At 56.2% G+C, this 57,471-nt stretch carries 52 protein-coding genes, 1 tRNA gene and 1 riboswitch (2 of these 54 cut by a window edge); of the genes, 35 read left to right on the forward strand and 18 right to left on the reverse strand.

The annotated features are described in order from the left end of the window. The 3 genes in view from ftsY to AC2D8V_RS05620 are tightly spaced (at most 28 nt apart) and all read left to right on the forward strand, a layout consistent with a single transcriptional unit that may run on beyond the window. Positions 1-576: the end of a signal recognition particle-docking protein FtsY gene (gene ftsY, locus AC2D8V_RS05610; protein ID WP_484732527.1), read on the forward strand. Its footprint begins 948 nt before the window's first position; the window shows 576 of its 1,524 coding nt (coding positions 949-1,524); the start codon falls outside the window, past its left edge; it ends in the stop codon at positions 574-576. A 28-nt stretch (positions 577-604) separates the two neighbouring features. Then, positions 605-1,513: an EamA family transporter gene (locus AC2D8V_RS05615; protein WP_484732528.1), complete on the forward strand. Its 909-nt coding sequence runs from the start codon at positions 605-607 to the stop codon at positions 1,511-1,513. A gap of 12 nt (positions 1,514-1,525) precedes the next feature. After that, positions 1,526-2,143, forward strand: a complete 618-nt coding sequence (locus tag AC2D8V_RS05620; RefSeq protein WP_484732529.1) for an inner membrane-spanning protein YciB — start codon at positions 1,526-1,528, stop codon at positions 2,141-2,143. A 3-nt stretch (positions 2,144-2,146) separates the two neighbouring features. Here AC2D8V_RS05620 and AC2D8V_RS05625 read toward each other — a convergent pair whose 3' ends face one another. The 3 genes from AC2D8V_RS05625 to AC2D8V_RS05635 all read right to left on the reverse strand — a co-directional run bounded on the left by AC2D8V_RS05625 (position 2,147) and on the right by AC2D8V_RS05635 (position 4,662). Continuing rightward, complete coding sequence (locus AC2D8V_RS05625) at positions 2,147-2,914, reverse strand: cyclic nucleotide-binding domain-containing protein (RefSeq protein WP_484732530.1); 768 nt, start codon at positions 2,912-2,914, stop codon at positions 2,147-2,149. 70 nt (positions 2,915-2,984) lie between these two features. Continuing rightward, positions 2,985-3,689, reverse strand: coding sequence for a glutathione S-transferase N-terminal domain-containing protein (locus AC2D8V_RS05630; RefSeq protein WP_484732531.1), 705 nt, complete (start codon positions 3,687-3,689; stop codon positions 2,985-2,987). Then, on the reverse strand, positions 3,673-4,662 hold the full coding sequence (locus tag AC2D8V_RS05635; RefSeq protein ID WP_484732532.1) for an alpha/beta hydrolase: 990 nt from the start codon (positions 4,660-4,662) through the stop codon (positions 3,673-3,675). Before AC2D8V_RS05635 ends, AC2D8V_RS05630 begins: the two co-directional genes overlap by 17 nt. A 115-nt stretch (positions 4,663-4,777) precedes the next feature. Beyond that, a riboswitch (SAM riboswitch) is annotated at positions 4,778-4,854 on the forward strand. 63 nt (positions 4,855-4,917) lie between these two features. Here AC2D8V_RS05635 and metZ point away from each other — a divergent pair. The 5 genes from metZ (at position 4,918) to AC2D8V_RS05660 (ending at position 10,872) form a co-directional block, all read left to right on the forward strand. Further along, positions 4,918-6,099 carry an O-succinylhomoserine sulfhydrylase gene (gene metZ / locus AC2D8V_RS05640; protein ID WP_484732533.1) on the forward strand — a complete coding sequence of 394 codons (1,182 nt, stop codon included), beginning with the start codon at positions 4,918-4,920 and terminating at the stop codon, positions 6,097-6,099. Between the two features lie 162 nt (positions 6,100-6,261). Then, positions 6,262-7,365 carry a GTP cyclohydrolase FolE2 gene (folE2, locus tag AC2D8V_RS05645; protein ID WP_484732534.1) on the forward strand — a complete coding sequence of 368 codons (1,104 nt, stop codon included), beginning with the start codon at positions 6,262-6,264 and terminating at the stop codon, positions 7,363-7,365. A gap of 159 nt (positions 7,366-7,524) precedes the next feature. Further along, entirely contained in the window at positions 7,525-7,761 is a 237-nt protein-coding gene (locus AC2D8V_RS05650; protein ID WP_484732535.1) for a DUF1127 domain-containing protein, read from the forward strand. A gap of 68 nt (positions 7,762-7,829) precedes the next feature. Then, positions 7,830-9,278: a TrkH family potassium uptake protein gene (locus tag AC2D8V_RS05655; RefSeq protein WP_484732536.1), complete on the forward strand. Its 1,449-nt coding sequence runs from the start codon at positions 7,830-7,832 to the stop codon at positions 9,276-9,278. Position 9,279: 1 nt separating this feature from the next. Continuing rightward, positions 9,280-10,872 carry a thiamine pyrophosphate-binding protein gene (locus tag AC2D8V_RS05660; protein WP_484732537.1) on the forward strand — a complete coding sequence of 531 codons (1,593 nt, stop codon included), beginning with the start codon at positions 9,280-9,282 and terminating at the stop codon, positions 10,870-10,872. Positions 10,873-10,875: 3 nt separating this feature from the next. Here the strand turns inward: AC2D8V_RS05660 and AC2D8V_RS05665 are convergent, their stop codons facing one another. Further along, the gene (locus tag AC2D8V_RS05665; protein ID WP_484732538.1) at positions 10,876-11,157 is read right to left on the reverse strand and encodes a hypothetical protein; all 282 of its coding nucleotides are present in this window, start codon (positions 11,155-11,157) and stop codon (positions 10,876-10,878) included. 137 nt (positions 11,158-11,294) lie between these two features. Then, positions 11,295-13,040, reverse strand: a complete 1,746-nt coding sequence (locus tag AC2D8V_RS05670) for a serine protease (protein WP_484732666.1) — start codon at positions 13,038-13,040, stop codon at positions 11,295-11,297. 158 nt (positions 13,041-13,198) lie between these two features. On the opposite strand from AC2D8V_RS05670, the gene AC2D8V_RS05675 reads away from it, so the two are divergent. The 8 genes from AC2D8V_RS05675 (at position 13,199) to glmM (ending at position 23,708) form a co-directional block, all read left to right on the forward strand. Continuing rightward, positions 13,199-14,140: a glycine--tRNA ligase subunit alpha gene (locus AC2D8V_RS05675; protein ID WP_484732539.1), complete on the forward strand. Its 942-nt coding sequence runs from the start codon at positions 13,199-13,201 to the stop codon at positions 14,138-14,140. Then, entirely contained in the window at positions 14,137-14,658 is a 522-nt protein-coding gene (locus AC2D8V_RS05680; protein ID WP_484732540.1) for a DUF6446 family protein, read from the forward strand. The genes AC2D8V_RS05675 and AC2D8V_RS05680 overlap by 4 nt, the downstream gene beginning before the upstream one ends. Continuing rightward, complete coding sequence (gene glyS / locus AC2D8V_RS05685; protein ID WP_484732541.1) at positions 14,658-16,919, forward strand: glycine--tRNA ligase subunit beta; 2,262 nt, start codon at positions 14,658-14,660, stop codon at positions 16,917-16,919. Before AC2D8V_RS05680 ends, glyS begins: the two co-directional genes overlap by 1 nt. An 83-nt stretch (positions 16,920-17,002) precedes the next feature. Continuing rightward, a complete protein-coding gene (locus tag AC2D8V_RS05690; RefSeq protein ID WP_484732542.1) occupies positions 17,003-19,540 on the forward strand; it encodes a putative PEP-binding protein in 2,538 nt (845 codons plus the stop codon). Between the two features lie 154 nt (positions 19,541-19,694). Further along, complete coding sequence (locus AC2D8V_RS05695) at positions 19,695-20,330, forward strand: cell wall hydrolase (protein ID WP_484732543.1); 636 nt, start codon at positions 19,695-19,697, stop codon at positions 20,328-20,330. 95 nt (positions 20,331-20,425) lie between these two features. Beyond that, entirely contained in the window at positions 20,426-21,355 is a 930-nt protein-coding gene (locus AC2D8V_RS05700; protein WP_484732544.1) for a dihydroneopterin aldolase, read from the forward strand. A 3-nt stretch (positions 21,356-21,358) separates the two neighbouring features. Then, positions 21,359-22,372, forward strand: coding sequence for a dihydropteroate synthase (gene folP / locus AC2D8V_RS05705; RefSeq protein ID WP_484732545.1), 1,014 nt, complete (start codon positions 21,359-21,361; stop codon positions 22,370-22,372). Continuing rightward, the gene (glmM, locus tag AC2D8V_RS05710; protein ID WP_484732546.1) at positions 22,365-23,708 is read left to right on the forward strand and encodes a phosphoglucosamine mutase; all 1,344 of its coding nucleotides are present in this window, start codon (positions 22,365-22,367) and stop codon (positions 23,706-23,708) included. Before folP ends, glmM begins: the two co-directional genes overlap by 8 nt. Here glmM and AC2D8V_RS05715 read toward each other — a convergent pair. Next, on the reverse strand, positions 23,705-24,634 hold the full coding sequence (locus AC2D8V_RS05715; protein ID WP_484732547.1) for a DMT family transporter: 930 nt from the start codon (positions 24,632-24,634) through the stop codon (positions 23,705-23,707). The genes glmM and AC2D8V_RS05715 overlap by 4 nt on opposite strands. Positions 24,635-24,721: 87 nt before the next feature. Here AC2D8V_RS05715 and AC2D8V_RS05720 point away from each other — a divergent pair, with 87 nt between their 5' ends. Beyond that, on the forward strand, positions 24,722-24,892 hold the full coding sequence (locus AC2D8V_RS05720) for a hypothetical protein (RefSeq protein WP_484732548.1): 171 nt from the start codon (positions 24,722-24,724) through the stop codon (positions 24,890-24,892). A 51-nt stretch (positions 24,893-24,943) separates the two neighbouring features. On the opposite strand, the gene ilvC is transcribed toward AC2D8V_RS05720, so the two are convergent. Next, positions 24,944-25,966 (reverse strand): ketol-acid reductoisomerase, encoded by a 1,023-nt coding sequence (gene ilvC, locus AC2D8V_RS05725; RefSeq protein ID WP_484732549.1) that lies wholly within the window; start codon positions 25,964-25,966, stop codon positions 24,944-24,946. Between the two features lie 141 nt (positions 25,967-26,107). On the opposite strand from ilvC, the gene AC2D8V_RS05730 reads away from it, so the two are divergent. Then, a complete protein-coding gene (locus tag AC2D8V_RS05730; RefSeq protein WP_484732550.1) occupies positions 26,108-26,563 on the forward strand; it encodes an Lrp/AsnC family transcriptional regulator in 456 nt (151 codons plus the stop codon). Beyond that, positions 26,560-27,015 (forward strand): Lrp/AsnC family transcriptional regulator, encoded by a 456-nt coding sequence (locus tag AC2D8V_RS05735; protein ID WP_484732551.1) that lies wholly within the window; start codon positions 26,560-26,562, stop codon positions 27,013-27,015. The genes AC2D8V_RS05730 and AC2D8V_RS05735 overlap by 4 nt, the downstream gene beginning before the upstream one ends. Before the next feature lie 3 nt (positions 27,016-27,018). Here the strand turns inward: AC2D8V_RS05735 and AC2D8V_RS05740 are convergent, their stop codons facing one another. Then, on the reverse strand, positions 27,019-28,107 hold the full coding sequence (locus AC2D8V_RS05740; RefSeq protein ID WP_484732552.1) for a Hint domain-containing protein: 1,089 nt from the start codon (positions 28,105-28,107) through the stop codon (positions 27,019-27,021). Positions 28,108-28,293: 186 nt separating this feature from the next. On the opposite strand from AC2D8V_RS05740, the gene AC2D8V_RS05745 reads away from it, so the two are divergent. Further along, positions 28,294-29,421, forward strand: a complete 1,128-nt coding sequence (locus AC2D8V_RS05745) for an aminotransferase class V-fold PLP-dependent enzyme (protein WP_484732553.1) — start codon at positions 28,294-28,296, stop codon at positions 29,419-29,421. Here the strand turns inward: AC2D8V_RS05745 and AC2D8V_RS05750 are convergent. From AC2D8V_RS05750 to AC2D8V_RS05760, 3 genes are all read right to left on the reverse strand, one after another. Then, positions 29,414-30,613, reverse strand: a complete 1,200-nt coding sequence (locus tag AC2D8V_RS05750; RefSeq protein WP_484732554.1) for a UbiH/UbiF family hydroxylase — start codon at positions 30,611-30,613, stop codon at positions 29,414-29,416. The genes AC2D8V_RS05745 and AC2D8V_RS05750 overlap by 8 nt on opposite strands. A gap of 59 nt (positions 30,614-30,672) precedes the next feature. Next, positions 30,673-30,921, reverse strand: a complete 249-nt coding sequence (locus tag AC2D8V_RS05755; RefSeq protein ID WP_484732555.1) for a hypothetical protein — start codon at positions 30,919-30,921, stop codon at positions 30,673-30,675. Between the two features lie 83 nt (positions 30,922-31,004). Next, positions 31,005-31,649 (reverse strand): pyrimidine 5'-nucleotidase, encoded by a 645-nt coding sequence (locus tag AC2D8V_RS05760; RefSeq protein WP_484732556.1) that lies wholly within the window; start codon positions 31,647-31,649, stop codon positions 31,005-31,007. Positions 31,650-31,753: 104 nt separating this feature from the next. On the opposite strand from AC2D8V_RS05760, the gene AC2D8V_RS05765 reads away from it, so the two are divergent. Next, positions 31,754-32,407, forward strand: coding sequence for a GntR family transcriptional regulator (locus tag AC2D8V_RS05765; RefSeq protein WP_484732557.1), 654 nt, complete (start codon positions 31,754-31,756; stop codon positions 32,405-32,407). Here AC2D8V_RS05765 and AC2D8V_RS05770 read toward each other — a convergent pair. After that, a complete protein-coding gene (locus tag AC2D8V_RS05770; RefSeq protein ID WP_484732558.1) occupies positions 32,392-34,452 on the reverse strand; it encodes a glycosyltransferase in 2,061 nt (686 codons plus the stop codon). The genes AC2D8V_RS05765 and AC2D8V_RS05770 overlap by 16 nt on opposite strands. A 101-nt stretch (positions 34,453-34,553) precedes the next feature. Then, entirely contained in the window at positions 34,554-35,714 is a 1,161-nt protein-coding gene (carA, locus tag AC2D8V_RS05775; protein ID WP_484732559.1) for a glutamine-hydrolyzing carbamoyl-phosphate synthase small subunit, read from the reverse strand. Between the two features lie 219 nt (positions 35,715-35,933). Between carA and AC2D8V_RS05780 the strand changes: the two genes are divergently transcribed. Beyond that, positions 35,934-36,392: a GatB/YqeY domain-containing protein gene (locus AC2D8V_RS05780; protein WP_484732560.1), complete on the forward strand. Its 459-nt coding sequence runs from the start codon at positions 35,934-35,936 to the stop codon at positions 36,390-36,392. A gap of 286 nt (positions 36,393-36,678) precedes the next feature. Continuing rightward, complete coding sequence (locus AC2D8V_RS05785) at positions 36,679-37,410, forward strand: helix-turn-helix transcriptional regulator (RefSeq protein ID WP_484732561.1); 732 nt, start codon at positions 36,679-36,681, stop codon at positions 37,408-37,410. On the opposite strand, the gene AC2D8V_RS05790 is transcribed toward AC2D8V_RS05785, so the two are convergent. Continuing rightward, positions 37,387-37,869, reverse strand: a complete 483-nt coding sequence (locus AC2D8V_RS05790; protein WP_484732562.1) for a DUF2244 domain-containing protein — start codon at positions 37,867-37,869, stop codon at positions 37,387-37,389. The two genes, AC2D8V_RS05785 and AC2D8V_RS05790, sit on opposite strands and share 24 nt — an antisense overlap. Positions 37,870-38,124: 255 nt before the next feature. On the opposite strand from AC2D8V_RS05790, the gene AC2D8V_RS05795 reads away from it, so the two are divergent. Together AC2D8V_RS05795 and AC2D8V_RS05800 are read left to right on the forward strand one after the other, a co-directional pair. Next, a complete protein-coding gene (locus AC2D8V_RS05795) occupies positions 38,125-38,634 on the forward strand; it encodes a c-type cytochrome (RefSeq protein WP_484732563.1) in 510 nt (169 codons plus the stop codon). A gap of 46 nt (positions 38,635-38,680) precedes the next feature. Further along, positions 38,681-39,415: an SGNH/GDSL hydrolase family protein gene (locus tag AC2D8V_RS05800; protein WP_484732564.1), complete on the forward strand. Its 735-nt coding sequence runs from the start codon at positions 38,681-38,683 to the stop codon at positions 39,413-39,415. A gap of 203 nt (positions 39,416-39,618) precedes the next feature. Here the strand turns inward: AC2D8V_RS05800 and ctaD are convergent, their stop codons facing one another. Next, entirely contained in the window at positions 39,619-41,289 is a 1,671-nt protein-coding gene (gene ctaD / locus AC2D8V_RS05805; protein WP_484732565.1) for a cytochrome c oxidase subunit I, read from the reverse strand. Between the two features lie 399 nt (positions 41,290-41,688). Between ctaD and AC2D8V_RS05810 the strand changes: the two genes are divergently transcribed. Beyond that, positions 41,689-42,000, forward strand: a complete 312-nt coding sequence (locus AC2D8V_RS05810) for a hypothetical protein (protein ID WP_484732566.1) — start codon at positions 41,689-41,691, stop codon at positions 41,998-42,000. Between the two features lie 376 nt (positions 42,001-42,376). Further along, the gene (locus tag AC2D8V_RS05815; protein ID WP_484732567.1) at positions 42,377-42,649 is read left to right on the forward strand and encodes a hypothetical protein; all 273 of its coding nucleotides are present in this window, start codon (positions 42,377-42,379) and stop codon (positions 42,647-42,649) included. Positions 42,650-42,799: 150 nt separating this feature from the next. Here AC2D8V_RS05815 and lipB read toward each other — a convergent pair whose 3' ends face one another. Then, entirely contained in the window at positions 42,800-43,558 is a 759-nt protein-coding gene (gene lipB, locus AC2D8V_RS05820; protein ID WP_484732568.1) for a lipoyl(octanoyl) transferase LipB, read from the reverse strand. Between the two features lie 75 nt (positions 43,559-43,633). Here lipB and AC2D8V_RS05825 point away from each other — a divergent pair. Further along, positions 43,634-43,719, forward strand: a tRNA-Leu gene (locus AC2D8V_RS05825). Between the two features lie 668 nt (positions 43,720-44,387). Here the strand turns inward: AC2D8V_RS05825 and AC2D8V_RS05830 are convergent. Beyond that, entirely contained in the window at positions 44,388-44,900 is a 513-nt protein-coding gene (locus tag AC2D8V_RS05830; RefSeq protein WP_484732569.1) for a hypothetical protein, read from the reverse strand. Positions 44,901-45,354: 454 nt separating this feature from the next. Here AC2D8V_RS05830 and secB point away from each other — a divergent pair, with 454 nt between their 5' ends. Next, on the forward strand, positions 45,355-45,813 hold the full coding sequence (secB, locus tag AC2D8V_RS05835) for a protein-export chaperone SecB (RefSeq protein ID WP_484732570.1): 459 nt from the start codon (positions 45,355-45,357) through the stop codon (positions 45,811-45,813). 701 nt (positions 45,814-46,514) lie between these two features. Here the strand turns inward: secB and AC2D8V_RS05840 are convergent. Then, entirely contained in the window at positions 46,515-47,048 is a 534-nt protein-coding gene (locus AC2D8V_RS05840; protein ID WP_484732571.1) for a hypothetical protein, read from the reverse strand. A 633-nt stretch (positions 47,049-47,681) separates the two neighbouring features. Here AC2D8V_RS05840 and AC2D8V_RS05845 point away from each other — a divergent pair. The 6 genes from AC2D8V_RS05845 to AC2D8V_RS05870 form a co-directional block, all read left to right on the forward strand. After that, positions 47,682-49,436, forward strand: coding sequence for a type I secretion system permease/ATPase (locus AC2D8V_RS05845; RefSeq protein WP_484732572.1), 1,755 nt, complete (start codon positions 47,682-47,684; stop codon positions 49,434-49,436). Further along, positions 49,429-50,727, forward strand: a complete 1,299-nt coding sequence (locus tag AC2D8V_RS05850; RefSeq protein ID WP_484732573.1) for an HlyD family type I secretion periplasmic adaptor subunit — start codon at positions 49,429-49,431, stop codon at positions 50,725-50,727. The genes AC2D8V_RS05845 and AC2D8V_RS05850 overlap by 8 nt, the downstream gene beginning before the upstream one ends. 872 nt (positions 50,728-51,599) lie before the next feature. Further along, on the forward strand, positions 51,600-53,021 hold the full coding sequence (locus AC2D8V_RS05855; protein WP_484732574.1) for a calcium-binding protein: 1,422 nt from the start codon (positions 51,600-51,602) through the stop codon (positions 53,019-53,021). Positions 53,022-53,293: 272 nt separating this feature from the next. Next, positions 53,294-56,353, forward strand: coding sequence for a beta strand repeat-containing protein (locus AC2D8V_RS05860; protein ID WP_484732575.1), 3,060 nt, complete (start codon positions 53,294-53,296; stop codon positions 56,351-56,353). Between the two features lie 261 nt (positions 56,354-56,614). Continuing rightward, complete coding sequence (locus AC2D8V_RS05865) at positions 56,615-56,902, forward strand: transposase (RefSeq protein WP_484732576.1); 288 nt, start codon at positions 56,615-56,617, stop codon at positions 56,900-56,902. Between the two features lie 61 nt (positions 56,903-56,963). Further along, positions 56,964-57,471, forward strand: partial view of a LysR substrate-binding domain-containing protein gene (locus tag AC2D8V_RS05870; RefSeq protein ID WP_484732577.1) — the 5' portion only. It continues 170 nt past the right edge of the window; 508 of the gene's 678 nt are visible here — the first part of the coding sequence; the start codon lies at positions 56,964-56,966; its stop codon lies beyond the right edge, outside the window.

Below are 57,471 nucleotides of genomic sequence, written 5' to 3' on the forward strand. Positions count from 1 at the left end.
ACGACGATCGGCAAACTCGCCAGTCAGTTTCGGGCCGCAGGCAAAAAGGTCGTGATCGCGGCAGGCGACACCTTCCGCGCTGCCGCCGTCGAGCAGTTGCAAGTTTGGGGAGATCGCGCAGGAGTGCCCGTTCTGACCGCACCTGAGGGGTCTGATCCCGCAAGTCTTGCCTTTGATGCGATGGGGCGCGCGCAGCAGGAGGGCGCAGACCTGTTGCTGATCGACACGGCGGGGCGATTGCAGAACCGCAGCGACCTGATGGAAGAACTGGCAAAAATCGTTCGGGTTATCCGTAAAAAAGACGAAAGCGCGCCGCACAATACCCTTTTGGTGCTGGATGCGACGACGGGGCAAAACGCGTTGAGCCAGGTCAAGGTGTTCAGCGATATCTCGGATGTTTCCGGTCTTGTGATGACAAAACTGGACGGCACGGCAAAAGGCGGTGTTCTCGTCGCACTCGCAGACAAGTTTGGCCTACCCATACATGCGATTGGCGTGGGGGAGCAAATCGACGATCTGGATGCCTTCGATCCGGAGGATTTTGCCGATGCCCTGATGGGGCTTGAGCGTACATGATCGCTGAAATCTCTGACCGGGCCGGCCGGTGACCGAGTGGCTGTCCGCCATCGAAGGAACCGAGGCTGGGCACAGGGTTGCCTTGATACTCGCATTGACAGCGGCGCTGCTGCATGCGGTTTTTGGTGCTCTACAAAAAGGCCGGTTTGATCCGTGGTTGACGCGTGGTGCTGTCGACATCTCGTATATGCTGATGGCCGCGCCCTTCGCCCTGTTTGTCGTGCCCTGGCCCGAGCCGCATATGTGGATCATCTTTGCTGGCGCGTGGGTCATTCACACGATCTACAAGCTCTTGCAGGCGATGGCCTACACCCGCGGGGCCTACACGGTGGTCTATCCCGTTGTACGCGGCACGGGGCCTCTTTTTGCGGTCATTGGCGCTTACCTGATCTTTGGTGAAACATTCACCCTGACGCAGTGGCTGGGCGTGGCCGTCTTGTTGGCAGGTATCTTCGGGCTCGCCGTCTACAACCTGATTTATCTGGTGTCTGAAAGAGACACCTTGAACGCAGCCCTCGGACTGGCTGTGCTTACCGGGCTTTTTGTGGCGCTCTATACGACATTTGACGCCTACGGCATCCGCGCGACGGCAAATCCTTTCACATTTCTGGCTTGGTTCTTTCTGATTGACGGGTTCGTGATGCCGATTATTGCAATAATGCGATGGCGACGGATGCCTCAGGCTGAACGCCCCGACCTGCCGCCGCTTATGAAGCGCGGTGTCCTAGGGGGCTTGGTTGCCTTTGCCAGTTTTGGCTCGGTGATGTTGGCCACCCGGCTCGACAAGGTAGGTGAGGCCGCCGTGTTGCGGGAAACCTCGACCGTTTTCGCGGCAGTCATCGGGTGGATTTTCCTCAAAGAAACGGTTGGGCCGCGTCGCATTGCACTTATGGCATTGATTGCGCTGGGCGCCGTGATAGTTGAAGTGGGCGGATAGGAGACAAGCAGCGTGACCGAAGAGAAACCCGTCAACCCCCTGCTCAAACAGGTTTTGGAACTGGGCCCGACAGTAGCCTTTTTCGTCATTTACTTGCGCATTCGGGACAACACCTACGTCGTCGGCGGCACCGAATATACGGGCTTTATTGTGTCGGCACTGGTGTTTGTGCCTATCCTTCTCTTGGCCATGGGCATTTTGTGGAAGCTGACAGGCAAACTCAGCCGAATGCAGGTATTCACCGCTTTCATGGTCATCTTTTTTGGTGGCCTGACAGCGTGGTTCAATGACGAGCGTTTCTTCAAGATGAAGACGACGATTGTCTATGGGCTGTTCGCGCTGCTACTGGGTATCGGCTTGCTACGCGGCCAAAGCTATCTTGCTTATGTGATGAACGAATTGATGCCAATGCGGCAAGAGGGCTGGATGATCCTGACGCGTCGTCTGTGCGCGGGCTTTGCGGTCTTGGCAATCGCGAACGAGGTGGTCTGGCGAACCATGTCCACCGACGCGTGGGTCAAGATCGAAACCTTCGGGTTTCCCTTGCTGCTAATGGGCTTCTTGATGTGGCAATTTATCGCCCTGCAAGGCTACGTAATCGAGGACGCTGAAAAGACCGACGGGTCCTGACGCTCAGCTTGTTCGAACAGCGGCAAGTTGTTCGATCAGAGGGCTGGGAATTTTCTCGACGTGCACCGAATTGCGGCCCATCGACTCTGCGACCTTTCCGGCCAGATCGGTTGAGATCGCCGCTTCAAGGGCAAGTTGGAACCGTGGATTGCGTGCGCACCGGCGTCTGAGAGCCTGAAAATCCCATTCCAGAACTTCGGCGCCTTCTTCGAGCCATGCCGATGCTGAACTAGGGCGCCCAATCAAAAACGCGATTTCGCCGATAAAGATGTTGCTGCGCAGTACGAATGCCTGATCCCCTTTTCGCACCAGCGGCTGCCCGGAGATGACGAAATACAACTTCTTGCCGACATCATTTTCCTGCGTGATCTGAGTATCCTTTGCCAGCGTGTACCGGTTTGCGAGTTTCATTAGCGCGCGAAAGTCGCCGGGTGGCAGGTTGGGGAATACTTCGTAGATGTCGGCATGTTCCTTCGGAATTGCGAGGCGTGACCGGCGCGCGATCAGGCTTGTCATGCCGCCGATGTTAGCAACACCAATCAATATACTGACGTAGATCGCTGGCCAAAGGGGCGCTTCGGCCACGATTGCGTAATAGATGATGTAGATCACCGTCCCTGCCAGAATGAACAGGCGCAACACGATCTGATTCGTAATTGCCAGACCAGCCACATACAAAGCGCCGGCGAGATAAACTAAATTTGCAGCGGTGAAATATGCTTGAAATTCTTGCAACTGGACCAACCCTGACCGTAATGGCGCAAAACTCATCCAAAACACTGAAATTTGCAAAGAAAATCGATACTGAATGTCCCAAAATCACCAACTTCCAATGTTTGGATTATTCCTTTTTGAAAAGCTGATTTTGCGCATCTTTGTCTTTCCTGAAATCGCCTCTTTTCTCGGCGAAAAGTGCGCGGCCCGCTCGAACGCCGGGACGTTTTGCAAGTTGATCCAGCCATCGCGCCATATTGGGCTTGTCGTCCAATGTTTGCTGCTGGCCTTCCCACAGCGACGCCCACCCCCAAATCGCCATATCGGCGATCGAATAGAAATCGCCCGCGACAAACTCGTTTTCTGCCAGTCGTCTGTCCAACACACCATACAGCCGCGCGGTTTCTGCTCTGTAGCGATCCTTGGCGTAGGGCAGGTCGTTGGGTGGGTCCATCGCCGGTGCATATTTTAAGAAATGGTGTGCTTGACCTGCCATTGGACCTAAACCGCCCATCTGCCACATCAGCCATTCGGTGACAGAGACCTTTTCGCGCGGGGTTCGTCCTGCGAACTGACCTGTCTTGTTGGCGAGGTATTGTAGAATGGCACCGGATTCAAAGATCGATATTGGCTCTCCGTCCGGGCCATCCGGATCTATTATCGCCGGCATCCTGTTATTTGGTGCGATTTTGAGAAACGCCGGGTCAAATTGCTCGCCAGCACCTATGTTGATCAGATGAGTGTTGTAAGGCAATCCCATCTCTTCGAGAGCGATAGAGATTTTCCAGCCATTTGGGGTCGGCCAGAAGTACAGTTCAATAGGCGTGGTCATTCTTGGTCTCCCCGGAGATGGCGGCTGATTGCACTTGTTCAGGCCACTTTAGGGAGAGCATCGGGTAGGGCAAGAGCGCACTCTTGCCAATTAGCGGATTGGCACCTGTCGTGATCAGCCGTGACCAGCGTGGGGTGACCGTCTCTTTGATTTCTTGTAGTCGGCACAGCGGTAGCGTGTCGCTCCGGCGCAGAAACTGCCGATAGAGTTCCATGACGCCGGGGCGCTGGTAACTGGACCAGTGACACACCCGACGTGTGGGTGAGGAAATGTGAAATCCCAATACACCAAGCTGGTCAAGCGCTTGCGGGCAGTCGATGCGCAGCGTTGCGGCGTTTGGTGCTGTAATCCCTGTACCCACGGCTTGATCTTCCGAATACGGGCTGGGCACCAGACGTCTGAACGCGGCGTCAAACAGATCGTTCTCGCGACTGGTCACGTTCAGCAATTCGACGCTGCGCCCTGCCGGTGTTTTGAGCATAGTGTCAGCCGTGCTCAGGTAGCTGGCCCCGCTCAGCAGTACCATGCGATCAACCGCGCCGGATGGGAGGTGCTGCAAGCTATTCAGCGCGGTTTCAGCACCCAGAGAATGCGCGATGATGTGTACCGGTTGGTGCGGCCGCTGGCGCTTTAACATGTAAATCAAACGTGCGATCTGTGCGCCGAGGCCGGTCGCGCGCTTGTGCATGTGCCGCAAAGACCCTCGAGACTGCCAGCCAAATGCGATGCCGAGGCCTTCGTTCGGGTTATCGACGCCAAACCCAAGCGCACGCGGCCAACTATCTGCACGTGCACCAAAGATCTTGGCGTGGGGACAGTGACGTGTGCTGCCCGGCGCGTATTTGAACCCATGCAGCATCACGATGGCCGGTCCTGACGCATCTACCATAGACCGCAGAGTTCTTCCTGCGGGATGCTGCGTATTGTGTAGGACAAGGCCCTGCTTACCGGAGTTAATCCTGATCAAAGGCATACGCGGCTCCCTGCACAAGATGTTGTGGTCGTACTGTGCTACAGACATATGAGCCTTTAGTGAACTTTGTGTTACAGCATCGTGACAGTGTTGACGGAACAAGGGCATTCGACTACGAAAAAGGTGTGGCGATTTGATACCAGCTTGCGGGCCACGTGAAATATTCCGCTAAAAGGTCACTCGATGAGGAACCCCCGTCGCCTGACCGCGTCTGGGGTTTTTTTATGGCCCGTTTGGGCAAGAGAGAGAAAGAAGATGACCAAAGATTTGAGCCCGCGTACGCGCGCCGTTCATGCCGGCACCCGCCGCAGCCAATATGGCGAAGTGTCCGAAGCGATTTTCCTGACACAAGGGTTTGTTTACGACAGTGCTGAGCAGGCAGAAGCCCGGTTTATCGAGGCGGGACCGGACGAATTCATCTATGCGCGCTACGGCAATCCGACTGTTGCGATGTTTGAGGAACGAATTGCGGCACTCGAAGGCGCCGAGGACGCTTTTGCGACCGCATCCGGCATGGCCGCTGTCTCAGGCGCCCTTATGTCAATGCTCAAAGCAGGCGATCACGTCGTATCAGCGCGTGCGCTCTTTGGCTCTTGTCTTTACGTTTTGGAAGAAATCCTGACGCGTTACGGCGTGGAAGTAACTTTTGTCGATGGTGCTGATCTGTCGGAATGGAAGGCAGCTATCCGGGACGACACCCAACTGGTATTTTTTGAATCGCTTTCCAATCCGACGCTCGAAGTTGTCGACATCGAAGGCGTAACCGAACTGGCGCATGCCAAGGGGGCAAAGGTCGTGGTCGACAATGTCTTTGCCACACCGGTCTGGTCACAGGCCATTGCGCAGGGTGCCGACGTGGTTGTGTATTCGGCAACCAAACATATAGACGGTCAGGGTCGGGCTTTGGGCGGCGTGATCCTTGGCAGCCGCGAGTATATCCGCAAAACAGTTGAGCCTTATCTGAAGCACACGGGTGGTTCGATGAGCCCGTTCACTGCTTGGATCATGCTCAAGGGATTAGAGACGATGAACCTGCGGGTAAAGGCTCAAACCGAAAACGCGACAGCCATTGCTGCGGCGCTGCATGGACACGACAAGCTGTCGCGCGTCATTTACCCCGGACATCCGAGCCATCCGCAAAATGATCTTGTGAAACGGCAGATGACACAGGGCGGTACTGTGCTATCGATAGACCTACACGGGGGCAAAGAGGCGGCGTTCCAGTTTCTTAATGCGATCGAGGTTGGTCTCATTTCCAACAATCTGGGAGACGCGAAAACGATCCTTACCCATCCCGCAACTACAACCCACCAGCGCCTGACAGATGAGCAGCGCAACGCCTTGGGCATCACGGCAGGCCTTGTGAGGATCAGCGTAGGGATTGAGGAGGGCGCTGATCTCATTCAGGATTTTGAATCGGCGCTTGACCAGATTTAAATTTCGCGCGGCGCGGGTATGCGGCGGTTGGGATTTTTCCTTGTCAGCGCGATGGGCAGAAAAAATGATCCTGTCGCCCAGAGTTTACGTAAATGTGAATAGTATTTGCACAATGCGCGACTGCGCCTATGTGTATGTCCTGACGCCACGAGGAGCGACACAATGAACATCCACACACCTGGCTTGAACCTGACGCCTGACAAGGATGAGGCGAAAGCCGCCCTCGACGTACTGAGGCAGTGGGCCAATTCGGTGACATCGGAAGAACTGAAGGCTCTGGACCCCAGTATCGCGCGACTGTTGCCCAGCGCCGAGACGCAAGACTACCCCGACTTGGCACGCGACTACCCGCAGGATTTCATTGTCGACGAAGCTTATAAATCAGGGCTGCCAGACCTGCAGAACGGTCCCTCGAGCCTGATACGAGGCGCGAAGCAGCAAATTCAACATGTCGGCATCTCCAATTTCCGGCTGCCGATCCGTTTTCGAACACGCGACAACGGCGATCTGACACTCGAGACGTCTGTTACCGGTTCAGTGAGCCTTGAGGCCGAGAAAAAGGGCATCAACATGTCCCGGATCATGCGCAGCTTTTACAAGCACGCCGAGGCGACCTTTAGTTTCGAAGTGATGGAAGCCGCCCTTGATGACTACATCGCTGATCTGGAAAGCATGGATGCCCGATTGCAGATGCGTTTCAGCTTCCCGATGAAGGTTGAAAGCCTGCGCTCAGGCCTTTCGGGTTATCAGTATTACGATATCGCGCTTGAACTGGTCGAGCGGGCAGGGGTGCGTAAAAAATTTATGCATGTCGATTATGTTTACTCCTCGACATGCCCATGTTCGCTGGAACTGTCCGAGCATGCCCGAGAGACGCGCGGGCAGCTTGCAACACCACATTCGCAACGTTCCGTCGCGCGCATTTCCGTCGAGATCGACACAGCCGCCGGATGTCTCTGGTTCGAAGATATGATCGATGCCTGCCGCCGTGCCGTACCGACCGAAACGCAAGTGATGGTTAAACGCGAGGACGAGCAGGCATTTGCGGAACTGAATGCCGCCAACCCGATCTTTGTAGAAGACGCGGCCCGCTTGTTCTGCGAGCAGTTGCAAGCCGATGTACGTGTCGGGGACTTTCGTGTGATTGCCAGCCATCAGGAGAGCTTGCACAGCCATGACGCGGTCAGCGTTTTGGTCGAAGGCGACACATTCGCCGCGGACAGCCTTGACCCCAAACTGTTTGGAACGCTGTTTCACGTCGGCTAAGTATAAGGTTTTTATTTGTGGAAAGGGCTCGCGTTCGCGAGCCCTTTTTCGTTCTGCGTTGCAGCGAAATTGCAGCGGCTATGCGGCCGCTGCAATTCTAATTTCAGCGATATCACTTATGTTGAAGGCATCACACAAGATGAAAGAAAGGGGTCATTCATGGCCTATCAACATACGCATTCCGCTAACGCTTCCGATCTGCTGCACCAAGCTGCACACGGCGTAAAAACCGTTTTCTCCGCAATCGGCGGGTTCTTTGTTTCCATTGCCAGCGCGAACCGGCGCATGGTGCTGGTAGAAAAACTGCAGGCGAAATCTGACACAGAACTCGCGGCTCTGGGTATTCGCCGCGAAGATATCGTGCGCCACGTGTTCAAAGACATGCTGGACGCCTGAGGCCGACGTCACCGCCGTCTCGGCGGCGGTGCTTGACACTGGCAAGCCCGCGCGCCAACCCTGCGCACATGATGGATTTGCGCCCTGTTGGTTACGTGATTGGTCTGCTTGTCGCCGTTCTGGGCGCAGCAATGTTGCTGCCGATGATTATCGACATTGCAGAAGCACGCGGCCATTGGCCTGTTTTTTTGCAGTCTTCCCTAGTCACAGTTGTTGCCGGTGGCCTGATCGCCTTGTCCTGTGCGAACGGGGTCAAGGAAGGGCTGACCATTCAGCAAACCTTTTTGCTCACGACAGGCGTGTGGGTTGCCCTGCCGGTCTTTGGCGCGATCCCTTTTGTGATCGGCGCGACCGAAGCGCGTTTTGTCGACGCGTTTTTCGAAGCCATGTCGGGGCTCACAACAACAGGCTCAACTGTTTTCACAGAGTTGGAAATGCTGCCGAAAGGCTTGTTGCTCTGGCGCGGCATTTTGCAATGGTTGGGTGGTATCGGCATCATTGTGGTCGCCATGGTGTTTCTGCCCGAGCTGCGGGTCGGCGGCATGCAGATCTTCAAATCTGAAGCTTTTGACACGATGGGAAAAATTCTGCCGCGCGCGACCCAGATCGCAAGCCAGATTTCATCTATCTATCTGGGCCTCACCATGGCTTGTGCCCTTTGCTATCTCGGGTTTGGCATGAACGCCTTTGATGCCACCGTACATGCGCTTACGACGGTGTCGACGGGCGGTTTTGCCAATTATGATGCCTCATTCGGCACATTTTCCGGCAGTGCAGAATATGTTGCCGTGCTCTTCATGGTTCTGGCCGCATTGCCTTTTGTGCGATACGTCCAGCTTTTGAATGGACAGGCCGAACCGATTTGGCGCGACAGCCAAGTCCGCGTTTTTATCATAACGCTTTTGGTGTTTGCGCTGGTTATGGCGCTGATGCTGACCCGGCTTTTCCCCGGTCAGGCAGAGCAATCGTTCCGCCAGGCGTTGTTTAATGTCACATCGATAATGACAGGCACCGGGTATTCATCGGCGGATTATATGGGCTGGGGCCCGTTTCTTGTGTCGATTTTCTTCTTTATCGGGCTGATCGGAGGTTGCGCGGGCTCCACCACCTGTTCGATCAAGATATTTCGCTACCAACTACTCTTTGCGTCGATCAGAATGCAGTTGCGCAAGATCCAGTCACCCAGCGGCGTCTTTGTGGTCCGGTACGATAAGCGGGCGGTCGACGATGATGTCCTTGGGTCAGTCATGTCGTTCTTCATGTTTTTTGTCGTGACACTGGGTTTGTTGGCGGTGGCGCTGAGCTTGACGGGGTTGGATTTCATTACATCGCTTTCGGGCGCAGCAACCGCTTTGTCGAATGTCGGCCCCGGCCTTGGCGATGAAATCGGTCCGGCAGGTCACTTTGGCGGCCTGAACGACACGGCCAAATGGTTGCTGTCACTTGGTATGCTGCTTGGCCGGCTGGAACTGCTGGCAGTCTACGCGATCCTCACCGTAAATTTCTGGAGAAGCTGACATGGACAGACCGCTTGGGGCACAGATTTCACATATGCTGAAGGACCGCGGCGTAGACGTCATTTTCGGCATTCCCGGCGTGCATAACCAAGAGATGTATCGCGGTATCGAAGAGGCCGGGATCATGCATGTCCTCGCCCGTCACGAGCAAGGGGCCGGATTCATGGCAGATGGGTACGCCCGCGCGACGGGCAGACCTGGCGTGGCATACGTGATCACCGGACCGGGTCTTTGCAATATCATGACGCCGATGGGTCAAGCCTATTCCGACAGCGTACCGATGTTGGTCATCTCAAGCTGCCTTGATGAGGTTGCGACGGTCAAAGGTCAGTTACACCAGATGAAAGACCAGCGCGCTGCGGCCGGAACTGTTTGTGACTGGTCCGAAGAGGCGCGCAGCCCGGCTGCCGCTTATCACCTCATCGACAGAGCAATGACCGAGTTCGACACAATGCGCCAGCGATCCAAACACATTCAGGTGCCCATTGCCGCGCTAGAGGCGATTGCGCCGCCCGCGCCCGGCAGGATCGAGAGCGAAACGCTGGGTCTGCCGGAGCCTGACACCTATGCGATTGGTAAGGTTGCAAAAGCGCTGGCGGCTGCGCAGCGGCCTGTCTTGCTGCTGGGTGGCGGTGCTACTGTGGGAGCAAGCCTCTATCCCAAGCTCGCGAGCAAGACCGGAGCAGCGGTCTTTTGCACATATGCGGGCAGGGGCATCATGCCGGGGGATCACCCGCTTTATCTTGGCTCCACCCTTGCATCCGGTGAGGCAGCAGGGCTGCTGGCAAAGGCCGACCTGCTGGTGGTGGTCGGCTCGGAACTGGCGGAGGTTGATATCTGGCGCGACAGGCTGGGCCATGCATGCCCGATGATCCGTGTCGACATTGACCCGGCCCAGTTGACCGGTGAGCGGCAAGAAGGAGACATACAGGTGCTCAGTGATGCCTATCCCTTTATGGAGGCAGTTCTTGACGTTGTGGCAGATACGCCGGAGCCGTCAAAGTGGCCGGTCGATGAGATTGCGCAGTATCGGCGGACGTGCCGCGCGCAACTGGCAGCAGACCGCCCGGGTATTCTGCCCGTCTGCGACGCGTTGCGAGCCTGCTTGCCCGATCAGACGATGATCTACTCTGACATGACGCAATTTGCTTATGCGGCGAAAGAAGTGTGGGATATGGACCGTCCCGGTCTCTGGCATCACCCTTATGGGTTTGGCACGCTGGGGTACGCCACGCCCGCTGCAATCGGTGGTGCAGTTGCGAGGCCGGGACTGGCAACCATGGCCATCATTGGCGACTACGGCTTTCACTACACCTGTCAGGAGCTTGGCGTTGCGGTGGAACTTGGTCTGCCCTTGCCGATTATTCTTTGGGATAATGGAAAGTTGGGAGAGATCGAAGACAGTATGGTGCGTGCACAAATCGCACCGAACGCCGTGGTCGCGCATAACCCCGATTTCTGTAAGCTCGCTGAAGCTTTCGGTGCGCGGGCTGTCGCGCCTGAAACGCTGGCGGATATGCAGACAGCAGTCACAGAGGCGTTCAGCGCCAGCGGTCCGACGCTGATCTATCTGACGCCTCAGATCGCAGGCTAGGCTTTAATTATAGTCGGAATACGCCCGCTGTATGAGGCGTTTGGCGCACTTCATATGTGCCGTGTTCACGATGAGATACCAAACCGTTTCGCCGGGGCGGCCCGCGCGGGAATACTGGCAGTTGTCAGGTGAGGTCCACCACTGACCCTTGTAGCTCGCCGGGGGCAGCATTGGCGACTGATACTCTACCAGACGCGGTGTAGCATTAGCGGCATTTGCCCCTTGAGCGGTGGCAGGCAGCGGCAACAGGCTGGCCGCGGCCAGCACACAGGCAATTCTGAACATCTTCTTGCTCCATCGTCGGACGGTTGCGATGTGTCCCCACGCGAGCAGAAAGATGGCGTAAAGGGATTAACACAGCACAAACGGTCCGCTGATCAGAGCGGAAGTTTCAGGCGGATTTTAGGCAACAATAGGGTGATTTATTCCCAGCAACTGACCAGAACGGTCATGCCAACGCCGCGTTCGGTTATGTCTTCGGGTGCGAGGCTTGCTGTTTCTGTCCCTGTGCTGGTCGCCAGCCCCGCCTGTTCCAACACGCCGGCGATCACATCTCCCGTCAGGGCAAAGCGCACCGCGTCTGGCAATTGCCGTCCCCCTTGAGGGCGCGGCAGCAGCATGCCCATCACCTGTCCGCGTTCGTCAAAAACGGGGCCTCCGGCATCGCCGGGCAGGGCGTCGACATCCAGCCGGTTCAATTCAGCTTCGCCACGCAGACCTTTGGTGTCCGACAACCGCCCGAATGTCAGCGACGGGGCATTCAGTTGCCCTTCAAAGGAATACCCCGCGACGGCCACTTGTGATTGCAGGCGGGGCAAATCTGGGCTGAAAAGCGCAACAGCAGGAGGCGCAAGGCTAGCGTTAGGGCGCAATACCGCGATGCCGCGGTCGACATCGACGCTGCTGAGCGTTGCATCAAACTCGTCGTCGAGGGTGATGCGCGTGCAGCTTTGCACGGCGTCAGCTGTCGTAACGACAGCGCCACTGCGGTCTACATAAAACCCAGAGCGAGAGAACAGGGGTTTGCGCACTTGCAGCCCGGCCACCAGATCGACAGCCTGTGCATCTGAATTGCCCGTCGCAGGATCAAGTGCTCCGGGCAACCGCGTAAAACTAGCGTCCATCTCGGCTAGAACACGAGACCGGCGTGCCTCATCTCCGGCAGGCCATATCAGTGTGAAACCTTTTATTTCTCCGTCCAGCAGCGTTACGCGTGTTTCGCTCACAATCCGTGCGTTTTGGCCTACGATGCTGAAATTGCGGCGACCGATCTGTCGTGGACCTTCCAGCGGCACGATTTCGAGCGTTTGCATGATATCGTAGAGCCCGCGCAGCGTATCGCCATCGCCCGGCTGGCTGATTAGCAGTGCCCGTGCAGGCCAGTCCCCCCGCGGGTCGTATCGTGCAAATGGTGCCTCATGCCGGTCAAAACGCAGAACGCCCAGCGGCAAGGCAATTTCAATACCCGCCGCGTTGTCGCGAACGACCTGCATGTCCATGCCGTCCAAAATGGCGTTGTACTGACCCAAGAGGACTTGCCGCTGATTGGTTGTCAGAATGCCGGTCGGCTCGAACCCGTTGGCCGCCTGCCAATCGCCCATGGAGCGGCGTGTGCCGCGCCCGAAGGCGCCATCAATTGCGGCATTGTAAAAGCCAGCCCATTGCAATGCTGTCTGAAGCGACCGGCGCTCTTCTCTGGTCAATAGGCTCTCACTGCGGCGGGCTTGCGCGGGCGTTTCGGTTTCTGGTGGCTGTTCGATGGTCGACTGCGCGATAACAGGTGCGTCCGGAGCTTCGTTTTCGGGTAGCGTGCTGGGCGTTCGCGGCTGCGCTAAAGTGTTGGCAGGAAAAATCTGCTGACCGTAACTGCGGGAAAACGCGATATAGCTGTCGCGCGGTATCAGACCCTGAGCCCGATAGCTGAGCAACACCTGTTCCGCATCGACGCGCGTGTAAGGGCCAAGGGCGATGGCATACCAGCCGCCCGCAAGAGCAAAGCCGTTGATGTCCGGCAGGGTGCTGGCATAGTCTTCGGCCCGCTCGACGGCTTGCGCCGCGCTCGGACGCGCCTCGATCTGGACCCATACAACATCGGTTCCCGATTGTGCCCACGCCCCTGTGGTGACAAAGAAAAACAAAGTGGTGGCTATCACCAGAAATCGCGCCATCATGACCGTCATCCTCAAGTCAGACTTTTGCGCGCCAGATAAGCAGGAAATGGAAGTGTTTACCATAAGACAGAGGGCAATTTATCGCGCTGTGTGTGATTGACGCTGTGAAAGCACACACGTAAGCAGGGCGCGCAGGATCACACCGGGAAACATAGATGTCCGACGCCGTGGAAACACCTAAATCCTTTCAGGAAATCATCCTGAGATTGCAAAATTACTGGGCGGCCAAAGGCTGCGCTATTTTGCAACCCTACGACATGGAAGTGGGCGCTGGCACCTTTCACCCTGCAACGACCCTGCGCAGTCTGGGGTCGCAGCCTTGGGCTGCCGCTTATGTTCAGCCTTCGCGTCGCCCGACCGATGGCCGGTACGGCGAGAACCCCAACCGGCTGCAGCACTACTATCAGTATCAGGTGCTCATCAAACCGAGCCCGCCTGACCTGCAGGAACTGTATCTCGGGTCTTTGCAAGCGATTGGTATCGACGCGACATTGCATGACATTCGATTTGTCGAGGATGATTGGGAAAGCCCGACGCTAGGTGCATGGGGGCTGGGATGGGAAGTCTGGTGCGACGGCATGGAAGTCAGCCAATTTACCTACTTTCAACAGGTTGGCGGACACGACTGCCACCCCGTATCGGGCGAGTTGACCTACGGACTGGAGCGTCTGGCGATGTACATCCTTGGCGTAGACCATGTCATGGATATGCCATTTAATGACCCGCAAACGCCGATTTCCCTGACGTATGGCGATATCTTCAAACAGACGGAAGAAGAATACGCGCGCTGGAACTTTGACACGGCGGACACTGAGGTGTTGCTGCGTCACTTTGAAGAAGCAGAAGCGCATTGCCGTGAAATTCTCGCAGCGCCCGCCGAAGACCCTAAGACCGGAAAACGCATCATCATGGCGCATCCGGCTTACGATCAGTGTATCAAGGCGAGCCATATCTTTAACTTGCTGGACGCGCGCGGCGTCATCTCGGTTACCGAGCGGCAGGCGTATATCGGTCGCGTGCGGGCACTCGCCAAGCAATGTGCCGACGCCTTCGTATCAACCAGGGCGGGGGGATGGACCCCGGAGACTGCCGGATGAGCGGCAAAATTGTTGGACTTGTCATCATGATCTCTGCATTGCTGGCGGGCGGCGCGCTCTATTATCTGCAGGTCTACGGCTTTTATGAGGACGTCTCGGCCGAAGCCGTCGATGTGCGATTGATGCCTTTCACCTCGGAGACCCCGCAACCGATCCTGGCTGAAAACCTGACAGCGATCGATGCTGACAGCTCGCCAATTCGGTTTCGTGCCTGTTTTACTACGCCCTCCAGCCTGCCAATGCTGACCGAGACATATGTCGGCCTAGATAACGCCACGCCGCGCAACGCGCCTGAATGGTTTGAGTGTTTTGACGCTGCCGCCATCGCAGCCGAACTGGACGCCGGTACAGCACTTGCCTTTCTTGGTGAGAAGAACGTGGCTTTTGGTGTCGACCGGATCGTTGCCATCACCGAAGACGGCCGGGGATATATCTGGCACGAATTGAACGATTGCGGCGAAAAAGCCTATGACGGCACGATCGTTGGCGAAGAATGCCCTAAATTGGATCAAAACTGATGCCTGACCTTCTGATTGAACTCTTTTCCGAAGAAATCCCGGCCCGGATGCAAAGACGTGCCGGTGAGGACCTCAAGAAGCTGATCACTGACGGTCTTGTCGAAGCCGGGTTGACCTATGCCTCAGCCGCCGCATTCTCGACGCCTCGGCGTCTGGCACTGACGGTCGAAGGGCTGCTTGCTGAAAGTCCGACGACGGTTGAAGAGCGCAAAGGTCCACGTGCTGACGCGCCGGAAAAGGCTATAGAAGGGTTTCTGCGCGGCGCTGGATTGACCCGTGAAGATCTGGAAGAGCGTGAAACGCCCAAAGGGCCCGTACTCTTTGCCAAGATTACCAAACAAGGACGTCCGGCATCACACATCGTTTCAGAGGTTTTAGAGCACACGATCCGCAATTTCCCTTGGCCAAAGTCCATGCGCTGGGGGACAGGCAGCTTGCGGTGGGTGCGCCCGCTTCATTCGATCCTGTGTATTCTTGTCGATGAGGTTGGCAGCGACGTTGTTCAGCTTGAAGTCGAAGGCATCTCGTCAGGCAGCACAACACGCGGACATCGGTTCATGTCACCCGACAGCTTCGAAGTGACGTCCTTTGACGACTATGCCGCGAAACTCAAACGCGCATATGTCGTGCTGGACCCGGCGGAACGGGCGGACATGATTTGGCACGACGCGACAAATCAGGCCTTTGCTAACGGATTGGAAGTTGTTGAAGACGCTGCGCTTTTGGCAGAGGTGTCGGGGCTCGTGGAATGGCCAGTTGTTCTGATGGGGGCGATTGGCTCTGATTTCCTTGAGCTGCCACCAGAGGTTTTGCAGACATCGATGAAAGAACACCAAAAGTTTTTCTCGGTACGCAACCCCAAGACGGGCCGCATCGAAAAGTTCATCACCGTGGCAAACCGTGAAACCGCCGACAACGGTGCAACGATTCTCGCAGGGAATGAAAAGGTTCTGTCAGCGCGTTTGGCGGATGCGAAATTTTTCTGGGACAATGACCTTCGCGTAGCAAGGTCAGATATGTCTGTTTGGTTGAGAGCGTTGGAGAACGTCACCTTCCACAACAAACTCGGCACACAGGCCGAACTGATTGGCCGAATGGAAGCGCTTGCTGCAGAAATCGCGCCGATGGTGGGTGCAGACCCGAAAGCAGCCGCCGAGGCGGCACGCCTGGCAAAGGCGGATCTGTCTTCTGAAATGGTCTACGAATTCCCAGAGCTTCAGGGTTTGATGGGGCGCTACTACGTCGCGGCTGCAGGGAAACCCGAAGAGATTGCGGCGGCGGTCGAAGAGCATTATGCGCCGCTTGGCCCCTCTGATGACGTTCCTAGTGCGCCGGTTTCCGTCGCGGTGTCGCTGGCGGAAAAGATCGACAAGCTCGCGGGTTTTTGGGCCATCGATGAGAAGCCGACAGGCTCAAAGGATCCGTTCGCACTGCGCCGGGCAGCCTTGGGTGTGATCCGCATTGTGCTGGAAAATGACTTGCGGCTTCCGCTCGACTATTTCTTCGATCTTGAGTTGCTGAAATACGAAGTCTCGCAGTTGCGCGCGTCAGGTGACGAACAGGATCTTGTGACACTCGAACAGACGTTGTCGGAAATTGCCCGCTTCGGTGTGTTTGGCGCGGCATTCCGCGCAGTCGTCGACACGATCAAGGCGTCGGACGAGTTTTCGTTTGAACCGGACACGAGTGAAGGATCGGTTCTCAATGCCGTTGAGCAGAAAATTCAAACAGCGTCAGCAAATCTGATGTCCTTTCTTCACGATCGCCTCAAGGTTTATCTGCGCGATCAGGGGATCCGTCATGACATCATCGACGCCTGCCTGTCGATGCCCGGAAATGATGATCTGGCACTATTGGTGAAACGGGCACGCGCGTTGTCCGAGGTCCTCGGGACCGAAGATGGTCAGAACCTTATTCAGGGCTTCAAACGGGCAAACAACATTCTGACTCAGGCGCAAGAGGCAGACGGCGTCGAGTATTCCTTTGGCGCCGATGTCAAATTCGCAGAGACAGACGAGGAACGCGCGCTTTTCGCCGCACTCGATACCGCGGAGGCCGAGATTGCGCCAGCTATGGAATCGCAAGACTTTACGCAGGCGATGTCGTCCATGGCCACATTGCGCGGGCCAATTGATGCGTTTTTTGAGGCGGTACAGGTAAATGCGGATAATCAGACAGTGCGCCGCAATCGCCTGAACCTGCTTAGCCGCATCACGAGCATATGCCTTTCTGTGGCGGACCTTACGCGTATTGATGGCTAAGAGGCTCGGCACAGTGTCGTCTTAGACACTTGTCACAAAATGTTTACAGCCTATGCTGCACCTGAAACTGAACAGGTGCTGCAGTGCAGAATAACCCCGAGACGACGCTGGTCACGCCAAAGGCGCCGATCGCGACAGACACACATGGCGGGCGCGCGAAATGCCTGCAGCGACTGGTCCGGCTTGACCTGCCGGTACCACGAACGGTGGCGTTGTCGTTTACAGCGGTCAAAAAGATCGCAACGGGGCATCTGCCAGACATCAGCGCGATCGTATCGCAGTTTCCGGAAGGTTCGCTGCTGTGCGTACGCCCGTCTTCAGAAGATCCCGACTGGGGGGGGCCAGGGGCCGTTCTGAACATCGGGATGAACCAGACGCGTTATTCAACTCTGGTCGAACAGATCGGCGAGGAGGCCGCCAGCGAGGTCTATACCCGCTTTGTTCAGTCTTATGCCGTGGATGTCGCGCGGCTCGACCCTGATATGTTTGACGATATACCCGACGACGGCCCCGCCGCATTGGCGGAATCGTTACGTGCTTACGAAGCGGAGATGGAAGAGCCGTTTCCAGCCGACCCGGCCGAGCAGTTGGCCGCGGTGCTGAAATCAATGGCACGCGCGTGGGACGGGACCTCGGCAAGGCTGCTCAGACAGGCCAAGGGTGCGCCCGCCGACGCAGGGCTGGGGTTGGTCGTTCAGGAAATGGCGCTGGGTATTGGTCAGGGGCTATGTGGCTCCGGTGTTTTGCAACTGGTTGATAGCGAAACCGGTCTGCCGCAAATCACGGGCCGGTATCTTGGCCAGAGCCAGGGGCGGGACGCGCTTTCCGGCGACGCTGACGCGATTTATCTCAGTAAGGATATGCGCGGCCCGTCGCTCGAAGACATCTTCCCCGACGCTTTTTCGAAATTGCAGGAATATGCGGCGCTAATGCGCGTGAAACTGCGTGCGGAAATGCAGGTCGAATTCACCATCGAAAATGGCAAAGTGCACATTCTCGACGGTGTGCGCGTGGCACGTTCAAGCCAAGCTGCGGTACGGATAGCCGTGCGCCTTGCTGAAGACGGCATCATCCCGCGTGCAGAAGCATTGATGCGGGTTGAGCCGCGCACCCTGACTGAACTGTTGCACCGGCAAGTGGACGGGCAGGCGCGCCGTGATGTCATCGGCAAGGGGATCGCAGCCAGCCCGGGTGCAGCGACCGGCCGCATTGTCTTTACCGCGACAGAGGCGCAGGCCAGCGCCGCACGGGGCGAGGCATGTATTTTGGTGCGTCGGGAGACCTCGCCCGAGGACATCAGAGGGATGCATGCCGCCAATGGCGTGCTGACGGAGCGCGGTGGCATCACCAGCCATGCCGCCGTGATCGGGCGCGGCATCGGGCTTCCTTGTGTTGTCGGTGCGTCGGACATGAAATTCAATCTGAACAAGCGCCAACTGATCACCTCGGATGGCAGAGTTCTGACGGAGGGAGAGGTCATCACGCTCGACGGGACACGGGGTGAGGTGCTGCAAGGTGCGCCCAAACTGCGTGAAGCGTCTCTGGACGAGAGTTTTCAGACGCTGATGGATTGGGCGGATGACGAGCGCGACATCGCCATTCGCGCAAATGCCGACACACCGGCCGATGCGCAGACAGCCCGCAATTTCAATGCGGAAGGTATCGGTTTGTGCCGGACAGAGCATATGTTCTTTGAACCGGGCCGGCTCACTGTCATGCGCGAGATGATCTTTGCCGAGACCTCGCAGGACCGCCGCGCCGTGCTTGAACGGTTGTTGCCCATGCAACGCGCTGATTTCACGCAGTTGTTCCGCATCATGCAGGGCAAGCCGGTTTGTATCCGCTTATTCGACCCGCCGCTGCACGAATTCTTGCCCATGGATCGGGCGGGCCAGCGGGAACTGGCTGAAGCGCTCGACTTGCCATTGTCCGATGTGACGCGCCGCATCGACGCCATGTCTGAATACAATCCCATGCTGGGGTTGCGAGGCGTTCGCTTGGGGGTCACCGTACCTGAGATCTACGAAATGCAGGCACGTGCGATATTTGAGGCTACGCTGGACGGAAGTGAAAAAGGAGCACCGGTGGTGCCCGAGATCATGATACCGCTTGTATCTGCCAAGCGCGAGGTGGAGTTGGTCAAATCGTCCATTGACGGCGTTGCCTCGGCAGTGCGCCTCGAACGGGGGCAGGATTTCGACTATCGTCTCGGTGTAATGGTAGAGACACCGCGCGCGGCCATCCGGGCCGGGGACATTGCCCCGCATTGTGCTTTCCTCAGCTTTGGTACGAACGACCTGACGCAAATGACCTACGGCCTCTCAAGAGACGATGCAGGCCGCTTCATGTCAGATTACGTACAGCGCAATGTTTTTGTGGAAGACCCTTTTCACGTGTTGGACACGGATGGCGTTGGCGAGTTGCTGAAGATTGGGGCTGAAAGAGGGCGCGCCGCGCAGCCTGACGTCATCTTGTCGATTTGTGGCGAGCATGGCGGTAATCCCGAATCGATAGCCTTCTGCCGGGATGCCGGATTCCACTATGTATCGTGCTCACCTTTCCGAGTTCCGGTGGCGCGACTAGCTGCCGCACAATTAGCAATTAAGGACAAGATGAAGTAGTTTCAGAGGTTTTAGGCACAATATGTAGTGCGATCGATCGGTGGATTTCCGCCGAAAAGCCGCGAAATTTACCACTTTTCCCGGCGTAAACTTTACGTCAACTTTTTATCTCGCTAGAGAGCGCCCATTGACGAACTACCGTGGGGGCGCAGGGATGCGTTTTAAAAGCAAATCACTTTTTGCGGCAATTGTTGGATTGAACCTTGGCTTTTTTGCGCCAGTTTCCGTCGATGCGGCCGGTAAATCCGATATTGATGCTGCTGATAACACGTTGTCGAGTGTAACGGTGCAGCGCATGCGCGACACTGGTCTGCGCGCGCCAGCATCCGTCGAAGTTGAATTTTCGCGCCGCTGGATCGACGAGCAACCCAAGGCAACGGGTGGCGACGAATGGCGGTGCCTTTCCGAAGCGCTGTATTTTGAGGCGCGCGGGGAAAATGTAAAAGGGCAGTTCGCGGTTGCCGAAGTTATTCTCAACCGGGTGAAGTCCGAGCGATTTCCCGGCTCTGCCTGTGGTGTGATCAACCAAGGTACAGGCAAGAAATACCAATGCCAGTTTACGTACACTTGCGACGGGCACAAAGAAGTAATCAAGGAACCGCGCGCCTACGAACGGGTGGCAAAAGTCGCACGGATGGCTTTGGACGGTGCTGCACCCAAGCTGACGCAGGGCGCGACGCATTACCATACGACGGCGGTTAACCCGCGCTGGAGCACGGTCTACACGAAAACCGCTTCGATCGGCGTGCACATCTTTTATCGCCACACGTGGCGGACGGCCAGCAATTGACGTAATCGACGGCGCAGGTGCCGCGGCCTGACTTGAGATCACAGCCGCGCACCGCTATCAGCGGCGTTACGCGACATTTTGGGAGCGCCGCACATATGAGCTCTGAAATCAGACTGGCATTTGCCCATCCGTCGGAACGGGCCGAGGCTACTGCGCCCGAAGGCACCGCGCCCTTGGATCGGATTTCGCTGCGCGATCATATCGTCGAAGTCGAAATCGGGGCGTTTCAGGCCGAGCGCGGCGTCACCCAACGAATTTGCTTTAACGTCGTTGTGGAGGTTCAGCCTCTTTCAGGGCCGATTGACGACGATGTCGACAGGATCCTGAGTTACGACCGTGTTACCGAAGCAATCGCAACCGAGCTTGCAGATGAGCGGCTAAACCTGCTGGAGACTTTGGCCGAACGCGTGGCAGAACGAATTTTGCTTGAGCCGCAGGCCATTCGCGCCTTTGTCCGCATCGAAAAACTTGATCGCGGGCCTGGTGCTCTGGGTGTGGAGATCGTTCGCGCGACAGGGCAAGGCAATGTGCAGCGGGAGGCTGTTGAACTCGCGCCGCGACCGGAACTGGTTTACCTGAGCAATCAGGCCATTGATTCACCATACCTGAGCGGATGGATCGATCAGCTGGAAAGCATGGGGCGCCCCTTGGTCTTTTGCGTCGGTGCCTCTGACACGCCCGCGCCGCAAATCACGCATAAAATGGCGCAGCGCCGGATCGACCTGTTGGCCATCGAACAAAATGCCTGGGTGTTGGCGTCAAAAGATGACCGATGCGTCGTCGTCTCAACCCGTACCGAGTTGGATTGGGCGATCAAAAACGGTCAAAGCTCGGTCTGGGCGCCGTCAAAAATCGTTTTGGATGCTGTGGACGGCCCGTCGGCTCAGCCTCGTGATGCAGTGGCGTTGGCGGCTTGGTTCGCCGCTACATTTGACGCAGGTGAGATGTTGGTCATCGGGGCCGATCTGCCGCATGATGCTTCTGTGCCGCTGCGTGCAATCCCTGCGGATCAGGCCAAACTCTGATCGATGGGCATTTACCTACGAGCGATCCCGCAATCGGGACCAGCGCGTCCCGCTGGCGCGTTTCAACTTGCGGGCGGCTGGTGCTGGTTTACCCACGTCGAAGTGCTGGAAAGAGGCAGGCCAGCACAGGTTGTCCGCGCGGACGAGCTTGATTCACATGACTTGTGCCCCTTGACCGCTCCGCGGCCGGACATTGCGGGCCTGTCCTGCGCCGAACCGCATGTCATGGGTATTTTGAACGTGACCCCAGACAGCTTTTCTGATGGTGGTCAGCACTATGACAAGAACGCCGCCGTTGCGGGGGCCATGGCCATGCGCGGTGCCACCATCGTTGATGTTGGTGGCGAATCCACACGTCCCGGTGCTGTGGAAATCGCGCAAGAGACGGAGGCCGCACGCGTTGCCCCGGTGATCGCAGCCCTGTGCAGTGCCGGATATGAGGGCGTCATTTCGGTAGATACCCGCAAATCGGAAGTCGCCAAAACCGCGTTGGCTGCGGGCGCGCATATGATAAACGACGTTTCCGGGTTCACGTTTGATCCCGAGTTGGCACCGCTGTGCGCAGACAAAGATGTGCCTGTTTGCGTGATGCACGCGCAAGGTGATCCGGCGACTATGCAGCAAGCACCAAGCTATGGTGATGTTTTGCTTGATGTGTATGACTTTCTCGCCGCGCAGATCGAAATGCTGGTGTCCTTGGGAATTCCGCGGTCACGTATCATTGCAGACCCGGGAATTGGTTTTGGCAAAACGCTGGAACACAACCTCGCTCTGCTGTCCCGCCTGTCGGTGTTTCATGGCTTGGGCGTTGCTTTGCTCGTCGGGGCCTCGCGCAAGCGGTTCATCGGCACCATCGGCGGCGCGGAAAATGCGACAGACCGGATGCCAGGTTCTGTCGCGGTGGCGCTCGCGGCGTTGAAACAAGGGACACAATTTGTGCGCGTCCATGACGTGCCAGAGACCGTTCAGGCCATTGCACTTTGGCGTGCAGTCGTGGCAGGACAAACGGATGGATAAGCTCTTTGGAACTGATGGCGTGCGTGGCACGGCCAACACCCACCCGATGACGGCAGAGATGGCATTGCGCATCGGCGCGGCCGTCGGACAGTATTTTCGTCGCGACACCTCGGCGGCGCACCGCGTCGTAATTGGTAAGGACACCCGTCTGTCGGGATATATGTTTGAAAATGCCCTGACAGCTGGTTTGACCTCAACCGGAATGAACGTGCTGTTGCTGGGTCCAGTGCCGACGCCAGCAGTCGGCTTGCTGACACGCTCAATGCGTGCCGATCTGGGCGTGATGATTTCGGCCAGTCACAACCCGGCCATTGACAACGGAATCAAGTTTTTCGGACCCGACGGGTTCAAGCTGTCGGATCAGGTCGAGGCGGATATAGAAGGGCTGATCGCCGACGGTGTGCCGCTTGCGGATGCGGCTGACATTGGGCGCGCCAAGCGGATCGACGATGGCCGCTTTCGCTATATCGAAAGACTGAAGTCTTCGTTCCCGCGGCAACGCAGGTTGGACGGGCTCAAGGTCGTCATCGACTGCGCCAACGGGGCTGCGTACAAAGTCGCACCCGAAGCACTTTGGGAGTTGGGGGCAACAGTCATCCCGGTTGGCGTGTCGCCCAACGGGAAGAATATCAATGATGGCTGCGGATCGACCAACCCCAAGCTGGCCGCGGAAACCGTGGTGGCCCATGGCGCGGATGTGGGCATTTGCCTTGATGGGGATGCTGACCGTGTCATTCTGATAGACGCAGACGGCAAAGTGGGTGACGGGGATCAGTTCATGGCGCTGATGGCCGAACGCTGGGCTAAGGAGGGCAGACTTGCAAATAATGCCCTCGTAGCCACGGTTATGTCCAATCTCGGTCTTGAACACTTCCTGAATGGCCTTGGCGTCTCGCTCGAGCGTACAGCGGTGGGTGACAGGTATGTTGTAGAGCGTATGCGCGAGGGTGGCTTCAACCTCGGTGGCGAGCAGTCGGGCCATATCGTCATGACAGATTACGCGACAACCGGTGATGGGCTGATGGCTGGTTTGGAGTTTCTGGCGGCCATGGTCCAGACGGGCGCATCGGCGTCAGACTTGCTTCACCGGTTTGATCCGGTGCCGCAGTTGCTCAAGAACGTGCGGTTTACCGCCGGACAGACACCGCTGGATGCGGCGGGGGTCAAGGCTGCCATTGCGCAGGCTGAAAGTGATCTGGCCGGAAAGGGCAGGTTGCTGATCCGCAAATCCGGGACCGAACCGCTTATTCGGGTCATGGCAGAGCATGAAGACGCCAAGCTGATGGAACAATCCGTTGACCTTGTCGTCGACGCCGTGGCCGCAGCGGTCAGTTAACTGGCGCGACCCTGCCGGAACAATCGCGACAGAGAGCCGTATTGGCTGAGGGCAAGTCCCGCCAAAATCAACAGCAAGGCCCCAAGCAATGATGGAGGCAGCGGCTCTCCCAATATCAGTGCGCCTAGAACGACCGACCAGACGGGAACCTGATAGCCGGTCAACGACATGAAAACCGGTCCAGCGGACCGCACAACGAGCACACGCATCAGGCTTGCAGCTGCTGTTGGAACAAGTCCGAGAAAGGCGATAACGGCTGCGGTTTGCGCATCGGGGATGGGGGGCGGTCCCTCGACGAAATAAGCCACCGGGATGACAACCAGCGCGCCGATGCTGATCAGAACAGCGGCAAGACCTATCGGGTCCACCGCCGGCAGCCGGCGCATCAGCACGCTGGAAATAGCGTAACAGAACGCAGCCGAAAAACAGGCGACACGTCCTGGTGTCTCGAGTGCGGTGCCGCTGGTCTCGAACGCCTGTGCGCCGATCAGGACGCAAACGCCAACAAAGCCAATCACGAAACCCGCGGTTTTGCGTAGCGTCAAACGCTCACCGGGCACCAGAAAATGCGCCAGAGGCAGGATGAGCAACGACACGCTGGCCATCGAGACGCCAGCAAAACCGGATGTGACGTATTGTTGCCCCCACGACAACAGGATGAATGGCACCGCTGAGCTCAGCGCGCCGATCAGCGCTGTGATGCGCCAAGCGCCGGCACCCGGATCCGCTTTGAACAGTGCAAAACCCCGAAATGCCCAGATTGCACCCATCAAAACTGCGGCAAAACCGATCCGCCCCGCGGCCAGCCAGAATGGCGTCATGCCGCGCAGAGCAAGCTCGATAACCATGAATGTTCCGCCCCAGACAAACCCGAGCAATGCAATCATCAGCCAGCTTGAGGCGGTAATGTTGGGTTGCTGGGTCATGAAAACCTGTCATTTGGGGTGAGGTTGGAACCTACAGGAGATCCGGGCGTTCATCAAAGTGATATGATGAGTTAAAGGAGAGTATTGATGGACCTGACGACATTACTTGTCGTGCTCGCACTTGGAACCCTTTTGGCAGGCGTCGTCTTTGCGCTGGCCAGCAAGGCGCAAGTCGAGGCGCGCATGGACGATCCGAATGCAACAAAGTCTACCCTCGCAAAGGACAAGTCATCGACCGTCAAGCCAGCCGACGTTTGACCCGTTGCGATCAAAAGGGCGGGCCCGGAATATCCGGGCCCGACACCATCATCAGTTTTTCGATTTATCGACCATCTTGCCTGCTGAGATCCACGGCATCATGCCGCGCAATGTCTCGCCGGTGGCTTCGATCTGGTGCTCGTCGTTGATCCGGCGCGTTCCTTTGAAGAACGGCTGGCCTACGGCGTTTTCCTGCATGAAATCACGCACGAATTTGCCCGTCTGAATGTCTGTCAGGATCGCCTTCATGCGGGCTTTTGTCTCGTCGTATGGCAGCACGCGCGGGCCGGAGACGTATTCGCCGTATTCTGCTGTGTTCGAGATGGAATAGTTCATGTTGGCGATGCCGCCTTCGTAGATCAGGTCTACGATCAACTTGACCTCGTGCAGACATTCGAAATAGGCCATCTCGGGCGCGTAACCCGCCTCGACGAGTGTTTCAAAGCCCATACGGATCAGCTCGACCAACCCGCCGCACAGAACGGCCTGTTCGCCGAAGAGGTCTGTTTCGCATTCCTCGCGGAAGTTGGTCTCGATGATGCCCGAGCGTCCGCCACCGATTGCAGAACAGTACGACAGGCCAATTTCAAGCGCGCGTCCGGATGCGTCTTTGTCCACCGCGACTAGGCAAGGCACACCGCCGCCTTTGGTGTATTCGCCGCGCACCGTGTGACCCGGACCCTTTGGCGCCATCATGACGACGTCGATACCTTCTTTGGGCTCAATCAGACCAAAGTGCACATTCAATCCGTGCGCAAAGGCAATCGCGGCACCTTCGCGGATATTGTCATGAACGTATTTCTTGTAGGTTTCCGCCTGCAGTTCGTCGGGCATTGTAAACATGATCAGATCAGCCCAGGCGGCTGCTTCGGCGATACCCATAACCTTCAGGCCTTCGCCTTCGGCTTTCGCCGCGGAAGGAGAGCCTTCGCGCAGGGCAACGGCGAGGTTTTTCGCGCCGGAGTCGCGCAGGTTCAGCGCGTGAGCGTGGCCCTGGCTGCCGTACCCGAGGATGGCAACTTTCATGTCTTTGATGAGGTTCACATCGCAATCGCGATCATAATAAACGCGCATGTCTGGCGCTCCTTTTTGCTTCAAGATCAGAACTGCGCTGCACTATAGGCAAGAGAGTGAAAGTCTAAAGGCGTAAAATTACGAGTTTTACGCTCTAGGTGAATGTGGTAATGCGTGATTTTGCAAAATATCGGAAAAATCATGCTTTCAGATCTCGATAGGCGCATCTTGCGGTACTGGCAGGCTGAACCCTCTCTTGCACCGGCCGAACTGGCCGCCCGCGTCGGGGTCAGCCCAGCGAAGGCTGCCCGCAGGATCGCACGGATGCAGGATGCAGGTGTGATCGAAGGGGTCAGCGCTGTTGTTGACTGGCGAGCGCTTGGCTATGCGGTCGAAGTATCGCTGCGGGTCACGCTGGACAAGACGATCGCGCGTGCTTTCGATGATTTCATCGACGCTGCGCGCGCCGTGCCGGAGGTTACCGAAATCCAGACGTTTCTGGGGCGGGTGGACGTGAGGCTGAACATCATTGCCCGGGACATGACGCATTACCAGACCATCTACCGCGACCGCATCCTGACGCTGCCACATATCGCCGACATCGAATCCCTCATGCAGATAGCCCAGATCAAAAGCGAGGACAGCTTGCCGATATGAACCCGCTTGATGAAATTGACCGGGAGCTGGTGCGCGAACTTGCGCGCGATGCCAGTCAAAGTGCGGGCAGTCTTGGGCGCGCATTAGGACTGTCACAACCGGCGACGTGGCGGCGCATCCGGCGCTTGCAAGAGGCCGGAATCCTAAAGGGGCGCCGTTTGCGTCTGAATGCGGAGGCTCTTGGGTTCGGGGTCACGGTTTTTCTGGGGGTAAAATTGGCCACCAAGGGGCGTGTCAGCCTCGAAGATTTCGAGCGCGCGGTAAGCGCTATTCCGGAGGTTCAGCGTGTAGAACACGTTCTGGGTCTATACGATTACCGTTTGCGCGTGGTTGCGCGGGATCTTTCCGACTTTGAGCGTGTGTTGCGTCGCCGGATTATGACCTTACCGGGGGCGGGCGAGGTTGAGGCGAATGTCCTGCTGAGCGAGGAACGCCGGCCCGGACCGGTATGAGCTTTAAGCGATGGTGCGCAGCGCGCGCGCCTCGTGCTTGCGCAGGGTATACCGCGACAAAGGCGTATCCGACGACGCGTGCTCAAGCTCGGGAAACAGGGCAATGATTTCGTCGCGGCTGTCGTCGGCGACCGCGCTGAGCGTCTGCGACCCGGGATACAGGCTTTCGGCAGGGCACCCTTCGGCAAAAACGATCTGGTGGTCGTCAAACAGGAAATGGACATAGTCTACTTCGCCGCGCGGCACGATGCGAATGCTATCATCATTGACCAGATGCTTGGCTGCTACCAAAACTTCGGCCTGACCAAACAAGAGCTCTGCTGCCGGCCCTGCGACGAGCATGCGGTGGTTCTGCGACACGTAAAGCGTGCGCAGGTTGCCCAATGCGCCGGCCTTGATCCGGACCGGCGCCCGCGCTCCTGTGCCGGCGCACCGGCGGGTGCCGATCCAGCGGATCGGCTGCGGCCCGTGGTCCAGCGTGCGGACAAGGTCGCCGGGGCGCAACGTCTCAACAAAAACCGGTCCGCGCGGCGTGTCGATCAGCGTGCCCTTGGCAAAGCAAATCACGATTTCATTGCCGAAATTTCCGTTGAACGCCCCGTCGCCCTGTTCATCTGGCGTAATTATGCCATCGCCGTCTGTGTCGATGTCCTCGACCGTGGGGATTTTAAGGGGGCCTTTCTGGTTATCCAGCGCCCCAAGGATGTCGACACCGGCAACGACCGTCAGTTCCTCCAGCTCTGGCGCTTCGGGATCGGTTGACGTCAGGCCAGAGGCGTCGAATTCAAGATAGCGGTCGCCCATCGTGCGTCGGCCAAAATCAATATCCGCCATCCCGGAGTAACTGTAGAGGGGAGTTTCGTTGAAATAATCCAGCGCGCTGTCGTAGACGATAATGCCCGTGATCATGGATTCGTCTGTGAGAACACCATCTTCGGTGACGTTCTCCACCTGAAACACAATCACGTCGTCGGCTTCGAAAACCGCCTCGCCATCGTGGATAAAAAGCTGCCCGCCCTTGTTGGCAGGCGCGTTCGATCGCGCATTGCCTACAATGCTGAAGCCATTCAGCGCAATTTCCGTCGTGTACATGCCGCTCGATTTCCGGGCAGGTTGGCCTGCCTCAAATCTATATGGTTATTATGAGGCATCGTAGCGCTGAATTGTGGCGCAAACAAGACAAGTTCGCTTTATGGTAGTGCGCCCTGCGTCAATCCGGACTTTGCGCCTATGTAGGCAGACTGTTATGCGGGTGAAAACGCTCACTGGAGGACCAAGATGGCCGGACTGCTTGATACGATTGATCCCGACGGACTCGAAGAATTTTCGGTCGTCTTCACGGACCGCTCGCTCAATTCCATGAGCGCAACCTTTCAACAGGTCATGAATGACATCTCGTCGATGTTGAAAGACGTGTATCACGCGGATGCCGTGGCGCTGGTGCCCGGCGGTGGCACATTCGGCATGGAGGCTGTAGCGCGACAGTTTGGCAAGGGAGCCGATGTGCTGGTCGTGCGTAACGGCTGGTTTTCGTATCGCTGGAGCCAGATCTTTGAGACAGGCGGTCTGACGGCGAACACAACCGTGTTAAAAGCACGTCAAACCGGAAATGCGACGCCATCGCCCTTTGCGCCGGCACCGATCGCGGAAGTTGTTGAGGCGATACGCACGCAAAAGCCGGATGTTGTTTTTGCACCCCATGTTGAAACCAGTGCAGGTGTCATTCTGCCAGACGACTACGTTGCCGCCATGGCGGCTGCTGCTCACGATGTTGGCGCGCTGATGGTGCTGGACTGCATTGCGTCTGGCTGCGCTTGGGTCAATATGCGGGCGCTTGGTGTCGATGTGCTGATTTCGGCACCACAAAAAGGGTGGTCCGCCTCGCCCTGTGCAGGGCTTGTGATGATGTCGGAGCGCGCTGAGGCTCGTCTGGCTGAGACTCAATCTGACAGCTTTGCCATCGATCTGGGCAAATGGCGCGCGATCATGAAAGCCTATGAAGATGGTGGTCACGCATATCACGCAACCATGCCGACGGATGCGCTGCGCGCGTTTCGCGACACGATGCTCGAAACGCGGGAATACGGTTTTGACCGCTTGAAAGAAGCGCAGTGGCGCTTGGGCGATACGGTGCGGGGCATACTGGCCGACAAGGGCGTCGTGTCGGTTGCGGCGGACGGCTACGGCGCGCCGGGCGTTGTTGTCAGCTACACCGCGGATCCTGATATCCAGAACGGCAAGAAATTCATGGCCGAAGGCATGCAGATCGCAGCGGGCGTGCCATTGCAATGCGACGAGCCTGCGGACTTCCGTACGTTCCGGCTGGGGCTTTTTGGATTGGACAAACTCTACGACGTTGACGGTACCGTTGCGCGATTGAAGCGCGTCATCGACAGAGTTATCTGACGCCAAGTCCCATTTGCATCAGCGTTTTGCGTACCGGGGCCATCGCATAAAGAGCGTTGATCCCGAGCGCCCGCGCATCGCGCAATGCAGGAGCGCTGGTCTGGCTTGCCCGGTTGAGCATATCGATGCCGCGTACCCGCATCGCGATGTCACCGTGCCGTGCTTTGTGATAGGCGTCGAGCATGGCGCGATCCCCCAACCGTTCAGGGGCTGACATCGCAAGTTCGAGCAGGCATGCCGTGTCAGCGAGGCTCATATTCAGGCCTTGGGCTCCTATCGGCGGCACCACATGCGCAGCCTCTGCGATAAGCGCCAGACGTTCGGCAGAAAGCCGTTCTGCTTGCTGGCTGATGATCGGCCAGATCGTGCGCTGCGAGGCCAGCTTTAATGGGCCGAACAGGCCGCAGCTGCGGTCTGTCATTTCCGCTTCAAAGGCCGGCACGTCCATCTCAAAACGTTTTTGCGACAACGGACCATCGTCCATCCACACAATTGCAGACGAGGGGCGACCGTCGTGATCAGGTAGTGGCACCAGCGTGAACGGACCGCCGGTGCGATGTATTTCGGTCGATACATTTTCGTGAGGAATGTCATGGGTTGCTGCAAATGCCAGCGCCTTCTGACCGTATCGCGTGGTACGAACAGAAATGCCTGCGGCCTCTCGCATGGGCGACCCGCGCCCATCCGCTGCAATGACAAGGCGCGCGCTAACACGGCTGCCGTCAGTTAGGCGCACACGTGCTTCCTTTTCGCGTGTGAACAATGTCGAAGTGCCCGTTCCAGGGCGGAAGTCGACGGTATCCAGTGCCCGCAACCTGTCGAGCATTTCGCGGCGCAGCAACCAGTTTGGGAAATTCCATCCGAAAGGCAGTTCCGACACGTCCGCCGCATTAAAGTCTTTGACAATGCGCGGTTCTGATGTCTCGCCACCGGCATCTACAATCCGCATTACCTGCAATTCGGACGCGTGAGGCGCGAGACGCGGCCAAATTTCCGCTTTTTCCAGAAGGTCGCGAGCGGGTTGCAATAGCGCTGTGCTGCGCATATCGGCCCCGGCGCTGTCGCGCTCGGTGATCGGGGGGGCAGGATCGACACAAACAACATTGAAACCAGCTGATCCGAAAGCTGCGGCAGCGGTCATGCCCGCAATACCACCGCCAGAGATCAGAATGTCACATGAAGTTTCTGCCATAGGGTTTCTCACTCAACCTGAACCAATATTTTGCGCTGCATCCAAGGCCTGCGGTCACGTCAGGCCCAGGTAATCACGATCAGCACCGTAAACAGGATTGGCACAAGCGCAACCGCGGGCAAGTAGAGCCCGGGGAGCCCGAAGTTCAGTGCCGAAATCGCCCAAAGGCTGACAAACATGATTAAGGCAAACCAGATGTTGTTCTTGTCCCCGAACATCACATCTCGCGCGACCCATCCGATGACCGGTATTGCAAAAAACAGCCGCTGGAGCAGGCTGGGACGACGGATATTGGCGGCAAGGCTCATCGAGAACTCCTCTAACTGCTGATGCTGAATAAGTAGGCCGCAAAAGCCTTTGCAGGAGAGGCCCGATTGTCGCATCTCGACGGTTACGAGATAATCCCCAGAAAGTGTTCAAGATCATCGGTATGAAACTGGATGTGCGCCGCATCCACAGGAGCGGCAGCCACATGTACAGTGCGCATGCCCATCTTGTGCGGCGCTGCAAGATTACGCGGGTCGTCCTCGAACATGGCAGATTGCTGTGGGTCAAGTCCGTCCTTCGCGAAAACACTTTGAAACGCTTCGATGTCCGGCTTGGGCATGAAATCAGCGTGTTCGACCCCGTAAACCGCATCAAATAGTCCCGAGAACCCCCGCGCTTCCAGCACACGTTCGGCATAGGGCGCGCAGCCATTTGTATAGACGATGCGGCGCCCCGGCAGATCCGCGATCCGAGCTGCCAGTTCCGGATCTGGCGTCAGAGACTCCATGGAAATGTCGTGGACATCGGTCAGATAAGGTGCCGGATCTACGTCATGTTCGCGCATCAAACCGGCAAGCGTGGTTCCGTGTGTCGCCCAATAGTGCTGTCGCAGCCGGTCAGCCTCGTCTCGGGGCAAACCAAGTGCCTGCATGACGTAGGCCGTCATCCGTACTTCGATCTGGTCAAAAAGACGTGCAGACGGCGGGTAAAGGGTGTGATCAAGATCAAACACCCAAGTGCTCACATGTGAAAACGCGTCCCTTGCCATGGGCCTTGCTTAAAAGCCTGTACCGCGACTGACAAGCCCTGCGGTCTTGCGCGATAGCGGCGCGGGCCATTAAGGTGCGGTATTACAAGCAAAAAGGCGAACCGATGCCGGTCCAGAAACAACCTAACACTGATGCGTACACGCTGATCCTCGACGCGATTGACAGCGGCGTGTACCGCCCTGGTGACCGTTTGGTAGAAAGCGAGTTGGCGGAGCGTTTCGGCGTATCGCGCACACCGATCCGTGAGGCCCTGCAGCGGCTTGAAACGCAATCCCTGCTGGCGCGCGACGGGCGCAGCCTGATTGTGGCTTCGTTGGATCACAACCAGATGGCCGAGCTTTACGTGGTGCGGCGCGAGTTGGAAGCTCTGGCTGCACGGCTTGCGGCGCAGCACGCGACGCCTGAAGAAGTGCGCATTCTGCGCGAGATGGTCGAAGAAGATAACACCCTAGTGGACGATCCGGCCGCCCTTTCCCGTGCCAACCGGCGATTTCACAAGCAAATTCACCTCGCCTCGCACAACCGGTATCTCGTACAGCAGTTAGATCTGGTGCACCGCACGATGGCCCTTATGGCGACAACATCTCTGGCCGCGCGGGGGCGCGGCGCCATCGCACAGGCGGAACACGATGCCATCGTGCGTGCGATCGAAGCCAAAGACGAAGATGCCGCCTATGATGCACTGCGAGAGCACATCTCGGTCGCCTTCATCACACGGCTGAAGCAGGATGCAACGCTGCGTCAGGAAGAAGGCTGATCCAGCGCCGGTCTGGGCGAAGTATCTATCCTGCGACTAACGCCATGCTGCGTTTTATCCCAATAAAACGGTATCTGGATCAGTTCCCAGATGGCTTTGTAGGCGGCGAGCGCGCCGAGGCCGAAATACAGCATCATCGTCGGGACGAATGGCATCAGGTGGCGGTGTTCTTCCTTTTTGAGGGCGATCAAGCCGATGGTGATGTTAAGCAATTCGGCAAAGACAAAAATCCCCGCCAGCGTCCATACCACCGTGTCGCCAAGGGTCAGCGCAACCGGATGCGTCATCCCGAAGAGTGTGATCCAGAATGTCCAAAGTAGCGGTGCCGCTGCGAATTGCGACACGCTGGCCAGAAACAGGGTTTGTAGGCCCATAAACCGCCAAACGCCTAGATCCTTTATCAGTCTGCGCGGACTGCGCATGTGGACGAAATAGGTGACCAGAAAACCCTTGAGCCAACGCGAGCGCTGACGCACCCAAGGCCATGCCCTGCTGGTCGCTTCCTCGCGCGTGACGGTAGGCAGCAATTCAGTCGCGTAGCCATGGCGCGCCAGTCTGACGCCCAGATCGGCATCCTCCGTCACGTTATGTGCGTCCCAGGCTCCCAAATCTTCCAAAACGGCGCGGCGGAAAAACAATGTGGTCCCACCGAGCGGCACCACCAATCCCAATCGTGAAATCCCCGGCATAATGATACGCCACCACATCGCGTATTCGATGGTAAAGCAGCGCGACAACCAGTTGCTTCGTGAATTGTAGTAATCGAGGATCCCTTGCAAGCACACGACGTTACGAGGCGCGCGGCGAAACCGGTTGACCACCTTCTCGATCTGGTCGGGTTCTGGCCAATCCTCGGCATCCCACACACCCACGATGGATCCGCGGCAGAAATTTAACGCGTAGTTCAGCGCGCGGGGTTTCGTGGTGAGATTGCCTGCTTCCGGCACTTCGATCACGCTCATCCAATCGGGCAGCTTTGTGCGAATGATGGTTTCGCGCGTCACAGTGTCGGAGGCTTCCAAAACCAGCACCACGTCGAGCAATGACTTCGGGTAGGTCAGGCGCGACAACCGATCGATCAATTGTGCCGCAATCTCAGTTTCGCGCAACAGAGGAACAAGAATGGAAACGCGTGGAAGGCGAAATCTCGGCGCGCCAGCGTTGATCAGTGGCAGTGAGAGCGCGCCGGACCGGGTCGCTTCGGTGATCTGCTGCGCGGCCTCGGCGCTGTTCGCTTCAACTGCGACAAGCCCTGAAAGGTTTGCGTTCTTTTTGTCGCGTCGTCTGGCAGGCCGCAACGTTTGCAGGTGCTGTTTTAGCCGCTGAGGCGCATTTGGCATCAGGTGCACGAAGAGCGCGGCTGACTTGAGCACTGTCGTCATTATCAGAGTTAGCACAGCCCACAGGATGCCTGCCGTCAGTGTCCAGTAGGGGGCTAGGGCGGCACACAGGGCAACCAGCGCTAGGATCGCAATGGCAATGGCGCGTCGGGCACTTGCGGCTTGCGCTCGTCCCCAATTTCGACAGCTTTCGGCCGCAGCAACCCGCATCACGGCCTTTTGGGCAAGATGCACGCCGTAAAGGCGGTTCTGATGTTTTTGAATCTGATGTTCTTCGACGATCACCGGAACCAGTGTTTTACGCGGTGTCGCCGCGTCGCGCAAAAGGCGGTCGAAATCGGCTGGACTGCTTGCGGCCACCAGCAAAGTATCGCCGCTGTCGCGCAAGGGGACAACGCCGTGCTTCATGGCGATGTCCATTGGGAGGCGGTTTGCCATTTCCGGAGCGGGTGGCGACAGGTCGAGATCAGCACTTTCAGCGCCGGCTTGGACTGCAAGAGCACGCAGTACATCGGCTTTTTCAACCAAGCCCTCTGCCACCATGATGTCTCCCAAGGGAGCATCTATATGTGTCTGCAACCTCAACGCGTGCAGCAGGTCTTGCTGTTCTATTTTGCCATCATCCAAAAGCAATCGGCCAATGGGGGGATGTGATACCTGACCACCGGATATTTCAGTCTTCAGGAGAATGTGTTGCTCACCCATGGGCGACGGCCTCTGACCACTGCGGACAAGGCACACTTTCAGATCACGGTTAACGATCTGTTAAAAATGGATAATTCAACCCTGAGGCGAGGCGCTTTGATTTAACCGGCGCGTTCTTCCATAGCGGCGGCGAAGCGTTCAAACAGATAATAGCTGTCTTGCGGGCCTGGGCTCGCTTCGGGATGATGTTGCACAGACCACACCGGACGGCCGTCGACGCGAATGCCGCAATTGGACCCGTCAAACAGCGAGGTATGAGTTTCCACTACCCCGTCAGGCAGAGTCTGAGCATCCACGGCAAAGCCGTGGTTCATCGATGTGATCTCGACCTTTCCTGTGTCATGGTCTTTTACTGGATGGTTTGCACCGTGGTGGCCGTGGTTCATCTTGATTGTCTGCGCGCCAAGCGCCAACGCAAGCATCTGATGACCCAAGCAAATTCCGAATACCGGAAGGTCTGTTTTATCAAGCACGTCGCGGATCATGGGCACGGCATACTCTCCCGTCGCTGCCGGATCTCCCGGACCGTTCGACAGAAACACGCCGTCAGGATTATGTGCCATCACATCGTCATAGCTGGCTGATGCGGGCAACACGGTTACATCGCACCCTGCTGATGCAAGGCAACGCAGGATGTTCCGCTTGGCGCCGTAGTCGACGGCCACGACCTTGTATTTGGGGTTTTCCTGCGGTTTGTACCCTTCTGGCCAAGCCCAACGCATCTCGTTCCATTGGTAGCTTTGGGCGCACGTGACCGTTTTGGCCAGATCAAGCCCCTCAAGTCCGACGAAAGCGCGTGCCTTGGCAATCAAGGCTTCAACATCGAACGCGCCGTCCGGGTCGTGAGCCAACGCCACATGCGGTGCGCCAGAGTGGCGTATCGCACGGGTCAGGCGCCGGGTGTCAACACCTCCGATTGCAATGCGCCCGCGCCCGGCAAGCCACGCATCGAGGTGCTGGATAGCCCGCCAGTTTGACGGCTCTGTTGGCATCCACTTGACGACCATACCTGCCGCAACCGGATCGGCGGTTTCATCGTCCTGAGGATTGACGCCGACGTTACCGATATGGGGAAACGTGAAGGTCACGATCTGCCCGGCATAAGAAGGATCGGTCATGATTTCCTGATATCCGGTCATCGCCGTGTTGAAACACAGTTCCGCGACTGTCTCTCCTGTGGCGCCAAAGCCTTTGCCGTAAAATACCGTGCCATCTGCAAGAGCCAGACAAGCGGTTGGGCGGTCGGGCGGAGAGAGGGCCATAAGCGATCCTTTCGCGGGATGAAGCATCGGATAAATCTTCGCGTTCCTAGACCCGGTTGCACATCGGGTCAAGAGCGCGCAGCACGACAGGTGTGACGTAGCGGCGGGTGTTGCGGCGGTCGCCTGCTTTGGATAAGGTCCAAGCCTTGAAAGCGCTCGGAAGGGCTGCGCGGGAACCACCGGCAGTTTGGCGGGACAAAACCATAAGGATCGCGATTTATGGAATTGCGTACACGTGTGAATACGGCCCTCAAAGAGGCGATGAAAGCCAAAGACGCAGAGCGTCTTTCGACGCTGCGACTGATAAATGCAGCCATAAAAGACAAGGATATCGCCGCGCGTGCGGAGGGTAACGACGAGGGCGTTGGTGACGCGGATGTTTTGGCCATTCTGGGCAAAATGTCGAAACAGCGCGTTGAAAGCGCACGTGCTTACGAAGAGGGCGGCAGGCTTGATCTGGCGGACCGTGAGCGCGAGGAAGTAGCGGTTATAGAAGAATTCCTCCCACGTCAGTTGAGCGATGAGGAAGCCGCGAAAGCCGTCGAACAGGCGATCGAGGAAACCGGCGCAGAGAGCATTCGCGACATGGGTAAGGTCATGGGCGCGCTCAAGAGTAAGTACACCGGCCAGATGGACTTTGGCAAAGTCGGCCCGATGGTCAAGGCGCAACTTTCCTAAACCGCAGGCGGCGCTTTACGCGTTCCGTGATTATCCAGCTGCGGTAAACCCGCCTGACGGCGGCACTGATGGCAGGCCTTTGTGATGCATCGCCACCGCGACGGGGGCGATGGGCGGCACCTTCAGGGTGCCAGCGTCCAAGCTGAAGCCGGAGCAGGGTGAGTTCGTCGTAAGAGCTCATGGAATTGTCCTTTCCTGTTTCCCACTTTTTCGCAAAAGGCTGCTGACAGGACGTTGTCAGTAGAGGATGTTAGGGTGTCAGCAGTCCGACCGAAGGTGACCTGCAATGCCCCGATCCAGCCGTTTGTTTGAGATCATACAGATATTGCGCGCCGCAACGCGCCCTATGACCGCGCTGACTTTGGCGGAGCGGCTGGAGGTGTCGGTGCGCACGGTTTACCGCGATATAGCCGCGTTGCAGGCGATGCATACGCCCATCGAAGGAGAAGCGGGCGTGGGTTACATGATGCGCGGTGGATATGACCTGCCTCCGTTGAATTTTGATGCCGAAGAGGTGGAAGCGCTGCGGGTAGGGCTGGCTATGCTGACGCGCACAGGAGACAGCGGGTTGCAACGTGCGGCAATGCGCATCCATCACAAGGTGGACGCACTTCACGGCCCGGCGGATTGGTTGCAGGTATCGCCTTGGGGCGCGCCGCAAGACGACCCGTCACGCGGTTGTGCCTCAATCGCCGCGTTGCGCGGCGCCATACGCGACGCTGGCAAAATCAGATTGGAGTATCACGACGAAAATGCCACCGTCACGCACCGCGTAGTGCGCCCTGTTGCACTGGTGTATCACCTCGAAACGGTCATGGTGGCCGGATGGTGCGAGTTGCGCCACGGGTTTCGCCATTTCAGAACCGACCGAATCTACAACCTGGAAAGGCTCGAAGATACCTTCTCGGATCAGGCAGAGGCGCTGCGCAGTTTGTGGGCAGAGGCCAATCGCTGGGACAACGCCTCTGATAGCGGTTTGGAGAGTGCCCCCGCCTTATCTGCGCCAAGCGCGCTGTAGCTCATCGTAGAGGGCAACACGCTCCTCCTCGCTGAGAAATGCGCCGATCTCCACTTCGCGCCCTTTGCCTTTAAGCGTCACGTAATGGGGCATAGGGCCGTCGTTTTCGTACTTGGTGATGGTGGTCCAGTAGCGGTTGCAAGCCCAAGACTTAACTTCGCCCGATGGTTCGGTGCGCACCAATTCGGCAGCCTCCGGTCCGAGCGTAAGCACCTCTTCGATCAAGCGCGCGTGATAATTGCGTTGCAGCGCATAGTACATGCCCCAGACGGCCAGAAGCGCGAAGGGCAGCAACCCCCATAGAACCGGAGAACCAAGCAAGGTCATTACCGGTATCATGATCATCGTAAACGTCGTCAGAACGAAAGCTGCCATCCCGCGGGCAGGCAGAGACTGGTGCGGCCAAAGGCGAAGACGCTGTGGCGTCTCATTTGGGGATGTTGTCCACTGATAGGGCATAGGATTCGGTCTTTGATCTCCGATGCGATCTAGTGCATGCCTGAGGTACGCCAAGCCTATTTCACAGCTTTTGAAACCTGCAATGCGACAAGACGCAACACTGCGCCAATGTCAGACCGACGCAAGGTGTGGTCGAAGTTCGGAATTCTGCTACTTCGGTGTTGATCGCGGGCTTGGCATGTTTGTAGTGGCTGCTTAAGCTGCCCGCGAAGAAGCCCCCACTCCAGCGCCAAGCTATCTTGCAGGGGTGGGCAAATGTACATGCGTGTAAACCGATACGCTGATGGGCGTGAATTGGCGCGGTTCGATGAATTGGAGAGGCTTGTGAAATACAAAAGGGGCGTGGTTGTTTTGGGCATGGCACTGATCGCGAGTGCCGCGATGGCCCATCAGGGTGTAAAGAACCCAGCGGTTATGGCGCGCATGGAAGCGATGAGCGGGGTAGGAGCGGAGATGAAAACAATGGGCGAGATGGCGAAAGGCGCGCGCCCATTTGATGCCGATGCAGCGCGCGCTGCCGCAACCCGCATTGCCGGCTACGCGGCAGAGACACCCGCACTTTTCATGGCGCAGGAGGATGATCCGAAATCAGAAGCGCGCGCAGCAATCTGGGACGATTTTGCGGATTTCACCGCCAAGGCAAGCGATATGGAACAGACAGCGACCCAATACGCGGGCAGCATCGAAACACTGCAAGACGTCCAGACTGCGCTGAGTGCATTGGGCAAAACCTGCACCGCTTGCCACAAACCTTATCGGGAATGAGACTCCCTGCGCTGAAGGTCGGGTCTAACGGCAGGCCAGCTTTGCGATGGAACTCTGGTACGATGGATTTTGGCCGATGTGGTGGCGGACGCTAATATTGGCCCCTGTGCTGGTGACGCAGGCTGTTATTGTAACGCTTCGGGCGTCACGGCTGCCCGAAGCGGCAGGCCCTCGCAGTGGCACCACGGGGCAGGGGCCAGAACTGCGTTTGCTGGTTTTGGGTGACAGTTCTGCTGCGGGTGTAGGTGTTTCGCATCAGGATGCGGCGCTTGCGGGCAGGCTGTGCGCGACATTGGGTCAGCGTTACCGCGTCTCGTGGCGGGTGATCGCGTCCTCGGGCGCAACGGTATCCGGTACGCTGGCCACACTTGAAAAGACGGCACCACAGGAATTTGATTTGATCGTCGTGGCCTTGGGCGTGAACGATGCCAAGAACGGCGTTTCTTTTGCGTCTTGGCGGCTACGCTATGCCACCCTTTTGGACGTATTGGACGCAAAATTCGCACCTGACTGTATCTGCGTTTCAGGGGTGCCCCCTTTGCAGATTTTTCCACTTTTGCCCGCACCACTGGGCACTGTGATCGGCGCGCGGGCAACGCGTTTCGATGCCTATCTCGCGGAGCTTTGTGCGGCGCGGGAGGGGGTTTATCACCTCCCTTTTGACACAGTACCTACCACAGATGACTTGGCCGCTGATGGCTTTCACCCCAATGCCCGCGTCTACGCGGAATGGGCAGACCGGGTCATTGCGCGTGCGTGGGACATCACCGAAGCTGAATAGCCTGATTGCGCCGCATTTGTTGTCAAACAGAAACGGATGATCATCCTGACGTCAGGTGACCAGGTCACGTCCTGTTTGATGGCGACGCAGCACAGTGGCGCCCAACTGTTTGCAGTCCGCAAGGATTATTTGCGTCAAACTGAGCCACGCGCGAAAAAAAAAGCCCCGCAAACATGCGGGGCTTTTCTGAAAGTTGAAGGTGCCTAGTGGCTGTGCTGTTTGTCCCACTCTTCCTGCTTTGGCAGGATTTCGAAGGTGTGCTCCGGTGGTGGGGAGGGAAGTGTCCACTCCAGCGTGTCAGCGTATTCATTCCAAGGGTTGTTCTCGGTTGCTGGCTCACCCTTGCGCAGGGCGTAGGCCATGATGCCAAAGAACAGCAGGAAAGACGCAAAGGAGATGAACGCGCCCCAGCTTGACCACAGGTTCCAGTAGGCGAACGCCTCTGGGTAGTCGATATAGCGGCGTGGCATACCCTGACGACCCAGGAAGTGCTGTGGGAAGAAGGTCAGGTTGGCGCCTATGAACATCATCCAGAAGTGGATTTTGCCCCACATCTCAGGGTACATCTTGCCGGTCATCTTGGGGAAGTAGAAGTAAATGCCAGCGAAGATCGCGAATACGGCACCCAAGCTCATCACGTAGTGGAAGTGCGCCACAACGTAGTACGTGTCGTGGTAATAGCGGTCCACCGCGGCTTGGCTCAGCACGATCCCTGTAACGCCACCGACGGTGAAGAGGAACAGGAAGCCGAAGGCCCAGAGCATTGGGGTTTTGAACTCTACCGAGCCGCCCCACATCGTCGCGATCCAGCTAAACACTTTCACACCGGTCGGCACCGCGATAACCATTGTCGCGAGCATGAAGTAAGCCTGTTGATTAAGGCTCATGCCCACGGTGTACATGTGGTGCGCCCAGACAACAAATCCCAGCGCGCCGATCGCGATGATCGCCCAGACCATCGGCAGGTAGCCAAAGACTGGTTTGCGCGAGAAGGTCGCAATCACATGAGAGATGATACCAAAGCCGGGCAGGATGATGATGTACACCTCAGGGTGCCCAAAGAACCACAGGATGTGCTGGTAGAGCACGGGGTCGCCGCCGCCTGACGGGTCAAAGAACGTAAATCCAAAGTTACGGTCCATCAGCAGCATGGTGATTGCACCAGCGAGAACAGGCAGGGACAACAGGATCAGCCAACTGGTGACAAAGATCGACCACGAAAACAGCGGCACTTTGAACAGTGTCATACCCGGTGCGCGCATGTTCAGGAAAGTGGTGATCATGTTGATCGCGCCAAGGATCGAGGACGCACCTGAGACGTGAACCGCAAAGATCGCGAGATCCATCGAGAACCCGCCCTCATTGGTCGAAAGCGGCGGATAAAGCACCCAGCCCACGCCCGACCCGGCTTGGTCATTACCGCCCGGCGCCAATACAGAACAGACGGCCAGCGTTGTGCCGGCAACATAGAGCCAGAAGCTCAGGTTGTTCATCCGCGGGAAGGCCATATCCGGTGCGCCAATCTGCAACGGCATGAAATAATTGCCAAAACCGCCGAAAAGTGCCGGGATAACCACGAAGAACATCATCAGAATACCGTGGCCGGTAATCAACACGTTCCAGAGGTGCCCGTTGGGCGTACAAACCGCATCGGAGGCGAACATCCGCGCCCCTTCCATACACATGTACTGTACGCCTGGTTCCATGAGCTCGAGGCGCATGTAAACCGTGAATGCTACAGAGATAAAACCAACCAGCGCCGATGTAATCAGGTAAAGTATCCCGATATCTTTGTGATTGGTTGACATAAACCAGCGCGTAAAGAAGCCGCGCTCGTCATGGTGGTCGTGACCGTGAATGGCTGCGTCTGCCATGCGGTGCCTCCTGGTTTGTGTTTTGGGCTGCCCGAGGTTCCCGATCGAGCAGCAGGGTCCAGACGGTTTTAGAGCCACTCGACGCCGGGAGCAATGATCGTAATGACGCACCCGGTTAAATTTTTCCAGTTTTTAAAAATACATGGCCCACACTCACGAAGTGGTTGGAGATTTTGCATGAAATTGCAAATTTTCCGTGTCGTCGGCCCTTGGCGTGGTGTGAATGTTCCAACGAAAATTTAACCTAGGTGCCGGAAGTTATAACGGGTTTCGTCAAAGGGTGAAGGTGCTCTTGTATCAGCAACAGATATGGCGGTGGCGGAGAACCAATGCCAGCAGAACAACGCGTCTGATGAAGATACAACCAATCTGAAATCTTTGCGACGAGTGGCCTCGCCCGTGCAAAGCAACATTTATGCGTTTATCCACACAGCACAAATCAACGAATACTCAAACCACCCCTTGGCGCAGTTGCTCGGCTATAAGCATTACGAAATCATTGCCATGGGTGATTCCATCAAGGACAAATACGGGTACAAAGAAGATCTGCGAGGATTGGTGCAATATTTCCAATCCATCACGCATATAGGTCGGGACAACCATGTCGTGCATAATGTCGCGACCACGCCAAAAATGGCACGGTGGTCTGGCTGCGCCGTAGCGATGCGCGTTTTGAGCGGGACGCTGATGGATCGCTGGCACAGCATATAGGGATTTCTTTCGACATCCCTGCTGAAAAGGAAGCGCAGGAATGTTTGCGCAAGGCAAACCGTCAGCCGGAGCAGCTCAGCGATGTTGCGACACATGATCTCAAAGCCCCGATAAAAGACGGCGTCAGTTTGACTGAAATGGGCTACGGAAAACGTCGCGCTGCCCGAAGATCATGCTGAAAATCTGGTTTGAAGAGCAATAAGTCCGCCTTTTGGTTGAAGACGGTGGCGAGGGCGGCATCCTGCAAGATCAGCAAGACACGGTTTTGGTTTGAATCAGAGTGCGCGCCTAATTCCTTTCGTCGCATGATGAATCGAAAAGTTGCAGCATAAAGTCGCGCGGAACACGCGGTCAGGGATGGAGATTTGTCACAAGCTTGTCTCACCAGCACCAGTGGGACAAGAGAAGCAATCAAGACAATCAACATCTGGAAGCCACCCCGTGGCTGGACGACGACAAAGTCACCAGTCTTCTACATCAGCGTCCGATCACGCGAAAAATCCTTGCATTACGGGTAGATGTGGCAACGGATGGATGCACTGCTCCCGATTATCTGGCGCGAACAGATATGGACACGAGCGAGCCTCCACAACTCACTTTGTTCGGTATCGTCATGCCGCTCATGAACAGTTTCGGCTTTCTTGAATGATACGCGGATTTCCCGACACGTCTTTGTCAGTTTCAACGGGTCACCATGGTGTCGATGTCTACTTGCCGGCAGGACAAAGCGCGCGCAGAACTGAACCCGAGATTAAACGAGTTTGCCAGCGAGCCGCTCTCTCACGCAGATTTCACGTGATTATTGCGAGAGCAGAGGAACTTGACGCTGCCCGACCTCGGGCGCAGCTGCGCGCTGGGGCACATCGCCAAATACTTCTGTGAATGCTTTGCGCAATGCTAGGTCCAGATCATTCATCGTAACAGGCAAGCCCAGATCAACGAGGCTGGTTATGCCGTGTTCTGCGATGCCACAGGGTACAATTCCGCTGAAATGTGACAGATCCGGGTCGACGTTGATCGACACGCCGTGAAAGCTGACCCATTTCCGCAATCGTATTCCGATCGCCGCGACCTTATCCTCTGCTATAGTACCGTCTGGGTGTCGTGGGCGGTCAGGTCGCGCGACCCAAACTCCGACACGGCCTTCTCTGATCTCGCCAGTGATGTTGAACGCGTCCAGTGTCGCGATGACCCAGTGTTCAAGTTGCTGTACAAAAGCGCGCACGTCTCGTCCTCGCGCGCCGACATCAAGTAACGTATAGGCAACGCGCTGTCCGGGGCCATGGTAGGTATACTGCCCACCGCGGCGCGTTTCGTAGACTGGGAAGCGGTTTGGGTCGGTCAAATCGTCGGGTTTTGCGCTAGTGCCGGCGGTATAGAGTGCTGGGTGTTCCACCAACCAGACACACTCCGACGCGTCTCCGGCGGCGATCCGGGATGCCCGCTCTTCCATCCAGGCTTCGGCCGCGCGGTAGTCAGTGACCCCGTCCGATATCATCCATTCAACCATGGTCGCATGGTGTATCTGAGAACGCACCAAGAGCAACCCCCACGGCATCCGGCGAAAAATTGCAAAAATGGCCCTTCACAACTGTTGAGCGACGGGCTAAAGGAAGCGTCACCATTCAAATGTGCGGATGTGGCGGAATGGTAGACGCGCAGCGTTGAGGTCGCTGTGGGGTAACACCCGTGGAAGTTCGAGTCTTCTCATCCGCACCAAAAGAATTTCTTAAACCATTGATAAATAAATATTTAATTATTTTAAGTACTTAATTATCCACCCAAATATCCACCTTTATAGATTTCATTACACACGGGATTCCCGTGCAATTGGCAGATAATCAAAGAGGGGTGGCAGCTTTTGGCAAGTGCAACCATCAAACGATTTGTTAACCTTTGTTAACGGAAAGCAAGCTCGTTTGGAAAAATTATGAGATACTCCGTTTCTATTACTGCAGTTGTCCTTGCATTAGCAGGTGCTGCTCAGAGGCGAAAAGGCTAGAACAACACGTTTACGTAATGTCATTTCAAGAATTTTTTTCTGTTCAGACAATCACAGTATGAAATTTGATAAAAGTAAGTTTTTACTCCGTCCTACTACTAGTCACTGCGTCACTATCCTCAAAATTACCGCTCAATCTCACTGGCCTCGCGCACTAGCTCATTAATCAAGCGGCGCTCGTCAGTCCACTCACGCGACCGCAGGCCATGCTTCCATCCGGGATGGGCTGCTCCCGCTGGTTGACCACCGCCAGCGCCATGCATCCGACATACGCGCCAGCCGCGCACGGCAGGATTTTTGCATGGAAACCCGGAGCGCTTTGAATGTGCGGTACATCGCGGGGCCGCGTGAGCGCTTTGCAAGGGGTTAGCGTCACTTTTCATGCTCAACCCTCCCCCTGGGCGCTCACATCACCCACAATGGCCTGCCCGCCGCTCTCCACGTTCACACGCTCGACACGCACGGTCTGCTGTGCCTTGGCGCGGTACTTCTTCAGCGCGTCCATCTGAGCCAGGTAGGTGCGGCTGAGGCGGGTCATGGACCGTTCATAGGCTTCACGCACTTGGAAGTCCTGTTGATAGGTCATGCGCTCTGTGAGCGTCGTCATCGCGACATGCGTTGCTGTCATCTGGCCAATCAGCATGGCTTCGATCCCGTCGCGCGGTTCCAGCTCGGCGAACATGGCGGATGCGAATGAGCCGTATTGCTCTGCTGAATTGCCCAGTGCGGAGAGCGACGAAGTGTATACGCCGGTTGCGGCCTCATGTGTGCGCATACCCATGAGCCTTTGCAGGCTGAAGTCTTTCGGGCATTTCGCCTCGTATGTGCCGTCCTCCTGTTTTTCCAGAGTCGGGAATTTACGCGCAGGCTTGCCGGAAACCGCTGGTTCTTTGCTCATCTCAAAGTCCTGCCATGACAGTTTGTTCTGTATATGTTCTGTATCATATTCATGCCTTGGCCGTCCACAATTCCACATGATTTGGCGCGCGAATTACTGCTCTTTGATCAACCCAATGATTTGCGCCTAGGTGAAACGGGTCTTTCGCATTCGTTTGCTCCTTCGAAAGGTTGAGCAAACTCTACGTTGGAACGAGGGAAGTTTCGGGGGGCAGGTCAGGACCGCGACTGGTTCGAATTCGTCTGACAGCACCTCAGTACAACTCGTTTATATCATTGACGCCAAAGTCTTAGATTTAGGTGTCAGGTGACAACTGCTTCAGATTTGTCTCACCGCACCCTTTTAAGAGGGAAGAGCGGTTTCAAATTCCGATTCTAGAGATTAAGGTTGACTAGTGAGGCACATCAAGTGACCTGTTAGTCGATTAATACATTGTTATTATTGGAGTTTAATTATGGCCGAAAACTATCAAATGCCGAAGCCAGAGGTGCGGACAGCAGGTCAGTTTGTACGCGACTTGTCATTCCAAAACGTTTTGGCGCAATCCGGCGGAGGTGACCACACGCAACCCAGCGTGGACGTGCAAGTAAGCGTTGACGCAAGAAAACTTCAAGGAGAGCACAGATTTCAAAGTTCGATAAAGCTAAACATCTCATCAAAAGCGCACGGCACTGACAAAATCCTTTTCTTGCTTGAAGTTGATTACGTGGGTGTTTTTGAGGTAAAAAATATCCCGGAGGACCAGTTGCAAGCCGTCTTGATGATTGAGTGTCCTCGTTTGCTCTTCCCTTTTATGAGAAGAGTAATCAGCGACATGATACGCGATGGCGGGTTCCCGCCGCTAAATCTTGAACATATTGATTTTGGAGCGCTTTACCGGAAACAAGCGGCGGGCAATCAAACAACACAGTAGTACTTCCATCAGGTCGAAGCATAAACGATCTTTTTTGCGCTCGGCATAGAAGCGCTTGATATGGGCGTCATGTCCGCAGTCTACAGCTGGCGGCTATGGCAACCCAGGCACCTGTGCTTCATAATCAAGTACATCCTGCGGTAGCGTGGGACTTTCATTACAAAGAATGCAAATTGCGCCGGGGTTTGGCTGCTTCAGGGAAGCCTCCAACCTTTGGTCAATTTCCTCCAAATGAATGCGGGAAAAGACCTCACCTTACTTGACAATTCGCCGAGCCGTACCGTTGCGGACCTTTGTAAAGGGGGCGCGTCCCGAGCCATAAATGCCAGCCTGCCGAAAAAATGGAGCGGAGGCCGTGATGGAGCGGGTTCGATCTGTGGGAGACACACTTATCAAGCCGCTCAAGTCGGTATTTCCGTGAGGGCGATAATGCAGGTGTTGGCAGCGGCTTGAGATTTTGGCACGCCGCGAGGCTTGGTCCGAAGTCAGTGCGATCGATCGCGACCTCGGTCAGTTAAAAGGCAATCTTTCGGTCATGGCATACGACGTGGGCTCCGATATTGAACAGGCGACGCAGAAACTTGCAATCTCATAGAGAAACCCGGATTTATACAACGCTGATTCTGAATTGTCGTGAGACGAGGGCAGATTATTCGCCCCACATGGCGTCACTTTGGAAGGCAGACTCAAAGCAGGCAGTTTTACTTCGGCTTAGCCCTCATGGCCTTAAGAAGGCTGTCCAAATCCTTGTCAACGCTTAGTGTCTCAGCGATCGGGCCCAAATTGTTTTCAAGCGTTCCTGCCCATAGCAGTAGCGTCGACAAATCATACAGATGCCCCAAGTTCCCAGACCGATAGTCATCTGATTTCGACGGTCTGAATGTGTAAAAACAGGCTTTTCCTTGATGCATGCCAATGTATTTCCCGTGGGATAGCACATTGCGGGCGTGTATGGTTTGATCAAGGCCGGTGTAGGCAGCTTTTTCAAAAGCCAACAATGCTCCATCGTCCCGTTGCTTCGCAAGTTCGGAAGCAAGTTTGCGTTTTCTCGCAATGGTGTTTTGGCCGAGTATTGTTGAATACTGATGCCAAGTTAAGTTCGTCAATTTGCGAAGAAACAGGTCCACTAGAAACTCAAACTCCGCACATGCCCTCAGCAGCCGACCGATCGCTCTTGCAAAATCGTCTGGCAGTGGTCTTCGGTCGAGTTCTAATTCTTGGTCTTTGTCGATCAAAGCTTAGTTCCGTGAAATATTTGAAATCGTAGTATCGCTTCGGCGAGCAACGACGTAAAGGATTGAATGACAACTTGATTTGGTGTGCGCCACTTCGGACGGCAACGCACCGTTGGCATTTTCGGTTTCGGACGTTTCCGTTTCACATTTTTAGCAACTGGCAGCGTCAAATCATATGTATACCATGGCATCCAAAACACGGCGGGATTTCAAGGTTCTTTAGCCGCTGCGGCGCTAATTTCTCCGTCCATTTATGATCGCTTAAATTGAGTCGCTGTCGTGGAATACCTGATAAGCCGGCTAGGCTTTATCCGCTAAACTCAGAACAATTGCTTCGCGTAGTTATCTTCGGTTGCAGCATCAAAATGCGTTACTTCCTCGTGTTGTTTTCTAAAAAAATGTTTGTTTTTATGCGTTTGCGTGAATACCGGGGCATTGCGAATGTGTTAAAACTAAGACGCAACATTGTTAAAAAAAAGACTCAACAACTCGCACATCGAAACCTATGGTTAATTTGTGAATTTGAGAAAGCCGTTAACATTCCAATGTAATTGTCTGCGGTGAATTTAGTTTTGGTCAGTGCGTGATCTGATTTCAACGGTCACGTGCTGTGATTGTTGGGGGACGAGTGTCATGAATAAACGACTTCTCAGGGCTGCCAGCCTCGGTCGTGGCCTGCTACTCACGATTACTATATTTTCGATTTTCGTAAACTTGCTAATGCTGACGGGGCCACTCTTCATGCTGCAAGTGTATGACCGAGTACTCTCCTCCCGATCAGAGGCGACGCTCTTGGCGCTTTTTGTCCTCGTGGCCGCTCTATACGGCCTGATGGGTGTACTTGATTACGCGCGCGGACGCGTCGCCGGACGGCTGGGTGCTCGTTTTCAGGCTTCACTTGATGATGAAGTTTTTGACATAGCTCTTCGTGAATCTGTCAATCCGGCCGCAGCCGAGCGTCCAGCTACGGGGCTGAGTGATATAGAAGCAGTTCAACGTTTCGTGTCTTCTCCTGTTTTTCTGGCCGTTTTTGATCTGCCGTGGACGCCAATGTTCATTTTCGCAATTTTTTTGTTTCACCCGATGCTTGGTTGGTTGGCCGTTTTTGGCTCATTGTTGTTGATATTTTTGACCTTGGTGAATCAGTTCGTGACACGGCGGCCCCTCGAAGAAGCAACCAATGCCCAAGCTTTCGCAGAGAGCTTTGCTCAGCAAGTGCGATCCGAGTCCGAAACTGTTGCTGGTCTGGGCATGTATGATGCAGTCCGGCGCAGATGGAAGGGTTTTCGCGAAGATGCACTTGAAGCGCAAATATTGTCGTCCGACAAAGTAGGAAGCTACGCGTCAGCTGCCAAATCCCTCCGGTTTCTGTTGCAGTCTGCGATGCTTGGACTTGGTGCTTGGCTGGTATTGCAGAGCGAACTGTCGCCTGGAGCGATGATCGCCGGCTCCATCCTGCTTGGGCGCGCACTTGCGCCGATAGACCAAACAATCTCTGGATGGCCAGCGTTGCAGCGCGCGCGTTCCGGTTGGTCCAATCTTGTAGAGTTACTGTCCAGAGCCGGTTCAAAACCCGAAAAGACGCAACTGCCGCGGCCTAAGGCCAACCTGAAGGTACAAGGCATTACAGTAATCCCGCCTGGGACTATGACAACAACCCTTAGGATGCTTTCCTTCGAGATCAAGCCGGGAACTGCACTGGGTGTGATCGGATCTTCCGGCTCCGGAAAGTCAACTCTCGCTCGTGCACTAACGGGAATCTGGCCAGTGGCGGCTGGAACGATCCGGCTTGATGGTGCAACGTTGGACCAGTATGCCTCTTCCGATTTAGGCAGCTACATTGGCTACCTTCCGCAAGACGTCGTTTTGTTCGGTGCGACGATCGCAGAAAACATTGCGCGTCTTGACAATCCTGATGCGGCGGAAGTTGTCCGCGCAGCAAAGGAGGCAGGTGCACATGAGATGATTTTATCGCTACCAGGAGGATATGACTGTAGGGTCGATCCGGGCGGTAGTCGCCTGTCGGGCGGACAGCGCCAGCGAGTTGGTCTTGCCCGCGCACTTTATGGAAAGCCTGAAATTCTGATCCTTGATGAGCCCAATTCCAACCTGGACAACGCCGGGAACGAGGCCCTGAATGCTGCGATCCGAAGACAGAAGGTTGCGGGACGCTCCGTCATCATTATGGCACACCGCCCGGCTGCCATAGCCGAATGCGATACTCTCATGATTATGGAAAACGGTGTACGCAGGGCTTTAGGGCCGCGAGATGAAATACTTCGCTCTCAGATCGAGAACCACGCTCAGGTCGCCACAACTATTGGCAAGGGAGGCGAAAAAACTCGCCAAGCGGGCGAAAGTGCCCGCAAAGGGGTGAAAAATGAGTAAACGCGACAAATGGTCGGCAAAGAGGCCGACACTCATTGGCGCAATGGCGCTTCTCGTGGTCGCCGGCGGGTTAGGCTACTGGTCTTATAGTGTACAAATATCCGGTGCAGTCATTGCTTCAGGAACAATTGAGGTACAGGGTGATCGTCAAACCGTTCAGCATCCTGATGGTGGCGTAGTTGGTGAAATTCTTGTCGAGGACGGTGATAGTGTTTCTGCAGGCGATGTGATCGTTCGTCTTGATGGAACGCTTCTCGAAAGCGCACTGGCCGTCGTTGAAGGGCAACTGTTTGAAATAATGGCCCGCCAAGCGCGATTTGCCGCAGAGAGAGATGGCGCTGCAGAAATTACGTTTCCTGACGAACTTCTTGAAGCAATCGACAAACCACATGTGTCTGAGACTATGGAAGGGCAGCGGCGCCTCTTTCAAGCTCGTCAAGACACTGTGGAGGGGCGTAAAGCACTCCTAAGCGAGCGTGTTCGCCAAATTGAGTCACAAGTCGAAGGCACGAAAGCCCAGATTGCTGCGCTTTCCAAGCAGCACAATTTGATCAACCAAGAGTTGGCTGACTACGAGAGGCTTTTTAAAAACGGATTGGCAACACAAGCCCGCCTTCTCTCGCTCAAGCGCGAAGAAGCCAGGCTCGAAGGCCAACTTGGAGATTTGAATTCCCGTGTCGCCCAGTTGAAAGGCTCAGCAGCGGAGATTGAAATTGAGCGCCTGAATCTCGATTCAGATGTGAGAGAAATCGCAATCTCTGAACTGCGTAATCTTCAATTTCAAGCAGTCGAGCTTCGCGAACGCCGCCTTTCTACGTCCGAACGGCTTACCCGTTTGGAAGTGCGCGCCCCTGTCGACGGGATTATCCATGATCGCAAAATTAACACCATTGGCGCGGTTATCGAGAAAGGCGAAGTCCTTTTGTACGTAGTGCCTCGAGGTCTGGAGCTGGTAATTAATTCACGGATCCCGGCAAATTCGATTGACGAAGTATCTCTCGGCCAGACGGCGACCCTACGCTTCTCGGCTTTCAATATGCGTACCACTCCGGAAGTGGGGGGGGTCGTCACCCATGTCTCTGCCGACGCCTTCGTTGATCAGACTACAAGGTCGAGTTATTACTTAGCCGAAATCGTGCCATCTGCTGATGAAGTCGGAACTATTGAGGGTTTGACACTTGTACCTGGCATGCCCGTCGAAGCATTCATTATGACCGGTGCGCGTACGCCGCTTTCGTTTCTGCTCAAGCCACTTGCGGATTACTTTGAGCGCGCATTTCGCGAGGTCTGAGCTTTCGAGCTTGATCGGCGACTTTTAACAGTGCTCGCGATAGCGAAAATTCCATTTCTTGGCGAAAAAGGCGACGACCAGCGTGTCCATCGATCTCTAGACCATGGGATCGAAAACGCTCTTAGCATAAGGTTTTTACGACCAACTACCCTGACCACTATAAGCTACAGGTCATTTCGCGGTCCTCGCACCGATCTGAAAAAATATGACTGATTGGTGGTTTCGTGAGTGATGTTAGGTCCGATAATCAATTTGATAACGCCTGGTAATCGAGCTCAGGCATAGACCGATGAATGGTTTGAGTGCTCTTGTGCCAGGGGTCGTCCGAAGCACAACTGAGCTGTAGGGCGCACATCAGCGACATGGTGCTGCCATACTTTTGACATTATCATGCCATTCTTTTGACATTATCGTATTGTCCGAAAATGGTGCATTTGGCGCACTCCTTTCGACTCGTCTGGTGTGGAAAAAAGGCGAAAAATTTCAATTCAAAGAAAGCCCTTTGGCACAGTATTCAGCGGAAACTATGTGGTTTTAGGATACGAGAGGTCGCAGCCAGCGACTTTGGCTTCAATTGAAATGATTCGTTCGGAGAGCTGTCTACAAGCGCGGTCATTCGTTTTTTGTGGATAAGTTATTCTTTTTCTGTGGATAAAGAAAAGTAATCGCCAGCATTGTTTCAGCTTAAGAAACAAAATGTCTCGTTAACGAAAATTACTACATTTTATTTAAAGTTCTTTTTGCGCACCGCAGGACACATGTTAACGTTTTTGTGCATGGTGTTCTCGGGTGGGGGAGATCGTGAAAAGGAAAGATTTTTCCTCCCTTTTGGGCATTCATGTTTTTTAGCAACTCTTTTAGGGGGTATGGCAATGGCCATTGAATATATTACCGAAGACCGTTGTAAAGAAATCGTACTTTGCGACGAAAATCCAATCCCACAAGACTGTTTACCTGGAGGCGAGGATCTCGTTTGTCTTTACACAATCGAATTGTCAATTCCTTGGAAAACGTATGAGGATTACCACAACGTAATCGATTTAACGTACAACGAAGCAGTCGAAACATTCGAAGATCTGAACGGTGGGTACACCGGCTTTGACGTAACTTATGAGTTCGACAAAGTTGTCAAGGTCGGCGAAACCGGTATCCAACAGGAAGTCTGGAACGGCAGAGCTGTCGGCAGCTCTGGCAACGATTACATCAGTGGCATCGGACTGCTGGGGTACATCGCGGCTCAGTCCAACGGCACTGTCGCAACTACGGATCCGTCGACATATCTTGGCGACCTGGCCTTCTTCAATATTAGTGGCGGCGCTGGCAACGACAAAATCGAAGGTGCGAACAACGCAGATGTACTGGCTGGCGATTCAGGTAACGACACGATCAAAGGCCTGGATGGTGACGACAATCTGTCTGGTGGCATCGGCGACGACAGCATCGAAGGTGGTGAAGGCAACGACATCGCTACCGGTGGCATCGGTGACGACTACATCGAAGGCAACGGCGGTGCTGATGACCTAAGCGGTGACGGTGGAAACGACACGCTCTACGGTAACAGCGGAGACGACAACCTCAGAGGCGGAGACGGCGAAGACGAACTCTGGGGCGGATCCGGTAAAGACTGGATTTCTGCTGGCGATGACGACGACGTTGTCAGAGCAGGTGACGGCGATGACTGCGTAGATGGTGGTGCCGGCAACGATGAGATCTGGCTCGGCGAAGGTGACGATATCGCGCTTGGTGGTTCCGGCAACGATACCATCAAAGGCGAAGGCGGCAACGACGAGATCGAAGGCGGCGCAGACAACGATATGCTCTATGGCGGCGACGGCATGGACCTCTTGTCCGGTGGATCCGGCGACGATGTTCTGAAGGGTGGCGACGGCAATGACATTCTGCGCGGTGGCACAGGTGATGACGCCTTGTGGGGCGGCGCTGGATGCGACGTCTTCGTCATCTGCGAGCTGGACTTCGGTTGCAACGATGTGATCGAGGACTTCTCGGCTGCACGTGAACCTGACCAGATCGACCTGACCTACGTCGACATTGACGCCGTCCGTGTTGAGGTGACTGGCGATACGAACATGATCCGCCTCGACCTTCTCGCCGATGGTGAAGCAGGTCACCAGGTTCTTGTCGTTGGCCAAAACGGTACCAACATGGAAAGCGTATTCGAGAAAGATACAGCTTACGGTACGGATGAAGGAGCACTCGTCAAAATTAATGAGGGCGTGATGATCGATCTGCCGTCGACTTCGGTGCTTTTCGCAGACGACGGAATGTTCACCTAATCACAACGAAAAGAGCGCTGGGGGCATATGTCCCCAGCACTTGTGCAAACTAACCGAATATAAAAGCAAAACAGAATTATAGACTGATAAACCAAGGCGCAAGCTTCTTTGAACAGGCTTCCGAATTGAGGCAGTACTTTTAAACAGGCCCAAAGTTAGTTGAGACCCTATCGGGTAAAAGAGATTGAAGCGCTAGCCGCAAAGGCAAACAGCGCTTTTCGACACACGTTGGTAGTAGTCACTGTGACTTTTTTGAAGGTGGGGTAAAAGCTATGGGTAACCTAACATTTAATCCGAACAGTCAGATTTTGGCGCTCGACATGGAGAGCCTTGATCTTTTCAGCATTTTTGACAGTTATTCCAGAGCCGTACTGTCGGCAGATCAAATTGATCTTAACACAGATGCTTCCAACCGAACTTTGTTGAACGGAGAGAATTTCTCCTACACAACAGTCGATGGGAATTTGGTGATCACCGGTGGTACGATCACATCAATCGAGACCAGGATAGGCGATCCGTCGAACACCATTTTCATCACGGACCTATCCCTTAGTGCCGCTGAATTCGGGTCCGCGCTTTCGGCGGGATCCAGTGCTTTGTTCGACCTGATCCTCGACGGAGATGACGTCATCAGCGGAGCATCCGACAATGATGTCTTGCTTGGGTATAACGGCGACGACGAAGTCAACGGTCTTGGAGGCGCGGACAAATTGGTCGGCGGCGCGGGCAATGACACGCTGAATGGCGGCACCGAGAACGACACGCTCGAAGGCGGCGCGGACAATGACAGTCTTGTGGGCGGCGCCGGTGTGGACGAACTTAGTGGCGGAGCGGGGGACGACACTCTCGAGGGTGGTGCAGAGGTTGACGTCTTTATCTATGACGGCGGCGCGGACGTTATTTCCGATTATGATGTTGCGACGGAGTCTGTTGACACAAGCGGGTTGGGTCTGACGCAGCAGCAGATTGACGATGCGTTTGCGGCGGCGACGAATGTGAACGGGGACGCGGTTGTCGATTTTGGCAATGGGAACACGCTCACGTTCGAAGGTGTGAGTGCGCAGCTGCTCAACGGCGCCAGCGCAGTGCCCTCCCCAGGCAACGATTTCATTGTCGATGATGATACGGGCAACGAGATCGATGCCCTAGGCGGGGACGATTATGTTGAAGGCAACGGCGGTAACGATACCCTGATTGGCAATTCCGGCAACGACACGCTGGTCGGTGGCGGCGGCGATGATGTGCTTGAAGGCGGTGACAATGACGACTCCATCGAGGGCGGGTCTGGGAATGACACGTTGGTTGACGGGTCTGGCGACGATACGTTGCTGGGGGGTGACGATGACGATGTTTTCGAGAACAGCGGCGGTCAGGATGTGTTCAACGGTGGATCGGGAACAGACCTTTTCATTGACGATCTGACGGAGATTGACCTTGGGGCTGGTGCGCATGTTGTGATGGATCTTTTGACCAACCAGCACGGGTCAAGCCTTTTGGATACATCCACCTACGACACGGTCCTCAATATTGAGGATTACACGATCATCGGCAGCTTTGCGGTGAACTTCACCGGTAACGGGCTGTCAAACCGTGTGATTGGTGATCAGGGTGATGACACGCTGGTTGGCGGCGGTGGAGCAGACACGCTTGAGGGCGGGTTCGGCGCGGATGAGCTTGACGGCGGCGATGGCGCCGACAGCCTGAACGGCTTTGGCGGCACGGACCATCTTGTTGGCGGTGCGGGTGTTGATACGCTGATTGGTGGCGGCAGCGACGATACGCTGGAAGGCGGCACGGGTGGCGACATCATGAACGGCGGTGCGGGTATTGACTGGGCGGATTACTCTGGTGCGACGCAGGCGCAGCGGGTGGATATGTCCTTTGGCGGTACCAACTCGGGCCCGCTGGCCTCCGGCGATGTTCTGGTGCAGATCGAGAACCTTCTGGGCTCTGATCAGCGGGACTTTTTCTTTGGCAATGATCTCGACAACGTACTGTCGACAGGCGGCGCCGATGACCTGATGGCAGGCCGTGGTGGCAATGACACGTTGGAAGGTGGCGGGGGCGATGACTTCCTGAATGGCGGCCTTGGCGCGGATGTGCTGGATGGTGGGGCTGACGGCGCTTTTGGAGACTGGGCGCAGTACAATCTTGCGGCGAGCGGTGTATCGGCGGATCTTGTGGATCAGTCAGGCAACACCGGCGAAGCGGCGGGCGACACGTATATCTCGATCGAGAACCTGTTTGGATCGCAGTTTGGCGACACGTTGCGGGGCGATGACGCGGATAACTATTTCCTCGGCTTGAACGGTGGAGACCTCATCGAAGCGCGCGGCGGGGAAGATTACGTGATTGCCGGGGAAGGCGATGACACGCTGGACGGCGGCGATCAGGATGACATCCTTTTGGGAGGCCTTGGCGCCGACAGCCTGATTGGTGGCGCGGGGACCGACCGCGCGCAATACAGCCAGGCGACTACAGGGCTTGTGATCGACCTGAGCAATCCGAACAACAACACCGGCGAGGCTGCCGGGGATACCTATGTGTCGATCGAGAATGTCTTTGGATCGTTCCAGGCGGATACGATTACCGGCGACGGACAGGACAATGTTCTGCAGGGTGTGGGCGGTGCCGACTTGATCAATGGTGGCGGCGGCGTTGACGAGTTGCTGGGTGGCGGCGGGTTCGATACGCTCGACGGTGGTGCCGGCGGCGACATACTCTCAGGCGGAGAAGGTAGCGACACGGCGCTTTATGCGAGTTCCGGTGCTGGTCTTCGGGCAGATTTGCAGTTTGCCGGGACCAACACAGGGGATGCGGCGGGCGATATTTATGCCAGCGTCGAGAACCTGACGGGCTCGGGCTTCGGAGACGAGCTCTATGGTACCGACGACGCGAACCGGCTCTTTGGCGAGGGCGGCAACGACACACTTGTGGGTCGTGGCGGTGATGACTTCCTGATCGGGGCTGCGGGTGACGACATCTTGAATGGTGGCGGTGGTGCGGACCTGATGTTGGGCGGTTCGGGATTTGATGTTCTGTTGGGCAGTACTGGCGACGACACGCTGACTGGCGGGACAGACACGGCTGACGTATTCATCTTCGAGGGCGGTTTCGGCGCGGATGAGGTGACAGATTTTGAAGCGACAAATGACGCTGAGAAGCTGGACGTAAGTGCCGTATCGGCCATCACCTTCACCGATTACGCCAGCTTCGAAACAGCGCACCTGTCCACACAAGGCAGCGATGTCCTGCTTACCGCAGGCACCGACACGATCCTTATCCGAGACGTGACACTCGCTGACCTCGACCAAAACGACTTCTTGTTCTAGGTAAAGGGTGGGATACTTCAAAAGCTAGTTACGGGTGAAGTCTTGTGCGGTATTATTTGGTGTGTGAATACCATCACGCGTTCAAATAATGATTAAAATCAGTGAACAAATGGGATTGTAGTACTCCTCTAGAGTCCGCCGATGCCATCTTTGAGCCACATGTTTTTTTGACAAATAAGTGGATTTGAGTAAGACACTCCCACCACTGTCCTTCCCCCCTAAAACTGAGCCATTACATTGGCCGCGAGAGGGGGATTTGGCATGGCGAGGAAACGGCATTCAGACGAAGAGGTGCTGAAGCTGCTACGTGAGATCGAGCTTAAGCTGGCTTCGGGCGATGACGTGGCATCTGCTTGTCGGGGCGTCGGGATCAGCGACGCGACCTACTACAACTGGCGGATACGGTTTGGCGGGATGGGCCGCGCCCAGTTGTCGGAACTGAAGAGCCTGGAGAAAGAGAACGCGCGACTGAAGAAAATCGTCGCAGAGCTCGAACTGGACAAGCTCATCCTTAAGGAAAGCCTGAACCATTTAAAGCCCAGGTCCTGACCACAAAGGAGCTCCGTCAGGCCGTCATTCATACACGCCAGAAGCTCGCGACGTCCGAGCGATGGACGTGCCGGGTGATTGGCTTGGCGCGGAGGAAATCGAAAACCTGCGTGGCACAGCCACAGGTGCAGTGACCGTTGGCGCGCTGACCTATTTCTCGTCACGCTGGCTGTCGCCAAGGCTCACCCGCTTTTTCGAGGCCAATCCCGGTATCAGCCTGCGGATCGAACCCATCAGTTCTATGGACATGTTGAAGCGCGTCAGGGTGGACATGGCTGTCCTCTGGGGAATTGGCGGCTGGGAGGGCCACAAAAGCGAACTTCTTCTATCTCTGTCTGCCGTTCCAACCGCCAACCGCGCAGTCGCGGAGCAGGTAAGGCAGCTTGGGTTGGCTGAAGCGGTCAGGCAGTTTCCGCTCTTGGGGGACAGCTCCGGCGATGCCGGTTGGCGCGCCTGGCACAAAGCCGCCGCGCTGCCTTACGCGCCCAGCCGGTCCAGCCTCACGATCCCGGATTCAAACAGCCGCGTTCAGGCGGTGGTGGATGGCCAGGGGATCGCCCTTTGGGATG

The sequence above is a fragment of the Roseobacter sp. YIN89 genome (genome assembly GCF_057219365.1).

Bases quoted from the DNA above. Each gene is read 5' to 3' on its own strand.
- AC2D8V_RS05625 (WP_484732530.1), bottom strand. From the start codon at position 2,914: ATGAGTTTTGCGCCATTACGGTCAGGGTTGGTCCAGTTGCAAGAATTT.
- AC2D8V_RS05630 (WP_484732531.1), bottom strand. From the start codon at position 3,689: ATGACCACGCCTATTGAACTGTACTTCTGGCCGACCCCAAATGGCTGG.
- AC2D8V_RS05635 (WP_484732532.1), bottom strand. From the start codon at position 4,662: ATGCCTTTGATCAGGATTAACTCCGGTAAGCAGGGCCTTGTCCTACAC.
- metZ (WP_484732533.1), top strand. From the start codon at position 4,918: ATGACCAAAGATTTGAGCCCGCGTACGCGCGCCGTTCATGCCGGCACC.
- folE2 (WP_484732534.1), top strand. From the start codon at position 6,262: ATGAACATCCACACACCTGGCTTGAACCTGACGCCTGACAAGGATGAG.
- AC2D8V_RS05650 (WP_484732535.1), top strand. From the start codon at position 7,525: ATGGCCTATCAACATACGCATTCCGCTAACGCTTCCGATCTGCTGCAC.
- AC2D8V_RS05655 (WP_484732536.1), top strand. From the start codon at position 7,830: ATGATGGATTTGCGCCCTGTTGGTTACGTGATTGGTCTGCTTGTCGCC.
- AC2D8V_RS05660 (WP_484732537.1), top strand. From the start codon at position 9,280: ATGGACAGACCGCTTGGGGCACAGATTTCACATATGCTGAAGGACCGC.
- AC2D8V_RS05665 (WP_484732538.1), bottom strand. From the start codon at position 11,157: ATGTTCAGAATTGCCTGTGTGCTGGCCGCGGCCAGCCTGTTGCCGCTG.
- AC2D8V_RS05670 (WP_484732666.1), bottom strand. From the start codon at position 13,040: ATGGCGCGATTTCTGGTGATAGCCACCACTTTGTTTTTCTTTGTCACC.
- AC2D8V_RS05675 (WP_484732539.1), top strand. From the start codon at position 13,199: ATGTCCGACGCCGTGGAAACACCTAAATCCTTTCAGGAAATCATCCTG.
- AC2D8V_RS05680 (WP_484732540.1), top strand. From the start codon at position 14,137: ATGAGCGGCAAAATTGTTGGACTTGTCATCATGATCTCTGCATTGCTG.
- glyS (WP_484732541.1), top strand. From the start codon at position 14,658: ATGCCTGACCTTCTGATTGAACTCTTTTCCGAAGAAATCCCGGCCCGG.
- AC2D8V_RS05695 (WP_484732543.1), top strand. From the start codon at position 19,695: ATGCGTTTTAAAAGCAAATCACTTTTTGCGGCAATTGTTGGATTGAAC.
- AC2D8V_RS05700 (WP_484732544.1), top strand. From the start codon at position 20,426: ATGAGCTCTGAAATCAGACTGGCATTTGCCCATCCGTCGGAACGGGCC.
- folP (WP_484732545.1), top strand. From the start codon at position 21,359: ATGGGCATTTACCTACGAGCGATCCCGCAATCGGGACCAGCGCGTCCC.
- glmM (WP_484732546.1), top strand. From the start codon at position 22,365: ATGGATAAGCTCTTTGGAACTGATGGCGTGCGTGGCACGGCCAACACC.
- AC2D8V_RS05715 (WP_484732547.1), bottom strand. From the start codon at position 24,634: ATGACCCAGCAACCCAACATTACCGCCTCAAGCTGGCTGATGATTGCA.
- AC2D8V_RS05720 (WP_484732548.1), top strand. From the start codon at position 24,722: ATGGACCTGACGACATTACTTGTCGTGCTCGCACTTGGAACCCTTTTG.
- ilvC (WP_484732549.1), bottom strand. From the start codon at position 25,966: ATGCGCGTTTATTATGATCGCGATTGCGATGTGAACCTCATCAAAGAC.
- AC2D8V_RS05730 (WP_484732550.1), top strand. From the start codon at position 26,108: ATGCTTTCAGATCTCGATAGGCGCATCTTGCGGTACTGGCAGGCTGAA.
- AC2D8V_RS05735 (WP_484732551.1), top strand. From the start codon at position 26,560: ATGAACCCGCTTGATGAAATTGACCGGGAGCTGGTGCGCGAACTTGCG.
- AC2D8V_RS05740 (WP_484732552.1), bottom strand. From the start codon at position 28,107: ATGTACACGACGGAAATTGCGCTGAATGGCTTCAGCATTGTAGGCAAT.
- AC2D8V_RS05745 (WP_484732553.1), top strand. From the start codon at position 28,294: ATGGCCGGACTGCTTGATACGATTGATCCCGACGGACTCGAAGAATTT.
- AC2D8V_RS05750 (WP_484732554.1), bottom strand. From the start codon at position 30,613: ATGGCAGAAACTTCATGTGACATTCTGATCTCTGGCGGTGGTATTGCG.
- AC2D8V_RS05755 (WP_484732555.1), bottom strand. From the start codon at position 30,921: ATGAGCCTTGCCGCCAATATCCGTCGTCCCAGCCTGCTCCAGCGGCTG.
- AC2D8V_RS05760 (WP_484732556.1), bottom strand. From the start codon at position 31,649: ATGGCAAGGGACGCGTTTTCACATGTGAGCACTTGGGTGTTTGATCTT.
- AC2D8V_RS05765 (WP_484732557.1), top strand. From the start codon at position 31,754: ATGCCGGTCCAGAAACAACCTAACACTGATGCGTACACGCTGATCCTC.
- AC2D8V_RS05770 (WP_484732558.1), bottom strand. From the start codon at position 34,452: ATGGGTGAGCAACACATTCTCCTGAAGACTGAAATATCCGGTGGTCAG.
- carA (WP_484732559.1), bottom strand. From the start codon at position 35,714: ATGGCCCTCTCTCCGCCCGACCGCCCAACCGCTTGTCTGGCTCTTGCA.
- AC2D8V_RS05780 (WP_484732560.1), top strand. From the start codon at position 35,934: ATGGAATTGCGTACACGTGTGAATACGGCCCTCAAAGAGGCGATGAAA.
- AC2D8V_RS05785 (WP_484732561.1), top strand. From the start codon at position 36,679: ATGCCCCGATCCAGCCGTTTGTTTGAGATCATACAGATATTGCGCGCC.
- AC2D8V_RS05790 (WP_484732562.1), bottom strand. From the start codon at position 37,869: ATGCCCTATCAGTGGACAACATCCCCAAATGAGACGCCACAGCGTCTT.
- AC2D8V_RS05795 (WP_484732563.1), top strand. From the start codon at position 38,125: ATGTACATGCGTGTAAACCGATACGCTGATGGGCGTGAATTGGCGCGG.
- AC2D8V_RS05800 (WP_484732564.1), top strand. From the start codon at position 38,681: ATGGAACTCTGGTACGATGGATTTTGGCCGATGTGGTGGCGGACGCTA.
- ctaD (WP_484732565.1), bottom strand. From the start codon at position 41,289: ATGGCAGACGCAGCCATTCACGGTCACGACCACCATGACGAGCGCGGC.
- lipB (WP_484732568.1), bottom strand. From the start codon at position 43,558: ATGCCGTGGGGGTTGCTCTTGGTGCGTTCTCAGATACACCATGCGACC.
- AC2D8V_RS05830 (WP_484732569.1), bottom strand. From the start codon at position 44,900: ATGAGCAAAGAACCAGCGGTTTCCGGCAAGCCTGCGCGTAAATTCCCG.
- secB (WP_484732570.1), top strand. From the start codon at position 45,355: ATGGCCGAAAACTATCAAATGCCGAAGCCAGAGGTGCGGACAGCAGGT.
- AC2D8V_RS05845 (WP_484732572.1), top strand. From the start codon at position 47,682: ATGAATAAACGACTTCTCAGGGCTGCCAGCCTCGGTCGTGGCCTGCTA.
- AC2D8V_RS05850 (WP_484732573.1), top strand. From the start codon at position 49,429: ATGAGTAAACGCGACAAATGGTCGGCAAAGAGGCCGACACTCATTGGC.
- AC2D8V_RS05855 (WP_484732574.1), top strand. From the start codon at position 51,600: ATGGCCATTGAATATATTACCGAAGACCGTTGTAAAGAAATCGTACTT.
- AC2D8V_RS05860 (WP_484732575.1), top strand. From the start codon at position 53,294: ATGGGTAACCTAACATTTAATCCGAACAGTCAGATTTTGGCGCTCGAC.
- AC2D8V_RS05865 (WP_484732576.1), top strand. From the start codon at position 56,615: ATGGCGAGGAAACGGCATTCAGACGAAGAGGTGCTGAAGCTGCTACGT.